55 protein-coding genes and 5 pseudogenes (1 of these 60 running past the window's edge) are annotated in these 56,143 nt (G+C 58.3%); 32 read left to right on the top strand and 28 right to left on the bottom strand.

Going from position 1 to position 56,143, the window contains the following annotated elements; genetic code table 11:
* From V1278_RS00785 to V1278_RS00770, 4 genes and pseudogenes are all read left to right on the top strand, one after another.
* On the top strand, positions 1-304 hold the 3' portion of the coding sequence (locus tag V1278_RS00785; RefSeq protein ID WP_334379359.1) for a hypothetical protein. The gene continues 152 nt to the left of window position 1, outside the view; only the last 304 of its 456 coding nucleotides appear in the window; the start codon falls outside the window, past its left edge; the stop codon is at positions 302-304.
* Positions 305-939: 635 nt separating this feature from the next.
* Entirely contained in the window at positions 940-1,158 is a 219-nt protein-coding gene (locus tag V1278_RS00780) for a hypothetical protein (RefSeq protein WP_334379357.1), read from the top strand.
* Positions 1,159-1,246: 88 nt separating this feature from the next.
* Positions 1,247-1,656 (top strand): annotated as a pseudogene (locus V1278_RS00775) (Ku protein); the annotation flags it as partial.
* Positions 1,657-1,853: 197 nt separating this feature from the next.
* Positions 1,854-2,360: a Uma2 family endonuclease gene (locus tag V1278_RS00770; RefSeq protein ID WP_334379356.1), complete on the top strand. Its 507-nt coding sequence runs from the start codon at positions 1,854-1,856 to the stop codon at positions 2,358-2,360.
* Between the two features lie 372 nt (positions 2,361-2,732).
* Here V1278_RS00770 and V1278_RS00765 read toward each other — a convergent pair whose 3' ends face one another.
* The 5 genes from V1278_RS00765 to V1278_RS00745 all read right to left on the bottom strand — a co-directional run bounded on the left by V1278_RS00765 (position 2,733) and on the right by V1278_RS00745 (position 7,026).
* Positions 2,733-2,999: a hypothetical protein gene (locus V1278_RS00765; RefSeq protein WP_334379355.1), complete on the bottom strand. Its 267-nt coding sequence runs from the start codon at positions 2,997-2,999 to the stop codon at positions 2,733-2,735.
* A 296-nt stretch (positions 3,000-3,295) separates the two neighbouring features.
* Complete coding sequence (locus V1278_RS00760; protein WP_334379354.1) at positions 3,296-3,520, bottom strand: antitoxin MazE family protein; 225 nt, start codon at positions 3,518-3,520, stop codon at positions 3,296-3,298.
* Between the two features lie 321 nt (positions 3,521-3,841).
* Positions 3,842-4,504 (bottom strand): SOS response-associated peptidase, encoded by a 663-nt coding sequence (locus V1278_RS00755; RefSeq protein ID WP_334379353.1) that lies wholly within the window; start codon positions 4,502-4,504, stop codon positions 3,842-3,844.
* Positions 4,505-4,526: 22 nt separating this feature from the next.
* Positions 4,527-6,629 (bottom strand): acyltransferase family protein, encoded by a 2,103-nt coding sequence (locus V1278_RS00750; RefSeq protein ID WP_334379352.1) that lies wholly within the window; start codon positions 6,627-6,629, stop codon positions 4,527-4,529.
* A gap of 73 nt (positions 6,630-6,702) precedes the next feature.
* Positions 6,703-7,026, bottom strand: coding sequence for a hypothetical protein (locus tag V1278_RS00745; RefSeq protein ID WP_334379351.1), 324 nt, complete (start codon positions 7,024-7,026; stop codon positions 6,703-6,705).
* 169 nt (positions 7,027-7,195) lie between these two features.
* Here V1278_RS00745 and V1278_RS00740 point away from each other — a divergent pair, with 169 nt between their 5' ends.
* Positions 7,196-7,615, top strand: coding sequence for a hypothetical protein (locus V1278_RS00740; RefSeq protein ID WP_334379350.1), 420 nt, complete (start codon positions 7,196-7,198; stop codon positions 7,613-7,615).
* A gap of 373 nt (positions 7,616-7,988) precedes the next feature.
* On the opposite strand, the gene V1278_RS00735 is transcribed toward V1278_RS00740, so the two are convergent.
* Complete coding sequence (locus V1278_RS00735; RefSeq protein ID WP_334379349.1) at positions 7,989-8,501, bottom strand: anthrone oxygenase family protein; 513 nt, start codon at positions 8,499-8,501, stop codon at positions 7,989-7,991.
* A 466-nt stretch (positions 8,502-8,967) separates the two neighbouring features.
* Between V1278_RS00735 and V1278_RS36800 the strand changes: the two genes are divergently transcribed.
* Both V1278_RS36800 and V1278_RS00730 read left to right on the top strand, forming a co-directional pair.
* Complete coding sequence (locus V1278_RS36800) at positions 8,968-9,375, top strand: alpha/beta fold hydrolase (protein ID WP_442894640.1); 408 nt, start codon at positions 8,968-8,970, stop codon at positions 9,373-9,375.
* 1,179 nt (positions 9,376-10,554) lie between these two features.
* Complete coding sequence (locus V1278_RS00730; protein WP_334379348.1) at positions 10,555-10,842, top strand: helix-turn-helix domain-containing protein; 288 nt, start codon at positions 10,555-10,557, stop codon at positions 10,840-10,842.
* Between the two features lie 422 nt (positions 10,843-11,264).
* Here the strand turns inward: V1278_RS00730 and V1278_RS00725 are convergent, their stop codons facing one another.
* The gene (locus tag V1278_RS00725; RefSeq protein ID WP_334379347.1) at positions 11,265-11,468 is read right to left on the bottom strand and encodes a hypothetical protein; all 204 of its coding nucleotides are present in this window, start codon (positions 11,466-11,468) and stop codon (positions 11,265-11,267) included.
* Positions 11,469-12,515: 1,047 nt separating this feature from the next.
* Between V1278_RS00725 and V1278_RS00720 the strand changes: the two genes are divergently transcribed.
* Positions 12,516-12,869, top strand: coding sequence for a hypothetical protein (locus tag V1278_RS00720; protein ID WP_334379346.1), 354 nt, complete (start codon positions 12,516-12,518; stop codon positions 12,867-12,869).
* 155 nt (positions 12,870-13,024) lie between these two features.
* Here V1278_RS00720 and V1278_RS00715 read toward each other — a convergent pair whose 3' ends face one another.
* A complete protein-coding gene (locus V1278_RS00715) occupies positions 13,025-13,729 on the bottom strand; it encodes a helix-turn-helix domain-containing protein (RefSeq protein ID WP_334379345.1) in 705 nt (234 codons plus the stop codon).
* A 659-nt stretch (positions 13,730-14,388) separates the two neighbouring features.
* Entirely contained in the window at positions 14,389-14,679 is a 291-nt protein-coding gene (locus V1278_RS00710; protein WP_334379344.1) for a hypothetical protein, read from the bottom strand.
* 58 nt (positions 14,680-14,737) lie between these two features.
* Between V1278_RS00710 and V1278_RS00705 the strand changes: the two genes are divergently transcribed.
* From V1278_RS00705 to V1278_RS00695, 3 genes are read left to right on the top strand one after another with little or no spacing between them, the layout of a single operon-like run.
* A complete protein-coding gene (locus tag V1278_RS00705; RefSeq protein ID WP_334379343.1) occupies positions 14,738-15,079 on the top strand; it encodes a PilZ domain-containing protein in 342 nt (113 codons plus the stop codon).
* A gap of 13 nt (positions 15,080-15,092) precedes the next feature.
* A complete protein-coding gene (locus V1278_RS00700) occupies positions 15,093-15,320 on the top strand; it encodes a hypothetical protein (RefSeq protein WP_334379341.1) in 228 nt (75 codons plus the stop codon).
* Positions 15,321-15,357: 37 nt separating this feature from the next.
* Positions 15,358-16,407, top strand: a complete 1,050-nt coding sequence (locus V1278_RS00695) for an HD-GYP domain-containing protein (protein WP_334379340.1) — start codon at positions 15,358-15,360, stop codon at positions 16,405-16,407.
* Between the two features lie 852 nt (positions 16,408-17,259).
* Here V1278_RS00695 and V1278_RS00690 read toward each other — a convergent pair.
* Positions 17,260-18,039: a Crp/Fnr family transcriptional regulator gene (locus V1278_RS00690; protein WP_334379339.1), complete on the bottom strand. Its 780-nt coding sequence runs from the start codon at positions 18,037-18,039 to the stop codon at positions 17,260-17,262.
* A 484-nt stretch (positions 18,040-18,523) separates the two neighbouring features.
* Here V1278_RS00690 and V1278_RS00685 point away from each other — a divergent pair, with 484 nt between their 5' ends.
* The gene (locus V1278_RS00685) at positions 18,524-19,036 is read left to right on the top strand and encodes an anthrone oxygenase family protein (protein ID WP_334379338.1); all 513 of its coding nucleotides are present in this window, start codon (positions 18,524-18,526) and stop codon (positions 19,034-19,036) included.
* Between the two features lie 823 nt (positions 19,037-19,859).
* On the opposite strand, the gene V1278_RS00680 is transcribed toward V1278_RS00685, so the two are convergent.
* Complete coding sequence (locus V1278_RS00680) at positions 19,860-21,203, bottom strand: aminotransferase class I/II-fold pyridoxal phosphate-dependent enzyme (RefSeq protein ID WP_334379337.1); 1,344 nt, start codon at positions 21,201-21,203, stop codon at positions 19,860-19,862.
* Between the two features lie 260 nt (positions 21,204-21,463).
* On the opposite strand from V1278_RS00680, the gene V1278_RS00675 reads away from it, so the two are divergent.
* Positions 21,464-22,255, top strand: a complete 792-nt coding sequence (locus V1278_RS00675; protein WP_334364774.1) for an outer membrane protein — start codon at positions 21,464-21,466, stop codon at positions 22,253-22,255.
* A gap of 94 nt (positions 22,256-22,349) precedes the next feature.
* On the opposite strand, the gene V1278_RS00670 is transcribed toward V1278_RS00675, so the two are convergent.
* Positions 22,350-22,739 (bottom strand): response regulator, encoded by a 390-nt coding sequence (locus tag V1278_RS00670; RefSeq protein ID WP_334379336.1) that lies wholly within the window; start codon positions 22,737-22,739, stop codon positions 22,350-22,352.
* Complete coding sequence (locus tag V1278_RS00665; protein WP_334379335.1) at positions 22,732-24,210, bottom strand: sensor histidine kinase; 1,479 nt, start codon at positions 24,208-24,210, stop codon at positions 22,732-22,734. The genes V1278_RS00670 and V1278_RS00665 overlap by 8 nt, the downstream gene beginning before the upstream one ends.
* Positions 24,211-24,417: 207 nt before the next feature.
* On the opposite strand from V1278_RS00665, the gene V1278_RS00660 reads away from it, so the two are divergent.
* Positions 24,418-25,848 (top strand): sensor histidine kinase, encoded by a 1,431-nt coding sequence (locus V1278_RS00660; protein ID WP_334379333.1) that lies wholly within the window; start codon positions 24,418-24,420, stop codon positions 25,846-25,848.
* Between the two features lie 2 nt (positions 25,849-25,850).
* Positions 25,851-27,764 (top strand): putative bifunctional diguanylate cyclase/phosphodiesterase, encoded by a 1,914-nt coding sequence (locus V1278_RS00655; protein ID WP_334379332.1) that lies wholly within the window; start codon positions 25,851-25,853, stop codon positions 27,762-27,764.
* 186 nt (positions 27,765-27,950) lie between these two features.
* On the opposite strand, the gene V1278_RS00650 is transcribed toward V1278_RS00655, so the two are convergent.
* The gene (locus V1278_RS00650; protein WP_334379331.1) at positions 27,951-28,319 is read right to left on the bottom strand and encodes a hypothetical protein; all 369 of its coding nucleotides are present in this window, start codon (positions 28,317-28,319) and stop codon (positions 27,951-27,953) included.
* A 40-nt stretch (positions 28,320-28,359) separates the two neighbouring features.
* A complete protein-coding gene (locus tag V1278_RS00645; protein ID WP_334379330.1) occupies positions 28,360-28,554 on the bottom strand; it encodes a hypothetical protein in 195 nt (64 codons plus the stop codon).
* Between the two features lie 661 nt (positions 28,555-29,215).
* Here V1278_RS00645 and V1278_RS00640 point away from each other — a divergent pair.
* Positions 29,216-29,419, top strand: a complete 204-nt coding sequence (locus V1278_RS00640; protein ID WP_334384067.1) for a cold-shock protein — start codon at positions 29,216-29,218, stop codon at positions 29,417-29,419.
* 988 nt (positions 29,420-30,407) lie between these two features.
* On the opposite strand, the gene V1278_RS00635 is transcribed toward V1278_RS00640, so the two are convergent.
* The gene (locus V1278_RS00635) at positions 30,408-31,343 is read right to left on the bottom strand and encodes a helix-turn-helix domain-containing protein (RefSeq protein ID WP_334379329.1); all 936 of its coding nucleotides are present in this window, start codon (positions 31,341-31,343) and stop codon (positions 30,408-30,410) included.
* 434 nt (positions 31,344-31,777) lie between these two features.
* Positions 31,778-32,062: a hypothetical protein gene (locus tag V1278_RS00630; RefSeq protein WP_334379328.1), complete on the bottom strand. Its 285-nt coding sequence runs from the start codon at positions 32,060-32,062 to the stop codon at positions 31,778-31,780.
* Positions 32,063-32,119: 57 nt separating this feature from the next.
* Here V1278_RS00630 and V1278_RS00625 point away from each other — a divergent pair, with 57 nt between their 5' ends.
* From V1278_RS00625 to V1278_RS00610, 4 genes and pseudogenes are all read left to right on the top strand, one after another.
* Positions 32,120-32,413, top strand: a complete 294-nt coding sequence (locus V1278_RS00625) for a hypothetical protein (RefSeq protein ID WP_334366991.1) — start codon at positions 32,120-32,122, stop codon at positions 32,411-32,413.
* Positions 32,414-32,476: 63 nt separating this feature from the next.
* Entirely contained in the window at positions 32,477-34,579 is a 2,103-nt protein-coding gene (locus tag V1278_RS00620; protein WP_334379327.1) for a HAMP domain-containing methyl-accepting chemotaxis protein, read from the top strand.
* 55 nt (positions 34,580-34,634) lie between these two features.
* Positions 34,635-35,003, top strand: a complete 369-nt coding sequence (locus V1278_RS00615; RefSeq protein WP_334366994.1) for a hypothetical protein — start codon at positions 34,635-34,637, stop codon at positions 35,001-35,003.
* A gap of 113 nt (positions 35,004-35,116) precedes the next feature.
* Positions 35,117-35,433 (top strand): annotated as a pseudogene (locus tag V1278_RS00610) (PilZ domain-containing protein).
* Between the two features lie 391 nt (positions 35,434-35,824).
* Here the strand turns inward: V1278_RS00610 and V1278_RS00605 are convergent.
* Both V1278_RS00605 and V1278_RS00600 read right to left on the bottom strand, forming a co-directional pair.
* Positions 35,825-36,178: a VOC family protein gene (locus V1278_RS00605; protein ID WP_334379326.1), complete on the bottom strand. Its 354-nt coding sequence runs from the start codon at positions 36,176-36,178 to the stop codon at positions 35,825-35,827.
* Positions 36,179-36,294: 116 nt separating this feature from the next.
* On the bottom strand, positions 36,295-36,543 hold the full coding sequence (locus tag V1278_RS00600; RefSeq protein ID WP_334366996.1) for a hypothetical protein: 249 nt from the start codon (positions 36,541-36,543) through the stop codon (positions 36,295-36,297).
* A 334-nt stretch (positions 36,544-36,877) separates the two neighbouring features.
* Here V1278_RS00600 and V1278_RS00595 point away from each other — a divergent pair, with 334 nt between their 5' ends.
* Entirely contained in the window at positions 36,878-37,282 is a 405-nt protein-coding gene (locus V1278_RS00595; RefSeq protein WP_334379325.1) for a hypothetical protein, read from the top strand.
* Positions 37,283-37,891: 609 nt separating this feature from the next.
* Here the strand turns inward: V1278_RS00595 and V1278_RS00590 are convergent.
* Positions 37,892-38,092 (bottom strand): hypothetical protein, encoded by a 201-nt coding sequence (locus V1278_RS00590; RefSeq protein WP_334379324.1) that lies wholly within the window; start codon positions 38,090-38,092, stop codon positions 37,892-37,894.
* A 937-nt stretch (positions 38,093-39,029) separates the two neighbouring features.
* Here V1278_RS00590 and V1278_RS00585 point away from each other — a divergent pair.
* Both V1278_RS00585 and V1278_RS00580 read left to right on the top strand, forming a co-directional pair.
* Complete coding sequence (locus V1278_RS00585) at positions 39,030-39,227, top strand: hypothetical protein (protein ID WP_334379323.1); 198 nt, start codon at positions 39,030-39,032, stop codon at positions 39,225-39,227.
* A gap of 33 nt (positions 39,228-39,260) precedes the next feature.
* Positions 39,261-39,353, top strand: a pseudogene (locus V1278_RS00580) (SOS response-associated peptidase); the annotation flags it as partial.
* Positions 39,354-39,526: 173 nt separating this feature from the next.
* Here the strand turns inward: V1278_RS00580 and V1278_RS00575 are convergent.
* Entirely contained in the window at positions 39,527-40,531 is a 1,005-nt protein-coding gene (locus tag V1278_RS00575) for a methyltransferase (RefSeq protein WP_334379322.1), read from the bottom strand.
* A 14-nt stretch (positions 40,532-40,545) separates the two neighbouring features.
* Positions 40,546-41,523 (bottom strand): Bug family tripartite tricarboxylate transporter substrate binding protein, encoded by a 978-nt coding sequence (locus tag V1278_RS00570; protein WP_334379321.1) that lies wholly within the window; start codon positions 41,521-41,523, stop codon positions 40,546-40,548.
* Between the two features lie 158 nt (positions 41,524-41,681).
* Here V1278_RS00570 and V1278_RS00565 point away from each other — a divergent pair, with 158 nt between their 5' ends.
* Complete coding sequence (locus tag V1278_RS00565; RefSeq protein WP_334379320.1) at positions 41,682-43,259, top strand: winged helix-turn-helix domain-containing tetratricopeptide repeat protein; 1,578 nt, start codon at positions 41,682-41,684, stop codon at positions 43,257-43,259.
* 339 nt (positions 43,260-43,598) lie between these two features.
* Positions 43,599-43,952: a hypothetical protein gene (locus V1278_RS00560; RefSeq protein WP_334379319.1), complete on the top strand. Its 354-nt coding sequence runs from the start codon at positions 43,599-43,601 to the stop codon at positions 43,950-43,952.
* Positions 43,953-44,210: 258 nt separating this feature from the next.
* On the opposite strand, the gene V1278_RS00555 is transcribed toward V1278_RS00560, so the two are convergent.
* A complete protein-coding gene (locus tag V1278_RS00555; RefSeq protein WP_334379318.1) occupies positions 44,211-44,609 on the bottom strand; it encodes a RidA family protein in 399 nt (132 codons plus the stop codon).
* 156 nt (positions 44,610-44,765) lie between these two features.
* Between V1278_RS00555 and V1278_RS00550 the strand changes: the two genes are divergently transcribed.
* Positions 44,766-45,095, top strand: coding sequence for a hypothetical protein (locus tag V1278_RS00550; RefSeq protein WP_334379317.1), 330 nt, complete (start codon positions 44,766-44,768; stop codon positions 45,093-45,095).
* Positions 45,096-45,277: 182 nt separating this feature from the next.
* On the opposite strand, the gene V1278_RS00545 is transcribed toward V1278_RS00550, so the two are convergent.
* From V1278_RS00545 to V1278_RS00535, 3 genes are all read right to left on the bottom strand, one after another.
* The gene (locus V1278_RS00545) at positions 45,278-45,985 is read right to left on the bottom strand and encodes an ATP dependent DNA ligase (protein ID WP_334379315.1); all 708 of its coding nucleotides are present in this window, start codon (positions 45,983-45,985) and stop codon (positions 45,278-45,280) included.
* Positions 45,986-46,113: 128 nt separating this feature from the next.
* Positions 46,114-47,142, bottom strand: a complete 1,029-nt coding sequence (locus tag V1278_RS00540) for a hypothetical protein (RefSeq protein WP_334379314.1) — start codon at positions 47,140-47,142, stop codon at positions 46,114-46,116.
* Positions 47,111-47,773, bottom strand: a complete 663-nt coding sequence (locus V1278_RS00535) for a ParA family protein (protein ID WP_334379313.1) — start codon at positions 47,771-47,773, stop codon at positions 47,111-47,113. The genes V1278_RS00540 and V1278_RS00535 overlap by 32 nt, the downstream gene beginning before the upstream one ends.
* A 674-nt stretch (positions 47,774-48,447) precedes the next feature.
* Here V1278_RS00535 and V1278_RS00530 point away from each other — a divergent pair.
* Positions 48,448-48,687, top strand: a complete 240-nt coding sequence (locus V1278_RS00530; RefSeq protein ID WP_334379312.1) for a helix-turn-helix domain-containing protein — start codon at positions 48,448-48,450, stop codon at positions 48,685-48,687.
* Positions 48,688-48,719: 32 nt separating this feature from the next.
* Here the strand turns inward: V1278_RS00530 and V1278_RS00525 are convergent.
* A pseudogene (locus V1278_RS00525) lies at positions 48,720-49,380 on the bottom strand (SOS response-associated peptidase).
* Between the two features lie 89 nt (positions 49,381-49,469).
* On the opposite strand from V1278_RS00525, the gene V1278_RS00520 reads away from it, so the two are divergent.
* The 4 genes and pseudogenes from V1278_RS00520 to V1278_RS00505 form a co-directional block, all read left to right on the top strand.
* On the top strand, positions 49,470-49,895 hold the full coding sequence (locus V1278_RS00520; protein WP_334379311.1) for a hypothetical protein: 426 nt from the start codon (positions 49,470-49,472) through the stop codon (positions 49,893-49,895).
* Between the two features lie 225 nt (positions 49,896-50,120).
* On the top strand, positions 50,121-51,545 hold the full coding sequence (locus V1278_RS00515; RefSeq protein ID WP_334384066.1) for an IS1182 family transposase: 1,425 nt from the start codon (positions 50,121-50,123) through the stop codon (positions 51,543-51,545).
* Positions 51,546-51,752: 207 nt separating this feature from the next.
* Positions 51,753-52,352 carry a cysteine dioxygenase family protein gene (locus V1278_RS00510; protein ID WP_334379310.1) on the top strand — a complete coding sequence of 200 codons (600 nt, stop codon included), beginning with the start codon at positions 51,753-51,755 and terminating at the stop codon, positions 52,350-52,352.
* A 224-nt stretch (positions 52,353-52,576) separates the two neighbouring features.
* Positions 52,577-52,834 (top strand): annotated as a pseudogene (locus tag V1278_RS00505) (IS5/IS1182 family transposase); the annotation flags it as partial.
* Positions 52,835-52,989: 155 nt separating this feature from the next.
* On the opposite strand, the gene V1278_RS00500 reads toward V1278_RS00505, so the two are convergent.
* Positions 52,990-53,577: a hypothetical protein gene (locus V1278_RS00500; RefSeq protein WP_334379309.1), complete on the bottom strand. Its 588-nt coding sequence runs from the start codon at positions 53,575-53,577 to the stop codon at positions 52,990-52,992.
* 857 nt (positions 53,578-54,434) lie between these two features.
* Between V1278_RS00500 and ltrA the strand changes: the two genes are divergently transcribed.
* Positions 54,435-55,766 carry a group II intron reverse transcriptase/maturase gene (gene ltrA, locus V1278_RS00495; protein ID WP_334379278.1) on the top strand — a complete coding sequence of 444 codons (1,332 nt, stop codon included), beginning with the start codon at positions 54,435-54,437 and terminating at the stop codon, positions 55,764-55,766.
* Positions 55,767-56,143: the final 377 nt, after the last annotated feature.

The raw sequence follows: 56,143 nt of genomic DNA, 5'->3' as shown, positions 1-56,143 counted from the left end.
CGAGCGCATTGGATTCCATCGTCACGTGTTGGACTACTTTTGGACCGCAGTAACGCCAGGTCGGGCGCAATCACACGCGGAGGATGGGACGATCGTCGAAGCCGTCTATTCGGCTGGCGAGACCCGTCACTTCGTCTATGGGAAGGGTGAGTATAAGATCCACGATCTCGAAAACGTTGGCGATGCCGACTTGTGGTTCACCACGGTTGAATTCCTCGATAGCTCCAATGCGCCTTTGGAGCTTGGCTATGAACGCCATGGCGAAGCCTCATCCGAACCGAGACGACTCCCGACCGAAGCCTGAACTGCAGCTCCTGCATAAGATCCCAGGAGCCATCGAAGCCTTAGGATCGCTGCGCCATCGGGGCACCTTGAGGCAGAATGCCCATTCTTGCCTCCGGACGGCCTCCCGGGCGCGAGTGAGCAGCCGCGAAGGCGATTGGCTCCTGCGCTGGTGAATGTGATGGGAAACGGCATAGAGTCGATCGCGCCGATTTTTTCGGCACCCGACACGATTCGAACGTGTGACCATTGCCTTCGGAGGGCAAAGGTTCTACGCGGCAAGATACTCCCTTCTCGAATTCCGCGATTTTGTTCTTTTACCTGACAGTGAGGTTCGCGGCTTTCTACATTCGCGCTCAGAGCCAAAAGCTGAACTCGCTCTGGACTCAGGAACTGCGTCATGCGGAAGATTGGATAACGTATCGTAGGTAGGGTCGGTGTGGGGAAAGACAGTAGCGCTCCAGTGACTCGAACCCCCGATAGTTCACAGCGGCAGTTGGGTAGCAGGCGCGCCGCACCGCAGCATTTTGTTCTCGCAAACTAACTTCTCCATCTCGCACCTTTTGACGATCAGGGCTATCCTTTCTCACTTGATCATGGGTTCGGCGAGCCGAATGAAGCTTGGCCCGTGGCGGCTTCCCGGGTGCGAGAGATTAGGTGCACAGCTTCGTTAGTGATCAAATGACGCACGGCGGCCAAAAGGGCTTCGGCATGACCAAGCACGGCCGATCGGGCCACGCGACCCGATCGCCGCGTTTCCGCTTCCTGCAGAAGCTCGAGGCACAGAAGAACGATCGCAAGGATCGCTCCCGGATCAAGGACCCGAAACAGTCCGTCGAGGAGCTATTCCATTCCCGGAAGCCAACGCGAACCTGACGGACTTTCCAAGACGGCTAATTGATCAACCGACCACGCCGAGAACACGCAACGAAATCGCAACGAATTGGGTGAAACGACCGTGAACGAAGTCCGTTCTGAGCAGGAGTATTTCGACGATCCAGGACGTCAAAGTCACCAAGGACATGCTTGATCTCGCCAGGCACATCGTGAACCAAAAGTCCGGACGGTTCGAACCTTCGAGGTTCGAGGATCAATACGAGACCGCGCTGATCGAGATCATCAATCAGAAGCGCGCCGGCGAACCCATCACGCCGAAAGAGCGGCCCGCCGCCGGCAACATCGTCGACCTGATGGAGGCGCTTCGCCGGAGCGTCAGCGGTGCCGCCGCGCCGGCGAAGCCAGGCCAAGCCCGCCAAGAAGCCGCGCAAGGCTGCGAGCGGGCAGAAGGAAATGTTGATGCCGATTGAGGGCAAGAAACCCAAGGAGGCGGCCGCCAAGAAGCCGGCGGCCAGGCCGCAGCGGAAGTCGGCGTAGCGAAGAAGCTCCCGTGAGGCGGCAAGTGATGTCGGCCTGCCGTTTGATCCATGCAGCCCCCGCAGTGTAGCCTGCAACAAATCAGTTCCGGATGACACAAATGGCTATTCCTGAAGGGAGCAAACTCACCGTCGACGAATTTTTCGAAGCCATCTCCGACGGTGATGAGCGCTACGAACTCGTGGAAGGCGTCGCCCATGCCATGGCCCGAGAAGGAAGGGCACAACGTCATCCGCAGCAACGTTTTGGCGGCTTTCGTCCCCGCCGGAAAACAGAGGGGATGTCGTGCCACGTCGATCAACACGGCGGTGCAGACCGGCCCGGATACGATTCGATATCCGGATGTCGTGGTGGATTGCGGCCCTCGCAATGCGCAGGCGATGACGGCATCAAAACCCATGATTGTCGTGGAGGTATCCGCGCCGGGCACTGCCGTCTTCTACAGTGCCAAACTGCGAGAATATCGGGGTGTGGGAAGCGTCGACATAGTCATGCAGATCGAGTCGGAAATGGTCCTCGTCAAAGTTCACCGACGGCAGCAAGAAGGCACTTGGACCGAGGAAACGGTCGAAGAGTTCGACGTCGCTATTCCCTTCCCGTCGTTGGCAACATCCATCACGCTGAACGAGATCTACGATACGCTGGGCGTGCGACCTCGATCACGCCTTCAGGCCGTCAAGAACGAACGCACCAACGGCATGTGATTGCGCCGTCAGCGCAAGTATCGGCATTCCACAAAGTCCGGATGGCCTGCCTCCGGACGGCGGAAAGCCGTCGCGGGCAGCTAACTATCCTCGGCTTCCTGCCGACCTCTCGAAATTGCTATGGGCGACCGGTCCGCCTCCGCGCCCCCGGGATTCCTACGGAGCGGGTTGCCACCTGTCGTTTTACGGTCAGCGGTACGGTATCGGCCGCAATGGGCAGCGACCACGATCCCCGACATCAAGCCGAGGAGGCCATGCGTCAAGCCGTCTCGACGGACGGCATGGAGCGGCAGCGATGGATCCGCCTCGCGCAGGCTTGGCTCGAACTCGCCCGTACGCGCGCCCCATGGAGCGAGGCGTCGAGCGAACGAGCTAATCCGGCTCCGGACACTCGGGGCAACTATCGCCGATCGAGTCCAGCACATACCGAATTTCCGCAAGCGCCTCGTCCGGAGAGACGCCCGGCGGCGGATCTTGGCGAGCGAGGAGAACGGCCCGCTCGCGGGCGTGCGGATCGGCCCGGTCCTGCATCCAGCCGTGTTCGTCGCATTCCTTTATTGCGCCGGCCTCATGCAGCACGGAGATCGCCCAGCCGCGCATCGTGCGGATGGTGGGCCGCCGTTCCTTCGTCATCAGCATCGAAATAGCTCCTGCCCGGGACGAATCCTTGCGGCCCATACCCGTTCCGGCAGCTAACACATGCCAGGGATTCGGAATCGCGGGGCGAAGGCTTTTCCACCTGTTCCGCCGCCCTGAAAAAACGGCTATCCGGATTTTCGTGTTGAGGTTTCTATCCTCTGGGAATGGCCGTCCGTGTGGGCGGGTCGGCGCAGGGCAGTGGCCATGGCCTCATTTTCTTCCGCTCTTGGGTGATACGGCCATGCCGAGGAACACCATCATCGCTTGATTGAGCCGCATCCAGATCTCGCCGCGTCTCATTCATCGTCCAGATCGGACACGTCGTCGATGAAGGCCTGATCCTCGCGGGCGTGGCTGCTGGCCGCAACAGCAAGTGACTGGCGATGAGCCTGCTTGCGGAAAGATGGAGACCGCACATCGGGTACCCAAATCTGGATAGGTCGCAAGCCCTGCGCCCGCAGCCTCTCGCGATGTTCCCGCACCTTCATTCGAACAGGCTTGGGCCTGGATGCCTTCACCATTGGTCCTCCATGCTTGGTTTACATGTAACCTAGCATCCGATCGGTCAGCCATTTTTGCCGATTGCCCCGGTAACTCTCAACACGGTAATCCGAAATTTCCCTGTCGTGCACGATCGCATTTCAACACGCTATGCCGGAAAGCCGAAATAACGGCAGCGGAAGCCAATGGTCCGCTGCGCCCGGCACCGCCAGCGTCGCCGGACTCGGATACGGACGACGTCGGCATAGACGGCCGGCCTCTAGGGCGGCGGCCACCAGGGCCACCACGGTTGCGATTTTTGGGAGTTTGCGCTCAGGCGGGTCTCTCTGCCGACGAGAGCGCTAGGCGGCGGCCCGGTCTTCCTTGTCGGATCCTCGCATGACGATCTTGAGCGCGTCGTCCGGCAGCGGACGCTGCAGCGCCTTCGCCTCATCCCAAGGCGCGCGCATCCAGACGTCACGCTCCTCCTCCGTCGTCAGGATTACCGGCATCGCTTTCGGGTGGATCGGTTCGACGACGGCGTTTGGCGACGTCGTCAGGAAGCCGTAGACCAGGTGAGGGCCGGGGACCGGCTTCGACTTCGTACCGCGGTCGCCTTTGAACTCGGTCCAGATGCCGGCGAGGCAGAAGAGCGGCCGGGCGTCGTCGAGCGCGAACCAGACGACGTCCTTCTTCTTGGTTTCCGGGCTCGGCTCCGGAGCGTACTCGGCAAAGCTGTTCGCGGGCACCAGGCAGCGGTTTTCCGGCTTCAGCCAGCCGCGCGCCAGTGCGGCGACGAGGTGTTGCGGATGTTGGTGACCGGCGGACCGCCGGTGCGGTGGCGGCGGCATGCCCCAGCGCATCAGAACAAGCTCGCGCTCCGTGCCAGCGTTCCGCACGACCGGCGCGGGATAGTCCGGAAACACACCGGGCATGGGCGGCAGGTTACCGACATAGCGGTTGACGACGCGAAACAGCGCGCGGATCGCTTCCTGGTTCGTGGTGATCGAGTACAGATTACACATTTCAGCTCTTTGCGCAGCTGGTTCAGTTTAAGCTTGTGGCCGGCGGGACGGGGTCGCGTCTTATCCCTGCGCCTAAGTCGGCCTCTTTCGCTGCCTTACTCGTGGCCTGGACCGCCAATCTAAAGACGGCGTCGAACAAGCCCGTGTACTGCATCGCGTTAACATTGGAAATGTGAGCAGCATCTCGAAAATTGGATTGCCCGTTCCTGACCAGATAGCAATGACTCTGTTCACAGACGAGCGGCAATGGATCGGCTGCGATCAGCCGCGAATCTTCCTTATATTTATCCAAGATTTTGCTGATCTCGGCACGGAGGCTGCTCATCGTGAGGACGGGATCGGCTTCGACCTTCCATTCGTCTAGCGCTCTGCCAGCGCGGGCCTGGTTTTCCATCCACCGCTGCGGGACATCGAAGCCGACGTTTAACAGGGGCATGATCAGAATGACGGTCTTGCCTGAACTGAGCAATCGGTCCACCAAAGCTGAAATCTCGATCGCACTTCCCCAGTTACTTCCGATCATGACTATGCTCGGTTCTGCGTGACCAAGCACGAAATCCATCGTGCTTCGGTTGAACTCCCGGCACGGCTGTTGATCGCCGGAGTTCAGTGCAGGATCGTCGATGAATGCCCTGCAGGCGCTTTGCGTCGCGATCAGCCCATGTACTCCATTTCGAAGCGCGGCCGACGAGATCGGTTCAAGGTACTGATTGGCGAACGAATCTCCCCACAGGATTGCGGTGGGGTGTCCGGCGGCGCCTTCACTTCCAAAGCGGCAGTAGGTCTCAGCAGCCCGCTTGACGGCGTTCGAGTTCCTGAAGCACTCGTCCCGAGGCGTACCGTTCCTTCTCGCCTCCTCAGCGGCCAGCAGATATTCGGGCAGCCTGCTCGGATACCCATTGTTCAGGAAAGCCGTTGCAGTGAATGCGAGCAACGAGCAGAACACGATGCTGGCACTCGACACCAGACGGCGCTCCGTCCAGAATTCCCGGCGCTTTCTGACGGGTTGCTCAACGAGATAGTAAGAGGCTGCGCCGAGCAGCACTGACGCGGCCAGTATCAGCATCTTTTCCCTGGCATTCACGTCATAGCCGCGGAAGGAGAGCCAGCTCAGCGCAAAGACCCAGATGGGCCAGTGCCAAAGATAGATCGAATAGGACCAATCGCCGATACGCTGAATGAACGGCAGCCCAAGCAAGCCGCGTCCATCGGCCTGCTGGCGGGCGGCGACGATCAATGCAGCCCCGAGAATTGGCAATAGCGTGAGCGGTCCCGGCCATTGCGTCTCAGGGAGAGGATAAATGATGCAGGCCGCAACAAGGACCCAGCCCCCGATCGCCGCTGCGGGCGCTGTCGGCCAAGGAATGTCAGCGGTACGCTTCGCACGCCGCTGAAACTCGGACACCGCGATCAATCCACCCGCCAATGGTTCCCATGCGCGGGCCCGCAATGAGAAGAACGCCGACCCCATCATGTCGCTGTGGCTTTGCCAGAGGCACCACGCCAATGAAATGAACCCAACAGCCAAAAACGCGCCCAGCATCACGTTCGGTCGAGATATTGAGGGCAGGGCGCGCCGCCAGATCAGCGCCACCACCAAGGGCATCCAGATATAGAATTGCCACTCAATTGCGAGCGACCAGGTATGCAGTAGGGGCTTGGTCTGAGCGGCCATTGCGAAATAGCCGTTATCAGCATCGAAGGCGAAATTGGAGAGGGCCACCAAGGCGTAGCATGCCTGCCTCAGGTGTCTCAGATATTCGCCGGGCAGCGTGACGAACCACCCGACAAAGGCAGATGAAATCACGACGACCGCAAGCGCGGGATAGATTCGCCGCATGCGCATCATGCCGAACGACCAGAGCGAGAACCGCCCCGCAGCCAAGTCGGCCAACACCTTGCCCGTCATCAGATAGCCAGTAATCACGAGGAAGACATCTACCCCGACGAATCCACCGGCAAATCCTGGGATCTTCAGATGATAGCCAAGTACAGCCAGCACCGAGAGCGCCCGGAGGGCGTTGATGTCCAGCCTAAAGGCCTGCCCATCTGAATGCTTGCTTGTCGCAGTGGAGCGAGTATCAGCGCGCAACGGCTGTTGCGCGTCAGCAATGGAATAATGCAACAGGGTTCCCCAACCCACTTCACCGGGCAAATTCCGGCACACCGCTCTTAGCTGAAGCTAAGCGGGTTGTCGTTCAGAAAATTGCTACTATCCGTATTTTTGCGGGGGTGATATTTTTGGTTATCGTTCTCCCGGCCACCAGGTGGACGGCGGGTTCAACGCTGAAATCTTGTTCGGTCGCAAGGCTAGGAGGTGGCTGCGTTTGTACGGATTGCCGCGAACCTCCGAACAAGGCTTGCCGGGGACGAGGAGCCATGGGATTGGCCACCGCGACTGATCCAGACTGGAAAACCTGGAGGGAGCTGCGCCGCGTTAAAATGCTGTGGATGAGGTTTGCGAGCTTGGAGCGATTGACGTTGTAGAGTTCGTAGGTCGCGACGATTTCCACGTCGGCCATCAGAAATGTCGGGTCGAGTTTCGCGTTCGCGATACGCCGTTCCACATCACCATTGGTGAGAGCACTTAATCGTTTACATGCGCATGCTGGATGCTAATCAACAGGGAACTGATTGGCGTGATCTATCTCGGATCGTGCCGCGACGCCTTCTAAGCACTAAGGATCTACGATGAAGAAGCTATCCCTGATCGCGGTCGCCCTGCTGACCCCGTGCGTCCCCGCGGTTGCCGCACCCCCGAAGGCCGTGAAGGCCGTAACGTGCCAAGGCGAGTTCGCTGGCGCTCATACGCTCGTCATCGGCAATTGCACCTTTGAGGGAACTCCCGCAGGACAAGTTTACGAAAAGTGCAAGGAAGACTCCGTGTGTCGTGTGCAGGCCCACGGATGGCGCAACGGACAGGGCATGTACATCATCACCCGCGTCCAGTCGGTGCAACGAATTGAGGCGGGTGCAGTCACCGGCCTGTCCACCGCTGAGCTGGAAATGGCTCGGAACTGCAAGAAAGGCAAGCCGTGCTCACTAACCTGCAGCCGGGCTCAAGACGCCGGCCGGGAAGATCTCGTCCGGGCCGGCGCGTGCGCTGAATGAACTAGGGGGCGGAAACGAGATCAGCTTGAGGGCTGCTGGATTCGAGCCGACGCTTGGGCGGAAATCGAGCGGCGATATCCTTTTGCTCCTGTTCGAGCCGTAACTTTCCAGCAAATTTGTTCCGGTGTCTCACTGACAATCGCATGACTGTTGACATCCGTCGAGCTTGAGACATTTACGACTTTCGCCTTCCCTGGAATGAACTTCCATCCTTGAGGCGCTTTAGTGCATGCAGAGCCGTCCGTAGGCCCGTAAGGCATCCCCTTTCCCCGTGTGAAATTCAAGCCCGCTGGCTCACGCCGGCGGGCTGCCGCTGGCTAAGCCAGTCTATTCTTCTGCAACTTGCGCGAAGGCGCCAGATCGAGCTGTGCTGTCATACAGTCTCTGGGGCGGTCGGTCGCGATATCGTCAATCCGAAAGCGGCGAAAATCAAAGCGATCCCTGAAGCGATCGTTCGCACTTGATTCCAGAACTGCCATCGCCCTGAATAGCTTTCCCAAATCTCCCGCGCGGCTTCAATGTCTGCCGGAATAGGCGTCATCGCCAACGCCTCGTTCATGGGTACGTTCACAGCTATTGTGAGGAAAAGGCCGAAAACCATATAGACCGCAGCCGCCGCCAAGTACCAAAACGCAGCCAAACTTTGACCGGCAAAGCGCATTGCGGCCGCCGTGAGAACCAGAACTGCCGCTGTCAGGAAGAATGCGGGAAAGAACACCGCGTTGCGCACTGAGGCATTCATCGCCTGCAAGGCGGCGATTGCGACACGGGGATCCGCCTGATCGAGTCCCCACATCGTCGAGCAGACCCAGGCATAGAAGAATCCGAAAATCGCGCCGCAAAAGACAATTGACGCGATCGACAGCGCTACGAGCAATCTAGGCATTGCGGCTTCCCCGGGGCGATCATGCCGTTCTAAGGCTAATGCAAACCCCCAAGCAGGAAAATCATCTGCTGAGCGCGTGACCTTTGTCAAAATTACAGTGTTCAGAATGTAGGGGTGATGGGTAAAAATCTTTGCGATATTTCGGTTCTTGGCCCAAATGCGAAGTGCGAGCCGGGCCAGAAATGGTCTGCTTGTAAGGGTAGAACGGATGTGATCGGCCGGGCCTCAAAGCGACGCTTTTGACCCGAACCGCCCGGTTGACCTCAAAGCGAAACTTCTTCTCTTGGATGAACAAGGGGCCAAGCATCGCGTTCTCATGTAACGAGCTCCCGCAGGAGCATGCGGGTCAGCCCAGATCAGCAATGCCTGTGTTGACACGATTTTGATGCAGCGGGTTTCCCGTTGCGAGTGTTTCATCGCGACGCCTTTTCGTAACTAGTCTGGCAGCAACGGAGGAGCAGATGGCATCATCGTCCTTGTTCCTGGGGTGGGCGGTATGGCTTGGTATTGGCACCGCGTGGCGCCACTCATTCGCGCCGCCGGGCACGAAGTCATTGCAATCGATCTGCCTAGCGACGACAGGCGCGCCGGTCTCGCGGTATATGCCGACATCGTCATCCGAGCGATTGCGGAACGAAACGACGCTATTCTCGTAGCACAGTCGTTAGCGGGCTTCACGGCACCGCTTGTTTGCGCCCGTGCGTCCGTGCGGCTGCTCGCGTTCGTCAACGCGATGATTCCGAAGGCGGGCGACACGGCTGGCGCATGGGGATACAAGAGGAGCCGTCGCAGCGAGGGAAAAAGCTGCGAAGTACCACTGCTATGCGACGGAATTCGATGTGGCGACATACTTCCTGCACGACGTGCCGCATGACGTGTTGCGCGCCGGAAGGCGACCACCTTTGAACAATCGGCAAGTCCTTGGTTGAAGCCGGGCTAGTCAAGCACAACAAGCTGGACGAAATCGTGTGGGCTATCCAAACCAGATATGCTCCCGATATCTGGGACCGCCCGCCCACCGCAAACGAGTGCGCCATCCCGTGCCCATTAGAGAGCGATCGCGTCTGAGCGGATCCCATCTGGCACCGTTTGTTCATTTCGCCGCGGAGAAGATAGCATTCGAGAGGCGGGGGATGCAGTTGCCAGATCGCGCGCAACGAGTTCGACAAAGCCGCCACCACCGCGACAACCGTACGGTGACAAAGTGCGGGGAGGCAGCAGCGCCGCCTTTGCAGAGAAGCGACCGCCGCGATTTGAGGTGGCCACCGCCGAGATCGCAGCAGCGTTTGGCGAGCGCGGAAAATTGAAACTCGTGGGCCACGACAACCCCATACGGTGTTACCCATACGCATTTTGCAATTGTGTCGCGCAACGTACTTGAGCAGAAAATCCGCCTCGCAATCGCGAACGTGTGGAGTGTGATTGTTGAGAGCGAAAGCATCTGCAAGTGAATTGGATTATCTCGGTGCGCTTACCGAAGGCAGATTCAAACAAGATTTAAACAAATGCTAGGACCTCGGTTCCGCGCCGCTCGGAATGGAGAAGCGGTGGCTGCCTCTCAGCAGGGCACTTGCAGTGAGGCGTCACGGCGTAAGTGGTAACCGTCTTCTGGCAGCACTGCCGCCAGCAGACTTCGATCTTCTGGTGCCCGAACCTGAGATGATCGCGCTCGATCAGGACGCGGTCCTATCGCGTGACGCAATCGAATACGTCTTCTTCCCTCACAGCGGCGCCATGTCGCTGATGGTCGACATGGCGGACGGGAAGACGGTTGCCACCGCCGCAAATGGGCGGGAGGGGGCGGTCGGCATTCTTTCGGTGCTCGGACCGTCAGCTTCGGCTACTACTACTATCGTTCGTGCAGCAGGCACAGCCTCCCGGATCCCCGCACCGCGATTTCACGCCGCTTTCAATCGGAGCCCCGCGATCCGGCACGCGGTCCAGAGCCACGTCAGGGCGATGCTGATACAGTTTCAGCTCGGCGCCGCCTGCAATGCGCTGCATCCGGTCGAAGCCCGCATAGCCCCGCTGGCTGCTCCATTTTCGCGACCGCATGGACCACGACGTCCTCCCGCTGACCCAGGAGACGCTGTCGGAAATACTCGGTGTGCGACGAACGACGGTGACGCTCCTGATACGCAATCTGCGCGCGTCAGGAGCGATCAGATCTGATCGACGAGGCCACATCGAGATCGACCGATCGCGGCGCACGGCGGCGGCGTGCGAATGCCACGGTACCATGCGTCTCGAAGTGGAGGAGACCTTCTCGATGAATACGTCACAGTCTCGCCTTTTGGTTGTGCCGGCTGACACAGTAAGTGAAACGGGCGATGCTGTATGAGCGGTTTTCGCCCTGGCGGCTCGTCTTGGTAGGGTGGAATGCCTGCGAGGTTTGAGCGCATATAGGGGCAGGCGTCGAACTGATCGCGGTGGTTTTAGCCTTGCATGGAAGAAGGCGGCCAAACCGGGGGCGGCCTCAATTGATCGGCTCTGTCTTGAGATAATTGGGCGGGGCCGCTTCAAGGGCACACGAAGCGACCCCTAATCGCGCAGTACGCTGGTCCATGTGGGGTTCACGTTGGTCCAATCTGCGCGACTGCGACCACGCTAGACTTGTTTAGTTCGGAGGCAATGAAACTCGCCGGTTAGGCTTGCCGGTTAACTTTGATGTCCGCGCTGGAGGTTAATTCTGGAACACAATGGGCATCAGGCGAACAGCTCGGGCGCCGGTCATAGAAAGGGTAAGCCCATCCGGGGAGACGCTCAACCAGAGCCCGAAACGTTGTAGAGCCGCTTAAGTCGATCCGTAATGATCTGGCAGAAAGTCTGGAGTTCGGTCTTGTTGCGAACCGGGCCAGCTGCGGTGCCAAATGACAGCAACGAATTCCACGGGTTAGAGCCGTAGACCGTCACTTTAATTCCGCGCTTGGGGCAACCTTCAATCTTGCTTAAGTCATCGAGGATCATCGCCGCCAGTTCATGTCCTCATTCCTTTCGCGGGAGGGGTAAGCGCCAGTCCGGCGAGTCGGCAGCTCGCTCGGTATCAAGGGGGCGCATTGACTGGTAGGTACTTAAAATGAGTTCAACCACATCATTCATCGCAAGCAAGCCAACGAACGCAACGAGCCGGGGTGGGGAGTGTGCGGCGCACGACGCGGATTTATTTGCTGGGGCAGTTCACCAAGGCTGCCACTGTGACGGACGCCACGCGGGCGTCACACGCGAAAGCGGGAGCGACGACCGGCCGGGGTTGCTGTCGAACATTTGAACGCGCACTGCTTGATCAAGAAGACTTCTTGAGCCTTAATAAGGCCGATGCGAACGTGAACGCAGATTTACCAAGCCTACACGATCGACGATCACTCCCTCCCGTCGGCTAGATGCGGGCATCGAACTGCCCCAAGGGGACTCATCTTGAACCGGTCACCAATCGCCAATTCGACCTGATCAAGAGTCATGGAAGCAATTCCCACCGCATCCAACCCGGTGACAAGCAGGGAAAGACGCTCAGCGGGGAAACGCGTCATTACCCCTGCCATGATTGTGAGGGCCAAGACAGCGGCGCCTTACCAAAGCCACTCTGCAGTCGTGGTCCTGGGCTCCAGCTCGTTCATTTCTCCATCTCCTCGGGCACCGGGAGCAATACATGGCCGACTTTCAAAACCGTTTTCAGTACTGAAGCAAATTCAGGATCGGCAAGAATAGCATCGGCATCTTTAAATGAAGGGGATTCCACTTCGCACCGTTGCTGACTTCAGACAGCGCGATTTCCGTCATCGCGTAGCCTATCCGGCCACTGCCCGGCCTCAACGAACTTCTGAGCCCTGCGCATGATGATGCCCCCAAGCCATCCTTCCGCAAGCGAGGCGAGCGCGCAAACTTTACGGCGGGTCTAAGCTTTCTAGGGTTCTAGCGCGTGGTCTATTGAAGCTTTGGCAGCGCGCGACCAGCTCCCGCGGCGACCGTATTGCGGCTGCTGAATCCGCATCGTTAGCCAAGCCCGAGGATTGAAAAATGAGCAATGTATTTCCGCTGATTTCAGAAAAGAAACTTAAGGGCACGACGGACCCCAAAAGCCCGGTAGCCATCGCTGCCGTTGCGTTCATGGCAGCGAGTGTGAAACTCGCCAAGGCGATCAAAGAGCTGTCGAGGAGCCTTGAAGTCCTCGATAGCCTTGTCGAATCTCTCGAGGACACGAGCGCTAAAGAACGACTGAGGCAGGTGTCGAAAGTGAACCGGGAGTCGTTGAGGCGCGCAGTGGAGGGGCTCTTGTACCCTACCGGGAACGTCCGTAGACTCCCGGACAAGAATGATCCACGCTTCTGCGCTAATTCTGGTGGCACATCGGTGCTAGGCGCATTTCAGTAGGATAAAGCATTCTTTAGTCCGGTGGGCCGCAGAGCGATCTGCGGCCATTTTATTTATGGCCCCATACGGGCGGCTTGATGGGCGGGGGCCAGGTCGAAGACCCTGCCGATGAAGACATTAAGAGGCTGCTTGGGCGACACCGGAGCGGACCGGCTTTATCGCTGAAGCGATCTGCTCAGCGTTTCTGAGGGCGACTCGCCAAATTGCAAACGGTAGCCCCTGGCGAAGTCGCCGAGGTGCCAGAAACCGCAGGCAAGTGCGCACGCTTTGACGCTACCCATCCCTGCCAGCAACTTCTGGCGCACGAGCCATAGCCGTCTCATGCGCAGATATCGATGGAGGCTCATGCCTTGGTATCGTTGAACCGTATCGTGCAGGGTTCGTACCGAGACGCCGACATGTCGCGCAAGATCTCCGCTGTAGACCGGACGGCCGATGCTACCGGACAGCACTGCCTGGATGTCCCGAAGAACTTTGAACTGCCCGATGGAGTTCGCACGAGAGGCCCACTTTGCATCAACAACGTTGGCGAATGCGGCATCGATGGCGGCAACCAGGGACTCCCGCATCGCAGAGGAAACGCCGCTCACTTCGGAGGCATCGAATCTCGAGGCGCTTGACAAGATCTGCTTCACCAGCTCGCGGAGCCGATAATGCGCAGATGTGCTCGTTTCAAACACCTTCCAATTCGGACTCGCCTGGGGCCACCCCCGATCTTGCATTTCCTGCGTGAAGATAACCGACGTGAACTGCAGCGCGGTCCGCTCAACCGTGGTGTATGCAGCACTATTACGTCCGATCACGATAGCCGGACGATCCCTTTCGACCCCGTTGAAGCGAATGGGTGAACCGTCGTCCATCGAAAATCCGACCGCGGTGCAATTTGGGGCAAGTTGGCCTTCCGGCAATTCGTGGAAAGGACTGAGCCGAAATTGACGTCGCAACCTGGTAGACGCAGGATGGTTTGTGCAGCCGAGATTCCGCACGAGAGGGATGTACTCCACGGCGAGATTTCGCACGGCAGTTCGATACTCATCAATGTCGCTGAAGCGAAATACTTCTGGCGCACGTGCTGGCAGAGCGTCGCTGTTCATCAGGCAATAGTGTTGGCGACCACGGCGGGGTCGGCAGTATGTCATTCACCCCAGAATGGATTTTGGCTCCCGTCAAACTCTGGCCCCCGTAGTATTACGGATCGAGCCTGGTTGGCGGAAAAGAACATCGTCAGCATTTTAGGGCTCGCCGAATTTCGACATCGTTTGCACCGAATTTCGGTACCAGACCACCGATCACCGTCGAGTGCATAACCCTGCATTAACCACTATGGCGTGATCATTCCACTACCTGCACGGGCATTCAACAGCGGATCAGCACACGCCGGTTTGTCGTGGCCGCATAGTTAGCAAAGCTGGGCTGCCCGAGTAGTGCGAGTTTGTGTGGTTTTCGAGTTCTTGTGTCATTCATTTCTTTACTTGATCGCTTCCGGACGAAACGCCGATACTGCGGTGATTGCGAATGTCTACGCTCCTAAATTTTCATCGGCCTCACCAACGGAAAGCCCGACCAGACCGCTCCCGCCAGAGACCATGTGACGTTTTGACCAATCGCCGCCCTGGTATCGAGCGTTGCAGGTCTGAAAATTCAAACAGCGGAGGATTTGCGCGACGCCATCTTCACTCTTGATCTCGCAAACATGTGCATCCGATTGCTTGTTGGACAGATCGGGAGTGGTACGGCCAGCGAACATTTGCTGGCGCAGTCCGCGAGGATCGATCAGCTCATTGAAGCTGCGCGTGGCGAGATCGCGCATCTATGAGTTCCAATGATTGATTTAGTTAAGGTCAGGGCCTTTACTCCAGGGGATTGCAATGCGGTGGAATAATCGAAAGGCAGCCCGCGTTCAATTTGAACACAAGCACCTCGTCAACCTCATGGGTGTCGATGGGACATGGCGACGAATTTGCACCCTTCTCGACGCTTCTGAGAGCGGCGCCAAGCTTGAGGTAGAAGGCTCTACCGACGCACTCAAGACAGAAGAATTCTTCTTGGTTCTATCCTCCACCGGTATGGCATTTCGCCGGTGCGAGTTGGTCTGGGTCAACGGGTCACAGGTAGGCGTGCGGTTCGTCACCGAGAAGACAAGAAAGCACCCGGGCAAGAATGACCATCCCGCTCGTGCGCAAAAAGTCAATCTTGCAGGACCAGGATGACGAGCGATCTCACATGCAGCTAGTCTCTTCGCGAACGATCTCCTTCATCGATGTCCCCTCTCTCGCAGTTTTTGAGGCCAAAGAAGCTCTGTTTCATGACGAGGGTAAGGGCTTCCTTCTCTATCTCTCCGGCGGAGAGGTATCATCAACCGCAAAAGAGCGAGTCGTATTCCTGGAGTTGCGGGAGGCGCTGATATGGTTGAACGAGCCCCCTGAGGATCGGGGCTCGTTTTGGGCATGAAGACGCGCAAGTAAGTCGCTCAACGGAGACGACCCGCATGTTGGTGCATGTTCTGGCGGATGATGCCGCCAAGTTGTCCCACCTTTGCGGCATTCTTGACCGCAGATTTCGCGTAGCAGCGGAACGGCTCGACGTCGACGCAAAGCTCTCCCAGGAGTCTCATGCGGTGGTTGTCCGGGCCGATCTACGTGTCGTCGAAAACATCGCGGCTCTCAAGAAGAGGAGTGCACGCATGGCCAAGGTGCCAAAACGCATATTCCTTGTCGAAGAGCCGTCCCACGTCTGCATCTCGCAGGCCTATGCCCTGGGAGCCACGCTCGCCCTAACGGGCACAATCAACCGGTCCAAATTGCTCGCTGCGTTGGCCGATGCGGCAGCCCCAGCATGCTCCTCGCCAACCGGCGCGCCGCAGCAAGACAACGCGGTTGACGTCGCCGCTGCCGCCATTGGATCGATGTTCACCGCGGTGTCGCTGGGCGAGCCGATAGATGTGATCGGGACGAAAGAAGCTGGCAGGAAAATCGCCGATCGCATCACAGAGCACGGGCTCACTGAATGGCTCACGACCGTGCGGCGCCATCACGAGGGGACCTACCAGCATTGCCTCCTCGTAACCGGCGTGGCCATCGACTTTGGACTTAGCCTGGGACTGCGGCGAACCGATCTTGAACGGCTGTGCTCTGCTGCCATGTTTCATGATATCGGCAAAGCAACCATCCCGCTGGCGATCCTGGACAAGCCCGGACGGCTGAACGCCGAGGAGCGCGCACTTATCGAGAGCCATCCGGTGGCAGGATACGATTTCCTGAAAGCTCACACAGGTATTTCCGACGAGGTCCTGGATGCTGTCCGGCATCATCACGAGTATCTCGATGGCAGCGGATATCCGGATGCGCTCTGTGCCGAGAGTATCACCGACATCGTTCGAATGCTGACCATTTCCGACATCTTCGCCGCGCTGATTGAGCATCGGCAGTACAAGCCGACCATGCCCCGGGCGGAGGCATACGGCATCCTTTCCAGGATGCAGGGAAAGTTGGAAACGGCCCTGGTGGCTGCGTTCAAGGACGTCGCGCTGGCCAGGTAGTCCTTGCGTTGACCGTCGGTCACCGAAACGAGGCAAAGCCATCAGGACGGCTGCTTGCGACATGGCGCGATCATTGGACTCCTTCACCGCATCAAACAGGCGCTATTATTTACGCGCGCTAGGACGCATGGGACCAAGCTCGGCCCGCATCGGGTCAAGCCCGCTGGAGGCGCGAATTGTCGAACTGCAGGCCAGCCGTGATGGCATCCTCAGGATCGGTCAGCAGCTCGGGTATCGATACCACCATGGTGTAGCGGGTGCTCAAGTAGGAGCTGTGGCTTGCCCACCGGAAGGGTCGCTAAGACATCGCTAGACACGCTGTGTTTCAAACACTGTTTCAAACACTCCTTTCACCAAACTACGGCTGAGAGTCCAAAAGCGAACCGACACCTTGAGGCCCATTGGTAATCTTGATGGTACGCAACTGGGGATGCGGGGCGCGACCGTGTTGGAAGTGTTGATTACCAGGCGAAGCCCGACCAAGTGGGAATGGCGGGTCTGTGACCGCTACGGGGCCACGATTATGGGCGGTTATGAAAGCACCCGACCGGCGGCCAACTACAGGGGGAATCGGGCACTATTTCTCCTGTTGTCTACCCGCTGGACTCGGTGATCGCGTAATCCGGACCGGCAAAGTAGGCATAAGGCAGAACACGGACATCGAACAATCAATGCGTTTTCCGTCGTTCTCTTGGAGACGGAGCCCCTGCCAATGGGTGATTGCCAAATTATCCGGCACTCCGCTGAATGAAGCCATGCGGAGCAAGGCGGTAGTCGCTCTTCTGGGGATCGCGGCAGGTGAAGCCTACTCGGGAGGCGATGCATCGTTTTACGAAGAACGATCTTGGATTCCTATTCGGCCAAAACGGAATGTAGATCGCCGGAGTTTTGGTTGCCGGAGCGGCCTGACTGCGAGGCTTCGCTGTATCCAGCGGAAAAAATCTGGTGATATTGGCAGCTCATGACCTTGTAACACTCACATGCCGCTCCTTCGAGCCGCGGTCTGTCAATCTCGACCAAGCCCCGCCGGCCGGATCGTACAGCACCCGACGCCCGTGGTTTGCGCATAATCAGCGTCACTGTCGTTCGTCGTACTCCAAGCAACTCTGAAAGCGCTTCCTGCGTTAGCAATATAGCATCAGCGTCGATCCTATCGTGAATGTGGAGCAACCATCGGGCCATGCGGGCTTCGACAGGATGCAGCGCGTTGCAGGCGGCCACATGCTGAAGCTGCATCAACACTGCCCTTGTGTGGGTCTGGACCGCCTGTTTGATGAGGCTGCTCTGACCGAAGGCTGCATGAAACCTTGATGCGGAGATCTGCGATGCGATCCCCGGCACGCGCACGACCGCCGTGGTAGGAGAATGCGAGGGCCCGAGCACTGACAGCATGCCCACCGCTCCCTCAGGCCCGATGACGGAGGTTGCTACTGTTTCTCCGTTCGGCATTTCGAGCATGAACGAAATCGTCCCGCTGTGCGGAAAATAGACTTTGTCACTCCGATCTCCCGATCGCACCAGCACCGCGTCTCGTTTGAGCGATATTTGCTCGAAGTGAGGGGCGAGTAAACCAAGGTCCGCTGACGGCAGCCCAGCTAACAGTCGATTACCAACGCTCGTATGGCGCTTCATTGTGGCTGGCAATTCCTTCAGTGATTATGATTCATTTCGGATTTAAGGACGGCCTGGACCGAAATTCGGTTGGCGTCGCGCCTTACCAAGGGCACTATGGTTTGTCTTCTGGGAGTTTTGCTTAGGCTCTTTGTTTTTGCTTAGGGGCTCTTTCATAATTCCGTAATATTGCGCAGCCCTTTCAATCTACGCCGGGCACCGCCAACACCGCGGTTTTGAAACGTCCCGCCGCGGGCGGGAAGATCTTCCGCAAGAAGTGCACAAGCGGCAATCGACGCGTTCTATCGTCCATCCTGAAACGCTCAGTGCCGATGTCCGAATGTCCGAAAAAGTGCCAAGCGCGTAAATTTCGCAATTTTTACCCATCACCCATACATTCTGAGCGCTGTAATTTTGACAAAGGTCACGCGCTCAGCGGATGATCTGCTTGTTAGTGGCCTGCATTGGTCGTGAGAACAGAATGATCGGCCTAAGGGAGGCTACAATGTCTAGAGTGCTCGTGGCGCTATCGATCGCGTCAATTGTCTTTTGCGGTGCAATTTTCGGATTCTTCTATGCTTGGGTCTGCTCGACGATGTGGGGGCTCGATCCGGCGGACCCCCGTGTCGCAATCGCTGCCATGCAGGCGATGAATGCTTCAGTGCGCAATGCGGTGTTCTTTCCCGCATTTTTCTTGACACCGGTAGTCTTGGTTTTCACGGCGGCCGCAATGCGCGGTGCCGGTCAAAGTGTGGCTGCCTTGTGGTTCCTGGCCGCGGCTGCGGTCTATTTGGCTTTCGGCCTTTTCCTCACGATGGCTGTGAACGTTCCCATGAACGAGGCGTTGGCGGTGACGCCTGTTCCGTCGGACCTTAATGCGGCTCGGGAGGCTTGGGAAAGCTATTCAGGGCGCTGGCAGTTCTGGAATCAAGTGCGAACGATCGCTTCAGGCATCGCGTTGATTTTCGCCGTTTTCGGATTGACGAGATCGCGACTGACCGCCCCAGGGACTGTATGAGGTAGGTCTTTCACCAGCCAGGTTGCAGAAGAATGCACCGCTTGAGTGGCTCCAATGCTCTGGCCGGGACTCTTCACCGAATGTCCATAGCCATCATTCGGGTCGATTCGACCGGGCGTCGATCACTTCCGGTCCCGATCAGCCGACCTTCTCAAAGCCCATCAGCATGTCTAAGTAGTTTCATCAGCGTCCCGTCGGGTTGTCGGCCAAGGGAGCGCACATCTGCTGGCGATCTTGACTAGCAAGATGACCGGTCATCGGGTGCGGTGACATCACCGGCCTCGCGCGTCAGCCGGACCTAAATGGATCGCGGAGCGACGACTGAATCGAAGGACCTCCCGAGAAGGAGATTGCGCGATACTTCTTACTAGCTGGGGACAGGAGCGGAGCTGGATCAAGGGGACATACAGTTACCAAAACTCGATTTCCGTGTGACGTGTGGGCAGTGGTTAGCGCCAGCCGACTTGCTTTATCCAGAACTAGATTATGGGACCTCGAGCAAGACTCAGGAGACCAACCTTCTGGCTTTGAATGCCACCAAGCAGCGCGGGCTGGAGAGGCGTGGTGCGGGTTTGCCGTGGAAGCATCCGAGCTCAAGGCGCTCGCCGAGCGAAAGGGACTGGCGCGCGTCCAGGAGAGTACAACGCTGAGATACGACAAACACGTAGGCAACCATTTTTGGCGGTTCTGCGTCGCCAGTTCGCGTGTACCCGACGCAAGAGGAGTAGTGCTGCAGGTCCGAGTCGGGGTACGAGCGCCTACTCCGCGCCGTGCGAACCTGTCGGATCTGCTCCTGACGACCGACCTGACCGGGAGTTGCGTGTCAAGCTGCGACGCTCTTTGCGGGGTTGATCCGCCGCAGCTCGTCGAGTTCCAGTCCCGCTTCCGTCTTTGCAGTGGCCAGCATTTGCACAGCCGTGACGATGTTTTCCTCAGAGTGATTGGCCATCACCTGCATGCGAATTCGGGCCGCCCCCTTGGGAACGGCGGGAAATTCCACGAGGTTGGCGACCAATCCGAGTTCGATCAGCCGTCTAGAAACGAGACGCGCCAGGCCTTCCGAGCCCATTTTTACGCAAACGATTGCGGACGGGTCGCCGTAATAGTCGAGGCCCACCTGCTTCAACTCGCGTCGCAACGACAGGACATTGGCTAACATCTTGCGCCGTAGCGCATGCCCCTCGGCAGACCCGATGATCTCGAACGCTTTGAGGACCGTCGCTGCCTGCGCCGGCGAGAGGGCATTGGAGAAAGTTGCAGGCGCGCTGTAAAAACGCAGATACTCCTGCACCGCTCGGCTCTTGCAGGCGACGAATCCGCCGTTCGACGCAAACGTCTTGGAAAAGCTCCCCATCACGATATCGATCTGGCCGAGCATATTCTGCAGCCCGATGTGGCCACGACCGTCTTCGCCGAGACAGCCAAGGTCATGTGCGACATCGACCACAAGTGTCGCGTTGAATTCGTGGCAGAGGGTCTGCAGCGCCCTCAGATCGGGCGTGTCGGAGTCCATCGAGAACAATCCCTCGGTGATTACAAGGATTCCGTTCTCTTTATCTTTGGCCCGTATTTTCGTGAGAATGTTCCGGCAATACTCGTTGTCGAGGTGTCGGAAGAGGTGAATGTTCTGAGTTGCCGCGTGAGCGCCCTCCTGCAGGCAGGAGTGTGCCAGCATGTCCATCACGATATGGTCGGCCGACCTGACGAGGCCCTTCACGACGCCGAAGCCCGCGGCCCAACCCGTCGGGTACAGCACCACATGGTCCATCGCCAGAAACTCGGCGATCTTGCGTTCGAGCGCCACTGAATACGAAGTATTGCCCACGAGCGCCGGAGAGCCTGCGCTATGTACCCCGCAGCGCTCAATGGTTTCGATGGCCGTTGCCTTGATGGCCGGATGCGATGCCAGGCTGAGATAGTCCTGCGAAGCAAAGTTTACGCCGAGCATCCTGTTGCCCCGGTCGTCCTGAGCAGAGCAAACGGTCTTGGGACCGTCCTCCGTGGCACGAGAGAAGGGCCAGAGGCCGTGATGCCGGCGCAGATCCTGCCAGCGGAAGAAACCTTCGGTGCGTCCCAAGAGGTCTGCCCCACCGGGGACGCGGAAGTCCCTCATGCTGCCCGTCAAGGCGGCCGGCGCAATACCGGTGTATGAATCGTTTGAAGCCATCCCGAACTCGCATTTTTTGGTTATTCTGTATGCCCGGGACGAGATTAATTCCTGGTTGGATATTGGGAAGTTTTCCGGCCTTTTCCGGCGAAATTTGTGTTTGGTTTTCTGTACCTTAAGAGCTGCACAGAAAGTCATGGCGGACGCCAGGAAGGGCCGCGGGGGTCTTGGGCGCCCGCGCGCGTAAAGGCGGCGTTAACCATAGATGGCGCAATGTGTCTTTCACGTTTCAAGGCCCATCCGGAGCAAGCGAGGAATTCATGATCGGCGTCCTGAAAGGCCAGCCATTCCACAAAATTTCAAGCCGGGTCGCGGCGGCAGCGATGGTTGTCTGTGCGCTTTCCGCGCCCGCATTCGCTGCGGATTTGCGACTGCCTGTGAAGGCGGCCCCGCCCATCCCGCCTGTTCCGGTATTCTCATGGACCGGCTTTTATATCGGCGCGAACGGCGGCTGGGGCTCGAGTCGCAACTGCTGGGATCTTGTTCCGCCCACGCCGGTACCCCCTGCGCTGCTCGGCCCCGAAGGCTGCCACGATGCGACAGGCGCCGTAGCCGGCGGCCAGATCGGCTATCGCTGGCAGGCAGGCGCCGCAGTCTTTGGTCTGGAAGCGCAGGGTAACTGGGCTGACCTCAACGGCAGCAAGATCAGCCCGCCGTTCCCTGCCACGACCAACCGGTCACGGATCGAAGCGTTCGGCCTGTTCACCGGCCAGATCGGCTGGGCCGTCGAAAATACACTGTTTTACGTCAAGGGCGGCGGCGCCGTCACCGATAGCCGCTTCCGCTACACCGACAATGCGACCGGCATCGTTCTCGGCGCTGCGAACGACACGCGATGGGGAGCCGCGGTAGGCGTCGGCCTCGAATTCGGCTTCGCTTCGAACTGGTCGGTCGGTGTGGAGTACGATCATCTGTTCATGCAGGACCGCACGTTTGACTTTACCAGCCCGGCTGGTGCTTACGCCGGCACGGTTGCCACCCGTCAGGATGTTGATCTCGTCACGGCCCGCGTGAACTACAGGTTTGGTGGCCCGGTGGTTGCGAAATACTGACAGCGACGCTGAAGTTCGACGCATAAAGAAAGGCAGCCCGCCTTTCTTTATGGGCAATGTAAGCCGCTCGGCAGAACACTTTTTGAGCGGGGGCCTAGGCGGCCGGACTCTCACGAGCGACCGACGGCAGATGCGACCGCATCTTGCCCAGCAGCCGCTGCAGGTCGACGGGCTTCGTATCAAAATCGGAGCAGCCAACTTCGACGCTCTTGTCGCGATCGCTGGCGAGCGCATGGGCGGTCAGCGCAATGATCGGAATGGCGGATGTCGCCGGATTGGCCTTGATCCGCTGTGTTGCTTCCCAACCGTCCATTTCGCCGAGCGCCACATCCATCAGGATCAGATCGGGCAATTCGCTCGCTGCCATGTCTACGCCCGTTGGACCGTCACAGGCACAGCAGACAGAGAAGCCGTTGCGCTCGAGACGGCGCGTGAGCATGTCCCGGTTCATCTCGTTGTCTTCGACCAGCAGGATCCTATGCATGGGCAATCCCGGCTGACGCAGGCAGAGCCGTGTCGGTGAGGTCGGGGACGAGCGTCGCCGTGGCGTAACGGTCGGTCTTTCGCCGGCCTTCGACGAGCGGTATGCTGACCGTGAAGCGACTGCCTTTCCCGGGCTCACTTTCCACGGTGACTTCGCCGCCCATCAACTTGCAGAGCCTTTGGCTGAGCGCCAGCCCAAGCCCCGTACCGCCATACTTGCTGGTGCTGGAGTCGTCGGCGACGGTGAATTTCTCGAACAGTTTCGCCATTTGATCCGGCGCGATGCCGATCCCCGTATCCACAACGTCAACGACGAGTTGATCTCCCGCCGCGCTCTTCAGGCGTCCTGCGGCAAGCTCCACCTTCCCGTTGTGGGTGAATTTCGCGGCGTTATCGGTCAACTGTCCGACGACGTTACGAAACTTGCCGGCATCGCAGAGCGCGGTCCCGAGATCGGGGGAGATCGAGCAGGCGAACTCGTTCCCGCTTGCCTCGACCGAAGTCATCGCCTTCTCAGCGATCTCGTGGAACAAGGCGCAGAAATCCGTCTCTTCCAGGTGCAGCTCCATCTTGCCGGCTTCGATCTTCGAAAGATCGAGCACCTCGTTGACAAGCTTCAAGAGGTGTTGCCCAGCCATGTGGATCTTGGTCAGGTCGGCAATGCCCTCGCGATCGCCGTCGAGTTCGGCGTCTTCGAGCAGCATCTGGCTGTAACCGATCACCGCGTTGAGCGGCGTGCGCAACTCGTGACTCATCTTGGCCAGAAATTCCGATTTCGCGGCTCCCGCGCGCTCGGCTTCCTCGGTAGCCGCGCGCAGCGCCGACGCCGTTGCCATGTGCTGACGCATCTCGCTTTCAAGCTCGCTCTGCGATGCCTGGATCTTCGCGTAGTAGAGCGCCATCATCGCCACATAGATCGACGCTGCCGTCGTCGAGACGAGCCCGAGCCCCTGCATCGCAGCAACCGGCAGCTTGCTGTTAATTTCGAATGCATGGAAATAGAAGAAGCTGAAGATCGCGACGTTGACCGCGAACATGATCATGACGATCAGTCGCAGCTTGCTCGATGAGCCGAGATAGAAAAACGCCAGCAACGGGATGACGAGCACCCAGGCGAGCGTAGGCGACGTCACGCCGCCATAGAGGAAGCAGCTCCAGAGGATACAGAAGATCAGGTTCTCGATCGAGACCAGCGCGAGCGTATCGTATGGCGCCCCGGCGCGCAGAATGAACGGAAATACCCAGAACAACGTGATCGACGCCGCGAGCACTGCCACGTCATATCCGGGCGCGGGGTCAAGCAGATAGATCGAAATCGGAACGACGTTTCCGATGAAGGGACCCAGGATGTGACTGACGAGAAACACGTGAGCACGGTTTCGCGTATCGCGATCGGCGGCGATGCTGGGCGGAATGAAGTAGTTGACCAGCTTATCGAGGGCAGCAATTGCCCTTGAAAATTTCTCTTTCATGAAACTGAGCCCGCTTCTGCGAGTTGGCTTTCCGATATTCCGAGCCGTCGCGCTTGCGCGTTTGCAAGTAGAGAGGTGCACTTTCCGGCAAGTAACAGTTCCAGAGCTCACTTAAAACGGCGTTAATCGGCAAGCACCCATGACTAAACTGATTTTTAAAAGGTGGCGCTCTAGCTTGCCCTCAATAATAATTAGTGGGGGCTGGATATGCCCATTTGGCAAGAAATCGTTAGATTTATTGATTGGTTTATTCCCGCGGAGGCCAACCTCGAGCGCTCCAAGCGGGGACTCGCGCAGAACTTCATATTCACGCATCTGTTCGGACCGGCACTGTCGCAGTCCATCAGTCTGTTTCTCTATCTCAGCGACCCGCATCGGGGCGCTGCCTGCTGGACCGTCATCGTTTGCATCTGGTTGTTCTGGACACTTCCGTTTGTCTACAAGACGAGTGGCAACCTGCAGCTATCGGCGCTGATTTCGGTTGAGCTGCTTGCCTTCACCTCGCTGTTCGGTGCCTATTTCTACGGCGGCGTCAGTTCGCCCTTTCTGCCGTGGTTGATCGTCAGCCTGCTGCTTGGTTTCTTCTATCTATCGGAACGGCCGATCCTTGTCGTCGGCCTGTTCACGTTCAACATTCTTGGCTTCGTTCTCGCCTACCTGCTGTGGGGCTTTCCGACGCTTCTGTCGCATGAGCAGCTTTCGATGGTCGGGTGGATCTCGATCCTGTCCGCCACGATCTACATGTCGTGGATGGCAATCTATTACGCCAACATGATCACCGTGGGATCCGAGCTCGAGCGAGAAGCCGAGCACCATCGGGAAACAGCGGTGCGCCTGCGCGAAGCCAAGGACATGGCCGACGAGGCGAACCGTGCAAAGTCGATCTTCCTGGCCAAGATGAGCCACGAGCTTCGAACGCCCCTGAACGCGGTGATCGGCTTCAGCGAGATCTTGCTCGAGGATGTGGAATTCGAGGGCAAGAACAGCCGAAGGAAGCCGGATCTCGAACGGATCAACTCGGCAGGAAAGCATCTGTTGTCGCTGGTGACTGACGTCCTCGATCTGTCCAAGATCGAGTCCAACCATGTCGAGCTGAAGATCGAACAGTTCGATCTGAATGACATGGTTCACGAGGTTGTGGCCACGGTTGAGCCGGCGGTGGCCGAAAAGAAGAACAAGCTCGTCGTCAGGTGCCCCTCCAACCTGGGCATCGTGTCCACGGACCAGACCAAGCTGCGGCAAGCTGCGCTCAATCTGTTGAGCAATGCGGCGAAGTTCACGGAAGGGGGCACGATCATCCTGTCCGCGCAGCGCCGCAGGCATCAGGCGGGCGACTGGATCGAGATCCAGGTGCAGGATACCGGGATAGGCATCACCGAGTCCGAAATCGGACGACTCTTCCAGAATTTTGGTCAGGCCAGCCAGGCGACATCTAGCAAGTATGGCGGAACGGGCCTCGGTCTTGCGCTGAGCCAGAAGCTCTGTGCCTTGATGGGCGGAGGCATCTCGGCAACCAGCGAGCCGGGGCGGGGATCCTGCTTCACGATACGCGTGCTGGCCTGGATGACCGAGCAGCGGCCGGCCGACGAACCATCCATCATGCCCGCGTTTGCGGCTGTCAGTCCATCGGCGGTGTAACGATGTCCATCCAGAACTCGAATGTGACGCGTCTCGAGGACTTTGCGTCACAGGAGCCGAGCACCACCGACAGTAATGCTGAGGTGCGTCCACACTTGCTGATCGTCGACGACATCAGCGACAATCGCGCGATCCTTTCGCGGCGCTTCGAACGGCGCGGCTTTGCCGTCACGGAGGCGGAATCCGGGCTTGCCGCCATTGAACTGATCGAGAGAGAGACGTTCGATCTCGTCCTTCTCGACGTCATGATGCCTGGAATTGACGGCATAGAAACCTTGAAGCGGATCCGCGATCGAAAATCGGCGTCCGCACTTCCCGTCATCATGGTTACCGCCAAGTCGGAAAGCACCAACATTGTCGACGCCCTCGAGTGCGGCGCCAATGACTACGTCACGAAGCCGGTGGATTTTTCGGTCGCATTGGCGCGGGTTAATACGCAGATCAGCCGCAGGCGCGCCGAGCAGCAGGTGGAGTTTGCGAATGAGCAGCTTCGCAGGACAAATGAAGCATTGGAGGCGCGCGTGGAAGAGCGCACCAAGCGCCTCGCCGACGCCAATCAAAGGCTCAAGGAAGAGATCGCGGATCGTGAGGAACTGCAGGCGAGATCCCAATATCTAGCTTATCATGATTCGCTGACGGGGCTCGGCAATCGGATGCTGTTCAAGGAACAACTCGAGCAGGCGCTTACAGACGAAACGGTGACACCGCATCCGCTTGCGGTCCTGTTCGTAGATCTCGATGGATTCAAGGCGGTCAACGACACCGGGGGCCACTCGGTCGGCGATCTGCTTCTGAAGTCCCTTTCTGCCAAGCTTCGCGATCTGCTGCCGCCAACGGACCGCATTGCGCGGCTTGGCGGCGACGAGTTCGCGATCCTGCAGATATCGGGTATCCAACCATCAGCGTCGCTCGCTCTTGCGGAGCGAGTCATCGAGGTCGCGGCTCATCCGCAGACTATCGAGGGAAACGACGTGACTGTGGGCGCGAGCGTCGGAATTGCGATTGTGCATCCTGGTGAAATGAATGCGGAAACCGTCCTTAAATGCGCGGATCTCGCGATGTACAGCGCGAAGTCCGGCGGTCGCGGCACATTTCGCATGTTCGATCCGCAGATGGATGCCATCGTCCAGACCAGGCGGTCGCTGGAGCGGGATATGCGCAACGCGTTGGCCCAGGGCGACTTCAGCCTGTTCTATCAACCGCTGGTTAACCTGCAGACCAAGAAGGTAACCGCCTTTGAAGCGTTGATGCGCTGGCATCATCCCGAGCGGGGCTCGGTGGCGCCGTCGGAATTCATTCCGGTCGCCGAGGAAATGGGCCTGATCCTGCCGCTGGGCGAGTGGGCCTTGAGACAAGCATGCATGGAGGCGATCCGCTGGCCGGACGAAATCAACCTCTCGGTCAATCTGTCTCCCTTGCAGTTCGCCAAGGGGAACCTTGTTTCCACGGTCATGAGCGCGCTGGCTTCATCGGGACTGCCAGCGAGCCGCCTCGAGCTGGAGATCACGGAATCGGTCTTGCTTGAGAAATCCGACAGAAACATCGGGATCTTGAACCATCTGCGCTCGCTGGGCGTGCGGATCTCGATGGATGATTTTGGCACGGGCTATTCCAGCATCGGTTATCTGCGCAGTTTCCCTTTCGACAAGATCAAGATCGATCAATCCTTCGTCCGGGACGTGCTCGTCGACGAGGGAAGCCTAGCCATCGTTCGGGCGATCGCCGGGCTCGGTGTGAGCTTCGGCATCACGACAACCGCCGAGGGAGTCGAGACGGAAGAGCAAATGCATTGCCTGAGCCGGGAGGGCTGTATCGAAGTTCAGGGATACCTGCTCAGTAAACCGGTGCCACCGGCTGAAGTGCCAGGATTGCTGGAGCAGCTTAAAGCCGGCGGAGCGCCAGCTTCCGATTCTTGAGGTGTGTGCTTCCACGGCTACATGGCGCCGTTGAACATCTCTTGAATTGTTGGCGACACGGTAGCGCCGGGCCAAGGGTGATCCCACCAAAGTTGACGATTTTCCTGCAGCCTTCCTGAGAGTTGTCTTAGCTGCACAGCCAAGCCGCCTGCGCCAGGTCGGAAGCTAGGCGAGAAAGAACCGCTTTTAATCAATCGCTCGATGGCCTTCGTTGGTAAGCACGGGCACGTCGTCGCGCATTTCGACCAGGTCGACTTCAATCAAGGTCTTGAGATCGTCTGGATTGACTGGCGTTAATTTCGTCCGCTTGGCTTTGATATCGCGCAGCGCCCAGCGGAGGCGGATTGCCGTGTCCAAATCAAGATCGGCAAGTGGTGAGAGTGGTTGATTTGCTGTCGTTAAGTCGTTTACCGGGCCGCCGTCGACGGTAGTATTCTCTGGGGCAATTGTATTGGTTTGTGAGGGTTCGGCCACGGTTGAAGCGGCTTGCGAACGGCCTCTAGACGCCGCCGCTAACATTTCTGCGAATTCGTGAAGTTTGTCCGCTGCGCTCATTTTCCCTTCGCCTTAGAAGCCGCCGGATGCCTGGCCTGCCTTAACGTTCCGAACCGCCGTTGTTATGGCTTCCGAACTGCAGGTCGTTTGGTGTCTTAGTGACTTCAGAGAGTCGGCCGTTGTCTTCATATCGGGCTGCGAGATCAAGAAGACGCTTTTTGATGAATGGGTCGGCTTTCTCCGCAAGATCGCGCACAACTTGGGCGCGCTGTTTCTTAAATTCATCGTCCAACATGATCGGCCCTCAACGCAACAAACAAAGTGCAATGCACGTAGTATACTGCTTTTAGCTAGTCGCGAAAAGCCTCACGTCAGTCTCCCGGCGGCTTCAACTCGTCTATGACATCGAATTCAAAAGTGGTGCCTTCAAAATCGTTCTCTGCCAACTACTCATTGCAAGGTCCTGGTTTGAGAACTCTTTGAGATGGTTGACGTTGCCAACCTGCGTGCTGGTATCCACATAATCAAGACTGTTTTCAGGAGGCGCTCAACGGGCAAGCATGCCGGAATAGGCTCAGCCTAATGCGCATCGGCATCACGTCGGTGGGCAAATGCACTGGGGACGGCATGATCATCGTTAGCGCTGATTCAATCTTGGCGGTTCAGATTGTCCCTGTAAGGGGGTCTGGGTACTAAAATCAGACAATGGTTTCTACCTCTTAAGGCAGAGACGATGGCGCGGCGGACCAGGATGAAAGCTTCGACACGCCGCAGCAGGCGCTGGATTGGCTAAGGCAATGTCTCCCAACAGCGACCTTGCCAGACAGCATCGAGCCGCCAAAATCGTTGAAGCGGCGGGGACCAAAGCCCGCCGGTTCACGCCGGCGGGTTTTCCTTGCCGTGAACCGTCTGGCGCCCTTAGACTGTCGCCATTGATTCAAAAACGGAGTGCGGACGTGGCGACAGGTACAGTTAAGTGGTTCAACGCGACTAAGGGCTATGGATTTATTCAACCCGACGACGGCGGCAAGGATGTTTTTGTGCACATCTCGGCCGTAGAGAGAGCCGGCCTGAGCAGCCTCAATGAGGGTGCCAAAGTGAGCTACGAAGAAATGAGCAACCGTGGCAAAACGTCCGCCGAAAATCTGAGAGTCGGATAGAAATCAATTCCGCCGTCTCGCCGGCATCTGAAAGAGAAACGGCCCCAGCCTGGGGGAATGCTGGGCCGTCGTTGGCATGTCAACGTGCCGGTCAATGCCCGTTCCTAAAGGAGGGATGCGCCGGTTGCCGAGTTTATCGTGTAGGGCTGAGGGGTGCCGGCCGGTGCAAACTTAATAATCGTTAATCTCAGGTTGCTACGCATGGCCCAATCGCGGAAACCCGCCCAAGCCCCCGCGAGAGTACGAAACCCGCCGACCTCAACCCGGCGGGTTTCTGCTTTATGCGCCCGTGCTCACGTGCGCCTTTGCAAATAGCGGCCTGAGGTCGGCGCCGCGGTGTCCGCAAACCTTGCCATAAAGCAGCGATTCCAAATCGGATAGTCGAAGGCTGTCCGGCCAACGGTTGGCGTCGATCAGGACGGAGTGCGAGCATTTGTGGGCGCCGCAGTAGACGAGCAGCCGGGAAGGACCAGACCAATTTCCCCGAGCGTGATCATCTGTTCGCGTGCACGGCCCGGCCGGATCGCCGTTCGGGGCTTGCCTCTCGGCGGCGTTGCGCGCGCAATGGGGCGCACGTAAGTGCCGTCCTTGCAAGTATACCCCGCAACATGCTGCTGCGTCCTGGGTCGGACGCCGCTGACTGGACCGCCAGTGCATCCCGCTACTGGCGCGTAGGGCTGTGTCAGTTGCTCCCCAGGTAGGTGGGTTTCCGCCGCTCGAATTAAGAAGGGAAGGGGAGTGAATTTTTTGAGGGGCAGAGATATCCACGATCGGATCTACATGAGCCGTCGAGAGCCAAAGACCACGGCGGCCAGAACGCGAAGCAGCCAAATACGCCAAGCTCAATGCCGATATCGGCGAGGAGCGAGGACATGGTGAAGGGCCACAGGTCGACACTCTTCATCGAGGTGACGAAGTAGGAGTTCTAGAACGTCGTACTGGAATCGACACGCACTATCGAGATCGAGGAGTTCGGTGCGGCAGACCTCTATCGCTGAAGTTTGGTCAGAGTTTCTGAAGGCGACTCGCCAAATTGCAAACGATAGCTCCTGGCGAAATCGCCTAGGTGCCAAAAACCGCAGGCGAGTGCGCACGCTTTGACGCTACCCATCCCTGCCAGCAGTCGCTGGCGCACGAGCCATAGCCGTCTCAAGCGTAGATATTGATGGAGGCTCATTCCCTGGTGTCGCTGAACCGCATCGTGCAGGGTTCGTACCGAGACGCCGACATTTCGCGCAAGTTCTCCGCTGTAGACTGGACGCCCGATGCTCTCGGACAATACTGCCTGGATGTCCCGGAAAAGTTTGAACTGCCCGATGGAGTTCGCACGAGAGGTCCACCTTGCATCAATAACGTTGGCGAATGCGCCATCGATGGCGGCAACCAGGGACTCCCGCATCGCCGAGGAAACCTCGCCCACTTCGGAGGCATCGAATCCCAAAGAGCTTGATAAGATGTGCCTCACCAGTTCGCGGAGGCGATAATGCGCAGATGCACTCGTTTCAAACACCTTCCAATTCGGACCTGCTTGGGGCCACCCACGATCTTGCATTTCCTGCGTGAAGATAACCGACGTGAATTGTAGCTCGGTCCGTTCGACCGTAGTGTATGTAGCACCATTGCGTCCGATCACGATAGCCGACCGATCTTTTTCGACCCCGTTGAAGCGAATGGATGAACCCTCGTCCATCAAAAATCCGACGGCGGTGCAATTTGGGGCAAGTTGGCCTTCGGCAATCCGTGGGAAGGACTGTGCGAAATTGATATCGCAACCCGGCAGATGCAGGATGGTTTGCGCAGCCGAGATTCTCCGCACGAGCGGGGTGAACTCCACGGCCAGATTTCGCACGGCAGTCCGATATTGATCAATGTCGCTGAAGCGAAATACTTTTGGGGCAAGCGTTGGCAGAACGTCGCTGTTCATCACGTAATTGGCGTTGGCAACCGCGGTAGGATCGCCATTATGGCATTGACCTCAGAACGGAGTTTGACGTCCATCAATTTTTGACCACCGGAGTAATACGGATCGAGCTAGGCCGGCGGAAAGGACCAGCCCCCAGCCTTCTTCTCGGGCCTGCCGAATTTCGACATTGTTTCAGTGAACTCTCGGTACCATGCCACCAATCACAGCCGAATATATAACGCTCGATTAACCATTACGGCGTGATCATTCCACCACTTGTACGAGCATGCAACGGCGGATCGACACAGGCCGGTTTGTCACGGCCGCATAGCTAGTCAAAGCTGGGCTGTCCGAGTGGTGCGTTTGTGTGTGGCTTTCGAGTTTTTGTGTCATTCATTTTCTTTTTTTGCTTCCGACATAACGAAGCAGTGCGGTGATTGCGGATGTCTACGCCCCTAAATTCTCATGGGCTGCACCAGCGGGCAACCCGACCTGACTGCTCGCGCCAGAGACCATTTGATGTTTTGACCAACCTCGCCGCACTGCTGTCGAGCGTTGAAGGTTTGCAAATTCACACAAGGGAGGATTTGCGCCGCGCCATCCTTATTCTTGACCTCGCAAACATGTGCATCCAATCGCTCGTTAGGCAGATCGGGAATGGGGCGGCCAGAGAACAGTTGCTGGCGTAGTCGGCGAGGATCGATCAGCTCATTGAAGCTGCGCGTGGCGAGGCCGTTCATCTATGAGTTCTGCAATTGCTTTAGTCAAATTCAGTGCCTTTACTGCGGGGAATCGTCATGAAGTGGAATAATCGAAAGGCAGCCCGCATTCAGTTAGAACACAAGCACCGCGTCGATCTCATGGTGTCGATGGAAGACGGCGACGAATTTGCGCCGCTTCTCGACGATCCTGAAAGCGCCGCTAAGCTCGAGGCAGGGACTCTACCGCATTCAAGACAGAAGAGCTTTCTTGGTTTTATTCAGCGCCGGTATGGCATTTCGCCGGTGCATCCCAGTTCAATCAGTGAGGTGCCCAAGCCGGTCTTGATCAGACCGGCGCTTGACCGAAACCTATCGCGACCTTCCGCGTAGCGCATTTCACGCAATTCATTCTGCAAATCCATTTCGGGTCCCAGCGACCCGCGGAGCCCTGCCATGTCTTTCAATTTTCGTATTCGCGGCCGTCTGATTACTGGCTTTATCGCCGTATCTGCAATCACCGCGCTCTCGGCTGGATATACCGTGTTCGCGGTCGGTGGTATTTCCTCGACCGTCGATCGCATGGTGAACCAACGCACGCCCGTGGCGCTGGCAAGTGCGGAACTGGTCGGCAATCTTTATTCCACGCTGGCGACGTTGCGGGGCTACCTGCTGACGGGAAATCCTCAGGGCAAGCTCGACCGCATGGCGATGTGGAAGGAGATGGACACCAACGTGGCTGCCTTTGATGACAAGGCGGCGCAATTTACGAACCCTGAAAACAAGCGCAAATGGGCCGAGGCCAAGGTACTGCTCGCGGAGTTCCGCGCTGCCCAGGACAAGGCTGAGGCGCTGGCCTTCACCGCCGACGCATATCCGGCGACGAAGCTCATGACTGCCGAAGCCAACCCACGCGCCGAGGTAGTATTCTCCGAGATCACCAGGATGATCAACGAGGAGGAAGGCCTGGAGGCAACAGCCGACCGGAAGAGACTGCTCAAGGCCATGGCAGATACGCGCGGCAATTTCGCCGCCGCTATGGCGCAGCTGCGCCTGTACCTGTTGTCCGGTGAGGGGAGCGACAAGGACAAGTTCGCCAGACCGTGGGAGCTGTTCGAAAAAGGCTTCGCCGCCGTGGGTGCGCAAAAGGGACAGCTCACCATCGCGCAGCTGGCGTCCTTCGAAAAGATCACACGGGCACGGAGCGAGCTTGCGCCGCTGTACGAAAAGACATTCTCTCTCCGGGAGTCCACGAACTGGAACGCGCCCGTCGAAATTCTCGTTACCGAAGCAGCGCCGCGCGCACTCAAGATCCTTGACTTGCTCGATGGGCCCAAGGGTCTCGACGGCACTCGCTCCGGAGGCATCAAGACGCACCAGAAGAAGATGCTCGTTCAAGAGCAACAGGAGGTTCACGCGAGTATTTCGTTCCTGGAGATGGTCCTATGGGGGTTGCTCGCGGCGGGACTGGGCGTTAGCGCGATGATTGCGCTATTTACGGCGCGTTCGATCGCAACCCCGATCCAGGGAATGACCGCCGCCATGGGCAAGCTCGCCGGCGGCGACACATCTATTGTTGTGCCGGCGATCGGACGCGCCGACGAGATCGGCGAGATGGCGGGCGCGGTCCAGGTCTTCAAGGACCACATCATCGAGGCAGACCGCTTGCGAGCCGAGCAGGCGCAGTCGGAAGCGCGTGCCGCGGCTCAGCGTAAGACGGAAATGCACGCGTTGGCTAACCGGTTCGAGAACGCGGTTGGAGAGATTATCGAGACGCTGTCCTCGTCTTCGACAGAACTGGAGGCCGCGGCCAATACGCTGACCCGGACCGCCGAAAGTACACAGGAACTCTCCACCACCGTCTCTGCCGCCTCCGAGGAAGCATCGGCGAACGTCCAGTCGGTCGCCTCAGCCAGCGAGGAAATGAGTTCCTCCGTCAACGAGATCGGCCGTCAGGTGCTGGAAGCGGCGAGAATCGCCGGCGCGGCTGTGGAACAGGCGCAAAAGACCAACGACCGCGTCACCGCCTTGTCGCAGGCTGCAGCCCGCATCGGCGATGTCGTCGATCTGATCAACACCATTGCCGGACAGACCAACCTGCTGGCTTTGAATGCCACCATCGAAGCGGCGCGGGCTGGAGAAGCGGGGCGCGGGTTTGCCGTGGTCGCATCGGAGGTCAAGGCGCTCGCCGAGCAAACAGCGAAAGCGACTGGCGAAATCAGTCACCAGATTGCCGGTATCCAGTCCGCGACGCAAGAGTCGGTGGCCGCGATCAAGGAGATCAGCGGAACGATCGACCGCATATCGGAAATCTCGTCGACCATTGCCTCCGCTGTCGAAGAGCAAGGAGCCGCGACCCAGGAGATTTCCCGCAATATCACGCAGGCGGCGCAAGGCACCCAGCAGGTAGCTTCGAGCATCGCTGACGTGCAGCGCGGCGCGAGCGAGACCGGCGCCGCTTCAAGTCAGGTGCTGGTATCGGCCCAAACGCTGTCGAACGATAGCGTAAGACTCAAGACCGAAGTCGACCAGTTCCTCGCAACGGTGCGCGCGGCCTGACGGCGCCCTTGCACTCCAAGGTGCTTTCTTTCGATTTGGAATGGAGGATGCATTGATGAGTTCTGTAGTGCGATTGCACGAAGGATCAACCGGAACCGCGCGTGCGACTGCCGACGGGGTACGGGACAGTGTCGTTGAGTTGCCGTTCAGAGAAACGAGGCTAGAACTGGCTGGGGTGAAAAGCGCATATGAAATGCTGCGCCAAAGCATCGACAGCCTGCAGCGAAATCTCAAGATACTCGCGGATGTCAGCAGGACGATCGATGATCGTGAGGCACGTCAAGTGCTTCAGGAGCAAATCGCGTTGACGAACGACTTGCTTGTGATGCGGTCGGATCAATTGTCCGACGCGGAGAAGTCATTGCAGGAGGCACTTCGCCGTGTAGCGACCGTAGCACGTTCGCATTCAGGACCGCGTGGCTGATCAATAGGTTTCCGGACAGCAAAATCGTAGTGACGAAGTACTAGCCAGAATGGATATGGTCAGATCTGCAGAATAAACATCGTCAATGACGCGCTTTTGGAATCATCGCGGCTATGTCGTCCGGTATGGAAAAACGAAAGAGCGGTCGGGTCGAATTTTCGAAAGGCATTGATGTCCATATAGTGGCAATTGATGGGACTTGGCGAAGAGCTTGTACAATGTGGGACGTTTCAGTTGGTGGGCAAAATTGACAGCCCTCGAGTCCATCGAAAGACTCCCCTCAAGGGAATTCTTCTTGCTTCTTTCTTCTCCTGGTCTCGCGTTTCGGCGCTGCGAACTGGCTTGGGTTAATGCGGATCAACTGGGTGTTCGATTCTTCCAGAACCAGGCGTCAAAGGGAGGACAACGCCGAGATGCGACAAATACCTAGGGTCAACATTCTGGGCGTTCTGAGATCGCAAATTAGCCCGCATGCAGGGATCGCCGTTAGGTAGCAGAAAATGTTCCTGCAATGGACGCGATTTGTTCCCAACGTGAGTTGGGAATCATCCGTATTCTACCATGGAAGGCGGTGGAGCTATAGGCGACAGACTTTTTTGCTCACCGGCCAGTGAGGCTGGAAGAAAGTGCCACTACCTGACAGATCGATCGTCTAGAATCACAAACTGCAATTGGCTCATGTCGGGCCACGGGTTCAGATCTCAACCGATACCTCTCTAAGCGTACACGCCGCGGCTTGCTTGGTCCCGATTGGCACCCGATCGCTGGGAGCGCTCTTCCGACCACTGATGGACCCAGCTTCGCGTTCGCAGCATTCGAAGCTATGGATTCCCACCCATGCTCTGTCCGATGCGCCACAAAGTGCCGCTTGGATCGACGATCACAAGTTCGCGGATGCCCCAAGGCCTATCTTTTGGGGGATCTACCTTGATCTCGTACTTGTTCTTCAAATCCTGAGCTTGAACGTGTTGCCACCAAGCTTCAACGTCCACCACGAACAGATGGATTACGACATTATCAGCGCGCTCTTTATTGTTGAGTTTTTGTAGCACGAAGCTTGAGTTGCCATGCCGGAAATGCGTTTGGGTCCCATCAGACCAGCCAAGTTCAAATCCTAAGTGCTGGTAGAACTGCTCCGACTGATCGAAATTGCGGGCAGGCACCAATGCCTTCACTTCAGAACTCGTCATTTCGCTCGTACGAAAGCTCGCCGCATCGACTGTGCTCGACCGTCCCTCACCATGCTTCGGAAGAACGGCATGGAGGTAAACGACCGTGCTAGGACCTGCGGTCATTCGATGGGCCTTTTCAAATCAGTGACCACATCCAGGACGTTGTGCAATTGGCTCGCACGAGGACGGTCAAATGAGAGCAACTGATCAAACTCCGATGGTGGGTACGACACGCCATCGGCGTCGATGATCTCGACGGCCCACCCCGTTTTTGAAAGTGCTCGCGCTTTTGCAACGGACAAGGTGGGTCCTGCTCGGACTAATACCGTGGTGTCGCCGTCTTTGACCGCTCGGATCGTGAAATTCATAGGTAGTGCAAACTAACAATTGGGCGGTACGCAATACCTGATCCGCCCCCAATCAATGTGAGCGCCAGGTATTAAAAAATTACTTCAGATAATCGCGTTAATTGAGAATGCCTCTCAGAGCCGATGTCCGCTTTGGTCATTTCGCATCAAACTGACCGTGCAGGTCACTGGCGGTCGTTCTGAACGTTGGCACTTCTATGCTCAATCGAACGAGTCCGACGCAGCGATCGCCTGCACCCCCGGGATGGCACGGACGCCGCCATTAACCGAGTCTTAGCCCTAAGCGTGCGGATCATCTGGGCTGTTGTGAAACTCCGAGGGAGAGGAATCCCCCGTGCTCAAAGACGGCACTTACGCGGCGTGGTTCAAGACCCCGCAGGGCCAAGGTACCGGTATTGCCCATGTCGCTGATGGGAAAATTTGGGGTCGCGACAGCGTCATGACCTATAGCGGCACTTGCGTGGTCGACGGAGATCGATTCACCGCGGCCATCACGACCAAGAGGCATACCGAGGGGCACACGGTCTTCGGCAGCAACGATGAACTCCAGCTGAAGCTTGAGGGATCGTGCTCCGGCAAGATCGCTCGTTACGTTGGCATGGCTGAGCAGTTTCCGGGCGTGCTTCTTGAGGGAACGCTCATTCTTAGCGAACAACAACCGCCAACACACGAGCCGAGCGCGCCGCCGCCAAGGTTCGACCCCGACAGACTGCCGAAGTTGCCGACGCGCGGCCGGTGATCCGATCAGATGCTGGCTTCAGGGTCGGCAGGCGGGGAAACGTCGCGCCCCCGCCATATCGCTCATTACAAAATTTTTCAGCAGCATGGGGACCGGCGGTCACGCTCCCGAGCAAAAGCCCAGCAGCCGGGTTCGACTGCCGGGGCGATCGCAAGCATGATTTTCGTGATGAAACGTCCTGCAAGCTACGCAATACGCGGCCGCGGTCCTTGATCAGGATCAATAGACCGTGCCGGGTCGCTCCCGCGTGCAGCATGCCGATGACCAGGACATTCACCAAAGCGGCACCGCTGAAAACTGCCATCATCGAACGCGGCAGGCTCGCCGCGCGGCTAACCGGATCGAGGCCGACGCCGTTGAGGCGGAATGGGCGAACGCGATGCGACGGTTCGTGTCGTCATGCTCGCTGCCGGTCACAGACGATCCGCAACACGTCATCGCCGCACTGGCGTATGTGGCTCAACCGGCGAACCGATGTTTGGTCCCTGCCAGCAGTCTACGTAGCGGTTGACGACGCGGAAGAGGGCGCGATCGCTTCTTCGTTCCGTGATGCTGTAGAGATCGCACATCTATCAAGGGCCGTCCAATGAACGAGCTGATTCATGCGCGCTAGTCACGATTGCTGCGCAGGTCCTTTAGTTTGCGCACGTAGTAGCCCTGGCTCTGAAGCGCTGACCTAATCTCGTCACTGACTTTGATGACCCTCCTCTTGCTCTTGCGCCATTTCCCTTGCTCGCCAATAGGTGGCATCGGAAATCCCTTCTTCACAACGAGCAGATTGCGCTTGGTGTTGAAATACACGTCGACCATATGCTGCCTCCCCTCAAACGACAGAGCTTATCGCCTGTGAGCAAAAGCGCGGGTTGCCAAAATGCAACACCGAGTCAGTACCGGGTGTTCGTGGTCGCGCGCCAGCAAGCGATATTTCTGGTGGGTCGCAGGCCGATTGGCAGCGGCCATTTATTCTGGCTATTCGAATTTTCGTGTTGAGTTGTAGTAATCGCCTGCCGGCATTTTTGGTGCTCATGGCCAGCGATTACAGCGCTCCGGTGCCCGACTCGTAATCCACGACCGCTAGGGATAATGTCGACTCCGTGGCACTTCCACTTGGTCAAGCTTAGAATCGTGGAAACGGAGAAGCGTCGAGTCACGTCAGACTTACCACCACTGTTGAGGGTGAAATGGCCCTGCATTTCAGCCGCGTTGGTCCTGCAACAGAGCAGTTAGAGATATGGAGCGCGAGCGAACGCGGCTTTTCGTTCGTAATCAGTAACGAGAGTAGAGATGGGCCTGGACTTCACGGCAAGCCCGGCTTTGTAGCTTCTTGGCGCCCCATCCATATCAACAAGCCTGCGATCAGGGTGGGCGGATCACCCTTCAAGACGTTGGCCGAAGCCGAGACGGCCTGTGAGGCTATGTTGGCGCACCTGACCAGATAGCTTCGGCTTTGGCGAAGCCGACGCAAGCTGAAGGCCAATGACTGTTTTCGTTTACGTCAACACGAGCAACAGATCGGAGACAAAGACCACGGTACTCGCAAATGTGGATGCCGCAGGAAAGTGGTTCGAAAACGATCCTGAAGGCGTCGGGTTCGAGAAGGTATTAAAATAGTCGTTGATCCGCGCGCCTCTGCCGTGCGCACTTGCTGGTGGTAAATCGCGAGCGCACAATAGGGCTCGGTGTTGCACTTTGGTAACCCATTATTTTGCTCGCAAGCGATAAGTTCATCGCTTTGGGAGAGAGGCATATGGACGTGTATTTGAACACCAAACGTGATCTGCTCGTTGTGAAGAAGGGATATCCGATGCCGCCCGCTGCAGCGCAGGGAAAATGGCGTAAAAGCAAAAAGAGGGTCGTCAAAGTCAGCAACGAGATAAGCTCCGCGCTCCAGAGGCAGGGCTACTACATGCGCAAGCTAAGGGACCTGCATGGTAATAGAGACTAGCGCAGGATGATCCCTCGCGGCAGCTTTCGATGAATGTGCAATCTATACAGCATCACCACCAACCAAGAAGCGATCCGCGCGCTCTTCCGCGTGATGAAGGTCAGCCATTCTCAAGTCGGTAACGTTTTTAAACAAAGTCGGCTTTCAGACGATTGAAGACGTACTCGGGTCCAATTCGACCGACCAGAGGTCGCATTTTGAGCCGAAGCGGACGTCTGAGTCCTCGAAAGCTGGATGCGAAACCATAATTTCTGTGTGTTCTTCCCGCCCGACGCAGGATAGGCGATAATCCGGGAGGCTTAGCGCGGTCGAGCCTCAATCACGTTGTGGATGCCCGCCGGAAAAACGAGCGTCAACTCGAAGCCGGACTTGGCAAAGAGCTCTGAAAATTCCTCGCGCGTTCGCTCTCGTCCGCCCGGCGAGACCAGCATATTAAGATCGCTGAACTTGGTTGCCGGCATTTCATTTGGGGGCGCGACGAGCCGCTCGATGAGAAGCAATTTTGCACTTTCCCGCATTGCGCGCCGGCACACTTTCAATATGGCGATGGCTTCGTCGTCTTCCCAATCGTGAATTACCACCCGCATTAGATAAGCATCAGCGCCTTCAGGCACCGTTTCGAAGAAACGTCCGCCGACGACATCGCATCGCTCGATTACGCCGCGTTCCATCAATATAGCCGTTGCTCCCGCTACGACGTCCGACTGATCGAACAGCGTGCCGCGCATGTGAGGGTGAGCGAGCAGGATCGCGGCCAACATCAAACCCTGCCCGCCGCCCACATCCACGATATGTCGAAACGAGGAGAAATCATAAGCGCGGATCACCGCTTCGGCGCTCCCCCGCGAAAGTTGAGTCATCGCCCGATCGAACGTTGCACCGTATTCGGGGTGCTCGGCGCGGAATTGCCACACGTCCTTGCCATTTAGATCTTGAAATGCGTTCTCGCCGGTTTGGACGCTATGCAACAGGTGGCCCCAAGTTTGCCAGAAATAGGGGCTTCCGACGACTTCCGCCCACGCCCCGAGCGGCGTCACGGAATCCGTACGCAAACAATCGCCCATGGGAGTGAGGGTGAACCTTCGGCCTTCCTCTTCCAGGAAAACACCCACTGCCGCGAGCGCGCGCAACAATCGGTATAACGAATCGGGATGGCTTTTTGTCAGCGCCGCGAGTTCGCCGGCAGAACGAGCCCCGCCACTTAGATGATCAGCGACTCGCAGGGCTGACGCGACATGGATCGCCTGCGTGATCTGAAAACCATTGATCAGGCCCAGCAGATCCAGCCGAGGGTCGGATGTCACTTGACGGGTCTCCGTCACTGGGTCGCTTTGAAATCAAAGGTTTTCGCGAGATCGGCAAGGCGTCGACGGTATTGATCCAGCAAAGCGGCGAACTCGGCCGCGGTGCCTGGACGGGCGGTCTGTCCAACGGCGGCCAGTCTTTCACGAATGCCGGGATCGCTTGCGACGACGCGGACATCAGATGCAATCCGGTCGCGCAGTGTGTCGAGCATTCCGCGTTTGCCGTAAAATCCCACCACGCCGTCCATTCGAAGCTCGGGGAATCCGGCTTCGGTTACGGTCGGCACATCAGCAGCAAGCGGCACGCGAACGTCGCTGGCAACTGCAAGGAGCCGCGCTCTGCCTGACTGCACCTGCGGCATGATCACACCCAGCGCGTGAACGAATACATCTATGCGGCCCTCGCCAAGATCCTGCAGAGCAGGGCCAACGTCGCGATAGGAGACAAAAGCGAGATCCAGTTTCGAACTCTTGAAGAACCCGCCTGCAACGAAGGGCGGAAGACCAGGCGAAGCGGCCCAGTTCAGCTTGCCCGGTTGAGCGCGAGCCGTTCGAACCAAGTCGTCGAGCGAGCGGATTGAACTCTTTTCGGAGGCCGCGATTGCAAGGACAACGTCCGAAGTCGGGGAGATCGGGACGAGGTCACGAACCGGATCATAGGGCAGCTTTTGTTGCGTAATCGGATGGACAGTAAAAACGGCCGATATTGCATACAGGAGGGTATGGTCGTCATCGGTGCCGAGAAAGGCAGAGACTCCGATCACCCCGTCGGCGCCTGGCCGGTTTTCCACGATGACGGGCTGTCCCCAGCGTTGGGAGAGTCGTTCGGCAAAGAGCCGGGCGGTGAAGTCCGCCGCGGCTCCCGCCGGCACGGGTAGAATTAAACGGACAGTCCGATGCGGCCAGTCGGCGGCAAGGACAGCAGAACTCCAGGAAAAGACGGCGCCCAGAAGGATACCGATGACAGCGGCCGAGCGACTGGAAATGCTCATGGCATCCTCCTTCAGCTACCTGTGTTCAACGATTTGAATTCACGCGAAGACCGTACCAGGCCACGTCCGTGCGCGCTTAACCTCCGGCTTACCATTTGCTCACCGATAGCTTATCTTTCGGCACCAGCACCGTCTCAAGTAACCTAGGTCATGGCAGCTTGCGCTATTTCTTCGATGATTTCGTATTTGACGCTGAACGGCGCGAACTGCACCGCGGGACGGACATAGTTTCCGTCCCGCCACGAGTATTCGATCTGCTCGACTACTTGATTTGCAACAGGGAACGCGTCCTCAGCAAGGAAGAGATTATCAAGGCTGTCTGGAACGGCCGTATCGTATCTGACGCCGCGCTGACGACCCGGCTGAATGCAGCTCGGAACGCGATCGGCGATTCCGGCGATGAGCAGCGCCTCATCAAAACACTGCCGCGCAAGGGCTACCGCTTCATCGGACGCGTGCAGGAGGCACAGGAGGACGCAGATCCAACCATCGCCGGTCGCCCGATAGAACCGCCTCAGCCGGCTCTCAGGCTGCCTGATAAGCCTTCAATCGCGGTTCTCCCCTTCGTCAACCTGAGCGCCGATCCGGAGCAGGAATATGTTGCTGACGGAATGGTCGATGACATCATAACGGCGCTATCTCACTTCAAGGCATTGGTCGTCATTGCTCGGAACTCCAGCTTCACTTACAAGGGGCGCGCGGTCGATGTGAAGCAGGTCGGGCGCGAGCTTGGGGTGCGCTATGTTCTGGAAGGAAGCGTCCGCAAAGCAGCAAACCGCATACGGATCACGGCACAGCTTCTCGATACTGCAACCGGCGGACATCTTTGGGCGAACCGAATCGATGGTGGGCTCGGCGACATATTTGATTTGCAGGATCGCGTGACCGAGAGCGTTGTTGCCGCCATTGCACCGGCCATGGAAAAGGCGGAGATCGAGCACACCAAGCGTAAACCGACAGAGAGCCTGGATGCTTACGCCTTCTATTTGCGCGGGATGGCCAAGGTCTACCAGTTTGCGAGCCAGCGAGCGAACGAGGAGGCGCTAGGCCTATTCTATCGTGCGATCGAGCTTGATCCAGACTTCGCATGTGCCTACGGGCGTGCCGCCTCCTGCTTCGCCCGCCTGAAGGCTGATAGTTGGATTGTAGTCACTCCGAACGAGATAGCCGAGGTTGTGCGGCTCACTCGGAATGCGATCGAACTGGGTAGAGACGATGCAATCGCGCTCACCGCGAGCGGATGGGCCTTAGCGTTCGTCGTTCACGATCTCGGCGCAGCCGCCGACTTAATGGAGCGGGCGCTTGTGCTGAATTCCAATCTGGCAGAGGCGTGGCGTTTCGGCGCATGGGTGAAAAATTGGCTCGGAGAGCCCGAAGCAGCGATCGAACGCTTCGCGCGTGCTATGCGCCTGGATCCCCTAGATCCACGGATGGGCGGAATGCGAAGCGGCGTCGCGCATGCATGTTTCTTTGCCGGCCGCTACGAAGAAGCGGCAGGCTGGGCTGCGATGGCATTGCAGGACCATCCAAACTTCCAACCCGCGCTGCGCATCGCAGCCGCAAGCAACGCGATGGCTGGACATATGGGGCGGGCCCGGCATTTATTGGCCAGGCTGCGAGAGCTAAATCCCACGCTGGTTCTTTCCAATTTGAAAGACGGGTTGGGGCCTTATCAAAAGGCCGAGAACGTTTCCCGATACGAGGAGGGATTGCGCCAAGCTGGACTGCCGGAATGAAAATCGACATTCAGGTGGCTCACTTCAGCTAATGGCCCGAGGCGGCTGTTCAGCACTCCAAGGACTAACGTCCGCTGTCCGAGGGCACAGCGGACCTAACGCAAACGGCGTCCCACGGCCGGGTGTGACCCATTGCAGACCTGCGGCCACCGTACTCCGCAAGTGACACAATCTTGGCACACTGTTCCGGGTAGGCAGGGCTCAGCAGGCGACTGGCAATGCCAGCACCGATAGCAAAGCGAAACGCGGAAGAGATTAAACCCGCTCGCAACCAAGGAACCTCAAGCGAGGAAAACGCGTTCTGCGAGGTGTTGGGGGCAAACCAAGAAAGGAATGCTCATGCGTATCTTTACGGCATCCGTCATCATTGCAGCGCTCTCCCTCGGAGCGCCTGCTTGGGTGCAAGCGCAAGGAGCGCAACCAAAGGCGCCGCCACAGGCTGAGTCTGACCAGTCCACCGTCATCCGGAGCATACAGGTCATCAACATCAAGGACCTCAAGCCCGAGGTGCGGTCAAAGGTCGAGGATGCCGTCGCAACGACAAGTGAAGACGACCTGCAAAAGCTTCGGGATTCCATCGACACGACACCGGAGGCGGTATCCGCGCTTAAGGCCAAGGGCCTGAGTTCGTCACACGTTGTGGCTATCACCGTCGCCAACGGCGTCCTGATGATCTTCGCCAGGACAGCTTGAGGAAATTAGGACTCAACAAGAACAGCCTGCCGGTTCACGCCGGCGGGCTGTTAAACCGAATCATAGTTCGTTTTGGAACACGATCGCATCGCGTTGGACATTGCGCCACATCGCGCGCCGCAGCGTACTCCAGAGGTGGATCCCCGTTAATGGGCCTTAGCCGACGTGGCCATCTTGGCCGCCCATGTCGGCCTTCGGGGGAGTGTTGATCAAGTGCGGATGGGTCGGCGAAGTCGCCTTTTGGACCCGAAGCGGATCTCAACTCCTGCCTAGATAGGCAACGGCTTCTATCTCCACCAACACTTCCGGCCCCGCAAGGGATCGCACTTCAACAAGCGTGGAAGCGGGAAAATCGCCCGTGAAGAACCCGCGGCGTGCTCGCCAGACCTCGGTGTTGTTCTTGATGTCGACGACGTAGATCGTCATCTTCACCAAATTGTCCATCGTTCCACCTACCGCCTTGATGATGCGGTCAATGCGTGAAAATATTTGCTTGCTCTGTTCGTACTCATCCTTGCCGACCATCTCGGTGCCGCCATCGAACGGACGTGCCACCTGGCCGGAGATGAACAGCATGTCGCCTGCCCGTATGGCGTTTGACCACAGAGCAGGGCCGGCCTCGGCTACATCAGGGACCGATAGCTTTGTCCTGGGCATGGCATTCTCCTGTCAGTTGTCTCAATGTGTTCCTGCTGGCTTATCACAAATCCTGAAACGGCGAGCCCTATGCTGGCCATGTCGGCTCATGGGCCATCGCGTCATTCCGCTGCGATGCGGAATTTGGTCGTTATCGGCGCATAGCAGACATGGATCATGCCGAACAAATCGCTGCGCAAGCGGTTGACGCCGCCGATCCGCCGGACAAACCCTACACGAAACGGATCGCGCGCGAGGGCATCTGGGTTGAGCCAGAGTTGCTGGTCGGAGGCGGCCTTACTCTGGCCTGTCCGTCATTACCTTTTCAATCTCGCCAGCGAGTTGTCGAAAATGGGCGGCGAGGCGCTCGTAAAGCTCGCGCTTCCGCCGATCCTTCGAGCTTCTCGCGATCTGTTCGGCAAAGTCAGCTTCGGCGCGCAGCTTCTTTTGCACATCACTCCCGAAAAGGCGGCAACGTTGGAACCAAAGTTCCTAAAGTGGATTTGAGAAGGCAGGCCAGGAGGTCACCATGGACCGAGTGACGCGTTGTTTGCACTGCGGGAAGCGGATGGTGCCGATGCCTCATTTGAGCGGACGCACGGAGTTGAAGTGCCTGTTCTGCGATAAGCTAGACCCTTTGGAGGTGACGACGGCGAACAAATGGGCTGATGATAGTCCAGTCTCCACTCCTATTTCCGAGAGAGCCCCTTAAACGAACTAGCCCTCAGCAAGCCTTCCGACGTGGTGTCTCTGTATTCAACGTCGGCGAAGAACTGAGGCTCGACCCATGTCGCCTTCGGCTTCCTGATGGGTCTGGTTAGCTTTGACTTCGGGCTAACCACCGTGTCGAGCTGCTTTCTGAGCTGACTGGAGACAGTGCGAGACCAGCCGGTCCCAACCTTGCCCATGTAGACGAGGTCTCTGCCTTCCTGCTTGCCTAGATACAGCGCCGCGAGGCCGCTTGGGTCTTTGACAAAACCGACGACGGGGAACTTGCCCTTCTGTATGGCTTTGATCTTCAGCCAGTTCTCAGTTCGCTCCGACCGATACGGGTCGTTCGCCCGCTTAGAAATGATGCCTTCCCAATTCAGCTTCACAGCATGCTCGAACATCCTCTGACCGTCGCCGATGAGATGTTCAGAAAACAGCACCGGAAGTTCGACGTCGTTTTCGCCGAGCAAGTCTAGAAGAAGTTGCTTGCGTTCGATCTGCGGCAGCTTGCGAAGGTCGCCATTGCGCCAGAGAAGATCGAAGGCGTAGAAGACTAGTCGATCCTGTCTGCCCGCGGCAAGTTCGGCTTGAAGTTCGGAAAAGTTGGTCCGGCCATCATGAACTACGACTACTTCTCCATCGATGCCGGCAGACGGCTTCGCTCCGGCCCTTATCAGCGCAATCATGGGCCATGCAGGAGCGGCCCCAACGTCAGCGTCCTCTTCGTCCAAAGCTCGGACGAAGTTGCCGGGCGGTCCTCGCAGGGGCCTCGGCCTCAGTCAAATCGGACGCCAAATGGCCGCGCTGCTTAGCTTTATATTTCTGGATCTGAAATGCGGGTCAGCATCTTCACGTGCGGTCCCGCCCGTTTGAAGATCGGCTCCCAAAACGCATAGGCCGTCTCGGCGAAGCTCGCGCTTATGGTGAACTTCATGAGCGCCCCCCGATATGCGGCCTGTCGCCGGCAGCCCTGCCCCTCGACAAGGTGCCAGATGAATTGAGCGACCTGGCGCGCGTAGGTGCTCGGACGACCTCTGTGGTTGGGTACGATCTCAAGCCGCATGGTCCCGGTGTCGCGCGTCTCCGGTTCGGTGATATTGGCAAGCCAGATGAAGATTGATGGATCAATGCTCGCGGCATAGCCGTCGCGCTTGAGCTGCTGATTGATCATAGAGAACGCGCTGGCGGCTTCTCTGAAGCATTCGCTCAGGATGAAGTTCGCCTGATTCTCCAGCTTGCCGCTCCGAAGATCGTCCAGCAATCTGATCGCCTCGTCAGTGAGCCGCCGCATGTATCGCAGTTGCAGCTGCCCCGCGCCGTCGGCTGGTTCCTTCTGCACAATCAACTCGGCCGCATCCGCGCGGAACTCCGTTGCGGCTTCTTTGACGGTCAAAAAATTGCTTTCAAGATTGGAACCGCCGATGTCTTTCGACGCCGCTTCGCCTCCCACCCGTGTCTCTACTGGGTCCTTTGCATGATCCAACGCAGCATTCAGGCTGGCTTTGATGTTTTCAAAAGCTCTGTTTTGATAGTCCTTGGCAATCTTCACCATCATCTCGGTGGTAGTGTCGGAATCTAGGAGTTCGTCCCTGCGCGGCGCCGCCGCATTCCGAGATTCAAGCACCGCAACGGGACTTGGAGCCGTCGCTTGCCTTGCAAGGATTGTTTGATCAGACGTCTTCTCGCCTGTGTGCTCCGATCGCGGATTGGAAGCAGCAATCCCGCTGGACAACACAAACAGGCCATCGTCAACGGCTCGGCTCGCCGCCGCGGTAAGCTCCACCAGCGAGCGTCGCGCACAGCGTGTATGGCTAGCACGCCGCCTTTTTTGCGTGTGGCTCATGATCTAACGACCCCTCGACAAGCTTTTTCAAGACCCAGCGCCACAGCTCACGAACTTCCTCCGAGGCTCTTCCCTCTTGTGCAAACTCGGTCACGCCTAATCCTGCCCCAAGCGCGTCCTGGTGGTCATTGCGCTGTCCGGCATAGGGAAGCGCAAGCACCCCGAGCGAATTGAGCGACGTTGCAGCTTCACTCAAGCGGCAGCCCCGCGGTGGCGTCTGATTGAGGACGAAAGCAAATCGGCGGTTGAGCCTACGAATAGCAATCAGCGTCGGTATCGCAGCTTCGATGTCGGCCGGACTCGGACGCACCGGGATCAGGCAAAGATCGGCCCTCGCGATGGCGCGCATGGCCAGTGCATTGTTCGTGGCGGCGGTATCGATGACCGTAAGCCAGATTCCCTCAGCTTCAAGGCTGACGAGCGCCCCTTCTATTTCGGCGGGATCGGAGACCCGAACGACCCGCGGATAGGGATGGCCGCGCCGCTCTTTCCATTTTGAAATCGTGCCTTGTGGATCCGCCTCGACAATTGCGACGCGCTCCCCGTTCCCCATCGCTGCGACTGCAAGTCCGACAGCCAGCGTGCTCTTGCCGCTTCCGCCTTTTTGGGTGACCAGAGCAAGGACATACATTTCCTGCGCTTCCCGGATGACAACGACATGAAACGCACGAGTCGTCAAAAAAATTGGGCCTACCAATCGGTGACCTACCACTCCCCATCGTGAATCGCATCAAGAGCGAGCGTGGAACTCACAACCAAATCAAGGCCCAGCCACTAACGATATACCGCGCTATACGTTGCCCAACGCCGGCCGGTCCATACATTGGGCCACTCGCGGATATCCCACGGGCAAGCCCGAGCGTTTAAAGATGGCGCAAGCTCCGCTCGAGGTTGAGGGGACCTCCGGATGGAGATCGGAGAACTCTTCGCGGAAAAGGGCGAGCCTCCTCGATATGATCGATCGGCGTCGGATAACAAGGGATCGCGGATCTCCCAGCGGCTCGTCCCTCGTCCGGGTGATGTCTCTTCTGGGTCATTCGCGACCGGGTCGGGCCACGAGCAAGCTCGGTCATGTCCGCTATGCGGCCGAAAGCGGAAGTTCGGGGCGTTCGGCCGCAAACTTCAGACTGTGGTTGCCTTGTCTTCCTCATCCACGCCTCGTGCGACGATCCTGATCGCATCGTCGGGCAATGGCCGTTGCAGCGCCTTGGCCTCATTCCGTGGCGCGCATCCTTTGGCGCGGGAAAGTCTGCCGTCTCCTAACATTTTGGTGTAGGCTTCAGTGGGACAGAGGGAGGCGCGGCGATGCTTAAAGAGAATTACGCTGCCAAGCAGCAACGGATCGGCGAGCGCCTGACGCGTGCGATGGCCAAGGCCCACATGGATCGCCGCGAGCTTGCCCAACTGACGGGCTACAGTGAAGCACAGATCGTGAGCTGGGAGCGCGGGCGCGCGCGGCTGCACCCGATCGAGCTGGTAAAGCTGTGTCATGCGCTAGACGTGATGCCGGAGTGGCTGCTGTGCTGGGAGCGCCGTCTCCATTGATCAGCAGCGCCAGTGTTTTCCACCGTAATCCGTCATGCTACAGCCCGATCTTCCTTATCCTCACCGCGCATAACAATCTTGAGCACATCATCCGGCAACGGCCGCTGCAGCGCCTTAGCCTCATCCCACGGCGCGCGCATCCAAACGTCGCGCTCCTCGTCTGTCTGCAGGATGACCGGCATAGCCTTCGAGTGGATCGGCTCGACGATCGCGTTCGGCGACGTGGTGAGAAAGCCATAGACCAGATGCGGCCCCGGGATTGGCTTCGACTTGGTACCGCGATCGCCCTTGAACTCGGTCCAGATACCCGCGAAGCAGGTCAGCGGCCGATCGTCATTGACGGCGAACCAGACGACATCCATTTTTTTGGTCTCGGGATTCGGCTCCGGCGTATTCAGCGAAGCTGTTGAATGGCACTAGGCATCGATTTTCCGGCTCCAGCCAACCGCGCCAATGTGGCGAAGAGGTGTTACGGATATTGGTGACCGGCGGCCCACCAGTACGTGGCGGTGGCGGCATGCCCCAGCGCATCATGACTAACTCGCGCTCGGCGCCCGGATTGCGAACGACCGGCGCGGGATAATCAGGAAACACGCCCGGCATGGGCGGCAGGTTGCCGACATAGCGGTTCATCACGCGGAAGAGCGCGCGGATGGCTTCTTGGTTTGTCGTGATGGAATAGAGGTTACACACAGCCCGTACCTATAGCGTCTCCAGCCCATTCGTTGCCCCAAAGACTAGTAAAGTTGCTCCTCTCGGCCAAGCCGCTGTAATGGCCAGCCATGAGCACTAAGAAGCGAGAAGTTATCTGGGGCGGGCGGATCATGGGCGCAGATATGCGCGCCAGAACGGCCCGCCAGAACGCTAAGAACGCCGCCCGTGCAGCGGATCGCGCCGAGGCAGAAGCGTGGTCGGTACGTATGGAAGGCTATGGTGGCCCGGCCCAGCCGTCTCCAACGATAGGCGAGTGCCTGAACGGCGGTTACGGCTGGCTGGAGATCGAATGCTGCCGATGCAAGACAAGGGCGAGCTTGCCACTAGATGCTATTCGAAGGCCGCGTGAGACACCTATTTGGAAGCTAGAACCGTCCTTCCGGTGCCGGTCGTGCGGCACGCGCCGCTACAAGCCGCCGGTTCGCATGATCAAGTTGACCGAGCAGCGAGAGATTACACCGTACAAGTGGGTGCATCCTGATGAGGAGCGGTGAGGCCGCATTGCAAGGTGAAGCGGACTTCGGCTTCGGTGTTTTGGATGCCCGCTTATGGCACCTTTGAGACATGACGACCGGCCATTACGACATCCGCTTCCAGGGGAAGAGCGGAAGTAGCCGGCCGAGAGCCAAAATGACGCGATTGACCGATGCTGTCGAAAAAGGGCTTGAGGAGCCGAGCGAACAATGATTCCTGCTGAGGAGGCGGCAGGAGAGTCGGCGATGATGGGGCGGCAGGACCGGGATCAGCGGCAGCTCTTTTATGAGTTTTGCCTCGACGAGATGATCCCGAGGGACCACCTGTTGCGACGGATCAATGTGTTTGCGACCGCCGTTCTGACCGATTTGCACCAACAGCTAAAGGCGTTTTACAGCGACATCGGCCGGCCCTCGGTTGATCCCGAGCTGATGATCCGAATGCTCCTGGTCGGTTACTGCTATGGCATTCGTCATGAGCGCCGGCTGTGCCAGGAAGTCGCGCTGCACCTTGCTTACCGCTGGTTCTGCAAGCTCGATCTCGACGACAAGGTTCCGCACCATTCGACGTTCTCGGTGAACCGGCTCGGCCGCTTCCGTGAGAGCGAGATCCTGCGTCATATCTTCGAGCGCGTGGTTGCGGCGTGCATGGTGGCGGGCCTTGTCAAGGGCGAGGGGTTCGCCGTGGATGCGAGCGTAATGGAGGCCAATGCTAGTCGCTATCACGGCAAAGCGCCGGACGAGCTGGACTGGACCGATGCGCAACGTCAGAAGCGTGCCGTGGCCGAGTATCTAGCTGGACTTGAGGCGGAGGCCCAGGACCAGGAAGATAAGGATAACCGTAGTGGCGGTTCTGACGGGACGCCGACCGCAAAACCCGATCGCAAGCCGCCGAAGGTGATCTCGCCTTCCGATCCGTCCTCGGCCTGGACGGCCAAGGCTAACAAGCGCGTGCAGTTCGGGTATGGGCTCAACTATCTTATTGACGTCGAGCACGCAGTCATTGTCGACGTCGAACCAACGCCCGCGCGCACCTATGACGAGGTCGAGTCCACAAAGACAATGCTCGATCGAACCGAGCGTCGCTTTAGTTTGAAGCCGAAGCGCCTTGCTGCTGACACTGCTTATGGAACGGGCCGCTTTCTCGGCTGGCTGGTTGGCCGTGGGATTGCTCCACATATTCCAGTTCGCGACGCAAGCGAGCGCGATGACGGCACCTTTTCACGCATCGACTTCCGTTGGGACAAACGGCGCGGCATCTACATTTGTCCAAACGACAAAGTGCTGCACACCACCGGCACCGTGCACGACGGCAGCATGGTCCGCTACCGTGCCTCCAAACTCGACTGCGATGCGTGTGCGCTGAAGATGCGATGCTGTCCGAATATGGCTGCCCGACAGGTACCTCGTGACATTAATGAAGATGCCCGCGATCTGGCGCGACGGCTGATGGGGACCAAGCGCTTCCTCAAATCGCGGGATGAACGCAAGCGCGTTGAGATGCGCTTTGCTCATCTCAAGACCCACCACGGGTTCGAACGCATGCGGCTCAGAGGTCTCTCCGGCGCCCGCGACGAGTTTCACCTCGCCGCCATCGTGCAGAACCTCAAGACGATGGCGCTCCATCTACTCGGCCCGCCAACAGGTCAGGTGCGCGCGTCGATTGCGTAAGTGGAATGGCAATCCGGGCGAGGTGTTCGCCGACCAGGCCGTGACGCCAGCCGGAAAGACGCCAAAACCCCTTTTCCCAATAGCAAGCCAATCGCCACGGGGCCTTTTTTTCGACAGCATCGACCCAAAGCGGACATTGAGTTTCGCAGCGAACGTCATAAACTTCGTCCAAAATTGCAACGCCTTGAAACCTTGGAGGTAGATGCAATGACCCTCGACCAGTACGTGCGCGACCTGCGGGACATTACTACTCAGCATTCTGATCCAGTCGAAATCACGGACCTAGTCGCACCGCTCGCCAAGAACTTTGCACAATCGCCGGAATTGCGCCGCCCCGAATATCGTGAATGCGATGCCGAGCAAGGCTTCGGCGTTCACATGCTCCATGAAGAGCCCAATCACGATCTAGCCGTTTTCTTGGTATCGTGGCTGCCTAACCGCGGCACTACCCCGCACAACCATAAAACTTGGGCTGTGGTGGTCGGTATCGAAGGCCAAGAACAAGAGATCAACTACGACCGGCTCGATGACGGTGGTAAGCCCGGCTATGCCGACCTGAAGCGCGGCGGTGAACAAGTGATGACCGTTGGTGACACTGCCCGCTGTTATCCTGAACACATACACAGCGTCCGGAACGTTGGAAATGACATTTCGATGTCGCTGCACACTTACGGCCGGCACATCAACTATACGGGCCGCTCCGAGTTTGATGTAGAGCACAAACTTGAGAAGCCCTACGTGATTAGGGTCGCCGACGACGAGTACGCGCGAGCGCAGGTCCTCACCAAACGAATCAAGATCGAATAAGTTAGAGTTCCGCTTCTGGCACCTTTGAGACATGCGCGCCTATTCTGAGAATGTCCGTTCACCGAGGAGACGGAAGTCGCCATGGTCCGGCCAAACCGACGCGAATGACCCTGGCTGTGTGAAAACGCTGTGCCATTGTTATGATTCTCTCGTGATTCTGCGGGGGAATTGATGAGGCGCTTCGTTGAAGAGGCGGATCGTGGGCAATGGACGCTATTGCCCGAATGCTGGGTCGGCTCGCTCCCGATCACAAGACGATTGCCGACTTCCGCGAAGACAATGGCCTGGCGCTACGCAAGGTATGCGCGCGCGTCGAACTCTGCCGCGAGACGGGTCTTCTTGCGACGGCGAGCGTGGCCATCGATGACAGCAGGTTCAAGGCCGTGAACAACCGGGACAGGAACTTCACACGGGCGAAGGTGGAGCGGCGGCGCGCGCAACTCGAGGAGAGCGTCGCTCGCTATCTGAGCCAGCTCGATACGGTCTAGCGCGGTTTCCGGGTCAAGCCACGGGCAATGCCCAGACCTGGGCATTGGCGATGGCCGGCCCATTGCGCCGTCACGGCGGCACGTCATGGGCGACTCGCCGCTCGTATCACCTTTGACGTGGCGACGGGACGGAACTGCCCCGGCAAGGATCACTCGGCCGAGTTCACGCGGATTTCGGATTGGACGAGCCTGCAACCCTTAGCTTCGGCGCAGCGGTCCATCGGAACAACGAGCATCTCCCTCAACCTGCGTTGCTTCTCTCGTTGGGAAAAAGCGGGCGCTAACTGGTCGGCTCTTCTCCGAATCTCACTTTCCAAAGCGGCTCGCTGGTCAGGAGTAAGAGCCTTCCCAGCCGTCATTAAAAGGAAACCAACTAGGTCATGCCGCCGCAAGTCCAAATCCAGAATGATGAGCCCGAAAGGGCCATCAGGGATGCTCACCCGCTTGAAAATGCAATCATAGCTGTTCTGGCAAAGCGAATATTGCTTCAAGTTCACATACCGCATGCTGCATTCCGGAGGCGTTTCCAAACGAACGACGCAGACCGCCAGATCCGGCGCATTTTTGTGGGGGATGGGAATGGCCGCCGGACCGCGCCCCCCGCCAAGGCCTGAAATGCCGTCCCAGGGTTCTCCGTTGGCCTTCGTGTGGTCGGCCGCCACGGTGATGCTGATGGGTTTCCCTTCCCCGGCTAGGCAGTAGGCGGGGAACACCAAAATAAACAAAATGGCCCACAAGAACCGTCGCCTTATGCGCGAATGCCATCTAGCGACTCGGTAAGAGCGCCTGAACAAGCACAACTGATGTATTTGCATATGGCGCATCCGACAGGTTTTTCCTGACGCGGGCTCGCGATTCATTGATGATCCTTTTGCGAGATCAACATATTCTCGCGTACGGATGCGTCAACGCCTGAGCGACAAGCTCTATGGCAGAGCGCCTAAGAGAGGTATCCATATTCCGTTTCTCCGCGAGCGCCGCCCGCGCCTACACAGAAGTAGCCGTCGAAGCACGAATCAAAGAAGTGCACGATTTGCTGGTCGAAAAGGGGCCGCCTCAGTTGGCGGCCTCTTTCATTTCAAATGTCACCTGTTGGCGTGCGCCGTGAGAAGGCGGCGCTTTCCAGTGGGTGCAAGTCCCACCCGGCGAAACGCTCCAGCCGGAAGCAACCGGAGCAGCTATGGAGGTGACGAAGTGGCTGAAGCCTTCGGATAGCTGTCACGATATACGGTGACAGCGCGAGTGTGCAGGCCGTAACGCGAGTGAACGCTGAGCAAGCCTCGAAAAGGACGATGCACAGGCCGACCTGACGGCCATATCAGGGAAGGCTGACACGACTGGGGCGACGTGAGCGAAGCAATACCTCCAGTCGCTGTGCCGGGGTAGTGGCGACGGCATGTACACAAGGAAAGCGTACGCAACACGGGAGGCCCCAAGGCGTGGTCAGGGATGATCAACCGGACGCCCGCGAGGGACAGGCCGGGCGCCCTGGGGTGGCGGAGAGGTTTGTAGTACCGCTGAAGCCGGGTAACGCCGGCGGAGGGAAGGGACCTCAGTTCAAGACGAACGCAAGACGTAGTGAGGGACCTGGGGATTGGGCAACCTAACAACTCCGAAGAGTGTTCAGAAACTGCAGACGGCGTTACACGCGAAAGCGAAGGCAGAAGCCGGCTACCGCTTTTACGCTCTGTACGACAAGATCAGCCGGGAAGACATCTTGGCCCATGCCTATGCTCAATGCCGCTCCAACAAGGGCGCACCGGGTGTAGATGGGCAGGACTTCGCGGACCTCGAGGCGTACGGGGTGCAGCGGTGGCTTGGCGAACTGGCGCTTGCGCTCAGGCAGGAGACGTATCGACCGGACCCTATCAGGAGAGTGTACATACCGAAGGCCAATGGCAAACTCAGGCCATTGGGCATCTCGACCGTGCGTGATCGGGTCTGCATGACAGCAGCGATGCTGGTGCTTCAGCCGATCTTTGAAGCCGATCTTCCACCAGAGCAATATGCCTACCGCACCGGGCGAAACGCCCAGCAGGCGGTGGTCGAGGTGGAAGCGCAGCTGTTCCGCGGCCACCCGGAAGTCGTTGACGCCGACCTCGCGGACTACTTCGGGAGCATTCCACATGCCGAGCTATTGAAATCGGTAGCGCGCCGGATCGTAGATCGGCGCGTGCTGCATCTGATCAGGATGTGGCTGGAGTGTCCCGTGGAAGAAACCGACGATCGAGGAAGGAAGAAACGGACGACCGAGGCACGGGACAAGCGGCGAGGCATCCCGCAAGGCTCACCCATCTCACCACTGCTGGCAAACCTGTATATGCGCCGGTTTGTGCTGGGATGGAAGATGCTCGGGCTGGAGCGAAGCCTCGGCTCTCGCATCGTGACCTATGCCGACGATCTCGTAATCCTGTGCAGGCGGGGCAAAGCTGAAGAGGCCTTGCGACAACTGCGCATGATCATGGGAAGGCTGAAGCTGATGGTCAACGAGGAGAAGACACGAATCTGCAAGGTACCGGAAGGAGAGTTCGACTTCCTGGGTTACACGTTCGGGCGGATGTACTCAGCGAAAACCGGCCAGGCGCGCCTGGGATACCGGCCATCGCGCAAGAGCATCAAACGCGTGATCGAAAGCATTCACGCGCTCACCGCCCGATCAGGAACTTGGCAAGAGACCACGGAGCTCGTAGGCCAGTTGAACCGCACGCTGCGCGGATGGGCGAACTACTTCAATGTAGGCACCGTCACCAAAGCGTATCGGGCGCTCGACAACTACGCGGCTGCGCGGTTGCGCCGGTGGTTGCGCTTCAAGCACAAGGTCAGGCGACGCAGGGGCGGGACCTATCCACTCTCGCACCTATACGGGTACTTCGGGCTCGTACGCCTAACCGCGCTTGGGCGCGACGTGCCGTGGGCGAAGGCTTGAAGTCTTGTCCGAGAGCCGGATGCGGGAAATCTGCCTGTCCGGTTCGATGAGCGGGATGTGGAAACGGAGCCAAGGGTGAACCACTAAGGCACCGCCAGACGAAAGAGGCGGCCAACAGATATGTTCAGCCTACCGCCACCGCGCCACATCTCGACTCTACCCTGAGCCGAGCAACACTTGGGCCGTTGTCACGTCGGCTGTCTGCGGTAGATCGGACATCGATCCGCGCTGGCCTCCCCCGCCGCATATGACCCACGCAAGGGACTGGGCTCGACATGTCCTATCATTCATCGCCGACGTCGATTGAATTGCTGACCGTTTGACCGTTGAGTGTCTGGTTTGTCTGCCGATCGCCCATTTATCGGCGCGCAGTCCTT

It is taken from the genome of Bradyrhizobium sp. AZCC 1577, from assembly GCF_036924575.1.
GTDB lineage: Bacteria > Pseudomonadota > Alphaproteobacteria > Rhizobiales > Xanthobacteraceae > Bradyrhizobium.
This window is presented reverse-complemented; position numbering and strand designations above follow the sequence as displayed.

What these genes read in the sequence shown, in the direction of transcription:
- V1278_RS00770 (WP_334379356.1), top strand. Translation starts at nt 1,854, where the DNA reads ATGCCATGGCCCGAGAAGGAAGGGCACAACGTCATCCGCAGCAACGTT.
- V1278_RS00765 (WP_334379355.1), bottom strand. Translation starts at nt 2,999, where the DNA reads ATGCTGATGACGAAGGAACGGCGGCCCACCATCCGCACGATGCGCGGC.
- V1278_RS00760 (WP_334379354.1), bottom strand. Translation starts at nt 3,520, where the DNA reads ATGGTGAAGGCATCCAGGCCCAAGCCTGTTCGAATGAAGGTGCGGGAA.
- V1278_RS00755 (WP_334379353.1), bottom strand. Translation starts at nt 4,504, where the DNA reads ATGTGTAATCTGTACTCGATCACCACGAACCAGGAAGCGATCCGCGCG.
- V1278_RS00745 (WP_334379351.1), bottom strand. Translation starts at nt 7,026, where the DNA reads ATGGCCGACGTGGAAATCGTCGCGACCTACGAACTCTACAACGTCAAT.
- V1278_RS00740 (WP_334379350.1), top strand. Translation starts at nt 7,196, where the DNA reads ATGAAGAAGCTATCCCTGATCGCGGTCGCCCTGCTGACCCCGTGCGTC.
- V1278_RS00735 (WP_334379349.1), bottom strand. Translation starts at nt 8,501, where the DNA reads ATGCCTAGATTGCTCGTAGCGCTGTCGATCGCGTCAATTGTCTTTTGC.
- V1278_RS00730 (WP_334379348.1), top strand. Translation starts at nt 10,555, where the DNA reads ATGGACCACGACGTCCTCCCGCTGACCCAGGAGACGCTGTCGGAAATA.
- V1278_RS00725 (WP_334379347.1), bottom strand. Translation starts at nt 11,468, where the DNA reads ATGATCCTCGATGACTTAAGCAAGATTGAAGGTTGCCCCAAGCGCGGA.
- V1278_RS00720 (WP_334379346.1), top strand. Translation starts at nt 12,516, where the DNA reads ATGAGCAATGTATTTCCGCTGATTTCAGAAAAGAAACTTAAGGGCACG.
- V1278_RS00715 (WP_334379345.1), bottom strand. Translation starts at nt 13,729, where the DNA reads ATGGACGACGGTTCACCCATTCGCTTCAACGGGGTCGAAAGGGATCGT.
- V1278_RS00710 (WP_334379344.1), bottom strand. Translation starts at nt 14,679, where the DNA reads ATGCGCGATCTCGCCACGCGCAGCTTCAATGAGCTGATCGATCCTCGC.
- V1278_RS00705 (WP_334379343.1), top strand. Translation starts at nt 14,738, where the DNA reads ATGCGGTGGAATAATCGAAAGGCAGCCCGCGTTCAATTTGAACACAAG.
- V1278_RS00700 (WP_334379341.1), top strand. Translation starts at nt 15,093, where the DNA reads ATGCAGCTAGTCTCTTCGCGAACGATCTCCTTCATCGATGTCCCCTCT.
- V1278_RS00695 (WP_334379340.1), top strand. Translation starts at nt 15,358, where the DNA reads ATGTTGGTGCATGTTCTGGCGGATGATGCCGCCAAGTTGTCCCACCTT.
- V1278_RS00690 (WP_334379339.1), bottom strand. Translation starts at nt 18,039, where the DNA reads ATGAAGCGCCATACGAGCGTTGGTAATCGACTGTTAGCTGGGCTGCCG.
- V1278_RS00685 (WP_334379338.1), top strand. Translation starts at nt 18,524, where the DNA reads ATGTCTAGAGTGCTCGTGGCGCTATCGATCGCGTCAATTGTCTTTTGC.
- V1278_RS00680 (WP_334379337.1), bottom strand. Translation starts at nt 21,203, where the DNA reads ATGGCTTCAAACGATTCATACACCGGTATTGCGCCGGCCGCCTTGACG.
- V1278_RS00675 (WP_334364774.1), top strand. Translation starts at nt 21,464, where the DNA reads ATGATCGGCGTCCTGAAAGGCCAGCCATTCCACAAAATTTCAAGCCGG.
- V1278_RS00670 (WP_334379336.1), bottom strand. Translation starts at nt 22,739, where the DNA reads ATGCATAGGATCCTGCTGGTCGAAGACAACGAGATGAACCGGGACATG.
- V1278_RS00665 (WP_334379335.1), bottom strand. Translation starts at nt 24,210, where the DNA reads ATGAAAGAGAAATTTTCAAGGGCAATTGCTGCCCTCGATAAGCTGGTC.
- V1278_RS00660 (WP_334379333.1), top strand. Translation starts at nt 24,418, where the DNA reads ATGCCCATTTGGCAAGAAATCGTTAGATTTATTGATTGGTTTATTCCC.
- V1278_RS00655 (WP_334379332.1), top strand. Translation starts at nt 25,851, where the DNA reads ATGTCCATCCAGAACTCGAATGTGACGCGTCTCGAGGACTTTGCGTCA.
- V1278_RS00650 (WP_334379331.1), bottom strand. Translation starts at nt 28,319, where the DNA reads ATGAGCGCAGCGGACAAACTTCACGAATTCGCAGAAATGTTAGCGGCG.
- V1278_RS00645 (WP_334379330.1), bottom strand. Translation starts at nt 28,554, where the DNA reads ATGTTGGACGATGAATTTAAGAAACAGCGCGCCCAAGTTGTGCGCGAT.
- V1278_RS00635 (WP_334379329.1), bottom strand. Translation starts at nt 31,343, where the DNA reads ATGAACAGCGACGTTCTGCCAACGCTTGCCCCAAAAGTATTTCGCTTC.
- V1278_RS00630 (WP_334379328.1), bottom strand. Translation starts at nt 32,062, where the DNA reads ATGAACGGCCTCGCCACGCGCAGCTTCAATGAGCTGATCGATCCTCGC.
- V1278_RS00625 (WP_334366991.1), top strand. Translation starts at nt 32,120, where the DNA reads ATGAAGTGGAATAATCGAAAGGCAGCCCGCATTCAGTTAGAACACAAG.
- V1278_RS00620 (WP_334379327.1), top strand. Translation starts at nt 32,477, where the DNA reads ATGTCTTTCAATTTTCGTATTCGCGGCCGTCTGATTACTGGCTTTATC.
- V1278_RS00615 (WP_334366994.1), top strand. Translation starts at nt 34,635, where the DNA reads ATGAGTTCTGTAGTGCGATTGCACGAAGGATCAACCGGAACCGCGCGT.
- V1278_RS00600 (WP_334366996.1), bottom strand. Translation starts at nt 36,543, where the DNA reads ATGAATTTCACGATCCGAGCGGTCAAAGACGGCGACACCACGGTATTA.
- V1278_RS00590 (WP_334379324.1), bottom strand. Translation starts at nt 38,092, where the DNA reads ATGGTCGACGTGTATTTCAACACCAAGCGCAATCTGCTCGTTGTGAAG.
- V1278_RS00585 (WP_334379323.1), top strand. Translation starts at nt 39,030, where the DNA reads ATGGACGTGTATTTGAACACCAAACGTGATCTGCTCGTTGTGAAGAAG.
- V1278_RS00570 (WP_334379321.1), bottom strand. Translation starts at nt 41,523, where the DNA reads ATGAGCATTTCCAGTCGCTCGGCCGCTGTCATCGGTATCCTTCTGGGC.
- V1278_RS00560 (WP_334379319.1), top strand. Translation starts at nt 43,599, where the DNA reads ATGCGTATCTTTACGGCATCCGTCATCATTGCAGCGCTCTCCCTCGGA.
- V1278_RS00555 (WP_334379318.1), bottom strand. Translation starts at nt 44,609, where the DNA reads ATGCCCAGGACAAAGCTATCGGTCCCTGATGTAGCCGAGGCCGGCCCT.
- V1278_RS00550 (WP_334379317.1), top strand. Translation starts at nt 44,766, where the DNA reads ATGCCGAACAAATCGCTGCGCAAGCGGTTGACGCCGCCGATCCGCCGG.
- V1278_RS00545 (WP_334379315.1), bottom strand. Translation starts at nt 45,985, where the DNA reads ATGATTGCGCTGATAAGGGCCGGAGCGAAGCCGTCTGCCGGCATCGAT.
- V1278_RS00540 (WP_334379314.1), bottom strand. Translation starts at nt 47,142, where the DNA reads ATGAGCCACACGCAAAAAAGGCGGCGTGCTAGCCATACACGCTGTGCG.
- V1278_RS00535 (WP_334379313.1), bottom strand. Translation starts at nt 47,773, where the DNA reads ATGTATGTCCTTGCTCTGGTCACCCAAAAAGGCGGAAGCGGCAAGAGC.
- V1278_RS00530 (WP_334379312.1), top strand. Translation starts at nt 48,448, where the DNA reads ATGCTTAAAGAGAATTACGCTGCCAAGCAGCAACGGATCGGCGAGCGC.
- V1278_RS00520 (WP_334379311.1), top strand. Translation starts at nt 49,470, where the DNA reads ATGAGCACTAAGAAGCGAGAAGTTATCTGGGGCGGGCGGATCATGGGC.
- V1278_RS00515 (WP_334384066.1), top strand. Translation starts at nt 50,121, where the DNA reads ATGATGGGGCGGCAGGACCGGGATCAGCGGCAGCTCTTTTATGAGTTT.
- V1278_RS00510 (WP_334379310.1), top strand. Translation starts at nt 51,753, where the DNA reads ATGACCCTCGACCAGTACGTGCGCGACCTGCGGGACATTACTACTCAG.